Source organism: Rhodococcus sp. IEGM 1406 (assembly GCF_030056745.1).
In the GTDB taxonomy this organism is placed as follows: Bacteria; Actinomycetota; Actinomycetes; order Mycobacteriales; family Mycobacteriaceae; genus Rhodococcus_F; species Rhodococcus_F erythropolis.
In genome coordinates this window covers 772,242-829,912 of sequence record NZ_JASHKO010000002.1, presented here as the reverse complement: position 1 = coordinate 829,912, position 57,671 = coordinate 772,242, and the positions used below count along the sequence as shown (strand labels likewise).

The following is a 57,671-nucleotide window of genomic DNA, read 5'->3' as shown; positions in this document are numbered from 1 at the left end:
GAGGACACCGCCGATCTCCTGGCCGACATCGAGCGCGCGCTCGACGCGTGAGCGGACCACGTCGATGATTTCCGGCCCGGCCCGATCGCGTGCCGAAGTCGATTCGGCGGTACGGTTTGACGCGTGAACAGCAGCCGTACCCGCGTGGCCGTGATCTTCGGTGGCCGGAGCAATGAGCATTCAGTGTCCTGTGTTTCCGCCGGAAGCGTCCTGAGCAACCTCGACCCGGATCGGTACGACGTCGTACCGATCGGCATCACAGTCGACGGTTCCTGGGTCCTCGGGTCGAGCGACCCCAGCTCCCTCGCGATCAGCGGGCGCGCGTTGCCGTCGGTCGACAAAGACGGAACGTCGGTGGTCCTCAGCGCGGACCCCACCCGCGAGGGCGAGGTCATCTCCTTCGACGGCTCCGACGCCGGTGCTGTGCTCGCGTCGGTCGACGTCGTTTTCCCCGTTCTGCATGGGGCTTACGGCGAAGACGGCACCATTCAGGGATTGCTCGAACTTGCCGGGGTTCCGTATGTCGGACCCGGAGTCCTGGCCAGCGCCGCCGGCATGGACAAAGAGTTCACGAAGAAGCTTCTTGCCGCTGAAGGACTTCCCGTCGGAGTGCAGGTCGTGCTTCGACCGGGAATCGCAACGCTGACCGAAGAGCAGAAGGCGGAGTTGGGCCTTCCCGTGTTCGTGAAGCCCGCTCGTGGTGGTTCGTCCATCGGCATCACCCGGGTGAGCAATTGGGACGGTCTGGACGGGGCGATCGCTCATGCGCGCCTGCACGATCCCAAGGTGATCGTCGAAGGCGCGATCATCGGCCGTGAGGTGGAATGCGGCGTCCTCGAATTCCCGAACGGTGACGTCAAGGCCAGCGTGGTCGCCGAGATCCGGATGCCGGATGCCGACACCGATTCGGACGCGTTTTACGACTTCGACACCAAGTACCTCGACGACGTCTGCGAATTCGACATCCCCGCAAAACTCGACGAGTCGGTGAGCGACCAGATCAGGGAGCTTGCAGTCCGCGCGTTCAAGGCACTCGATTGCCAGGGACTCTCGCGGGTCGATTTCTTCGTCACGGCTGACGGCCCGGTGATCAACGAGATCAACACGATGCCCGGGTTCACTTCCATCTCGATGTATCCAAAGATGTGGAACGCCACCGGAATCGATTACCGCACTTTGATTTCGACACTGGTCGACACCGCCATCGCTCGCGGTACCGGACTTCGCTGATCAGGGAACCGCGACCGGCGCCGGGTCGAGGGGCTTCTGTTCGAGAGTCGCCGTGATGGTGTCGGAGATCTCCTGAATCGGCGTCGGGCCGGTCCCGTCGGGGATCGTGATACCGATGTACTCACCGCGGTCTACGGCAAACCAAGTGCTCGCAGCCAGACCGACGTCGGTTCCCGAGACCTGGAACCATTGGACACCGTTCACAACCTGTAGTGCTGCAGCCTGGTCGAACTCGGTCGGACGGTCGAGCCCGCAGCGCAACACGATCGGCTCACCTTCGCTGCGCTGCCAAGCTGCCGCTCCAGCCGGAGCAGGGTCAACCAACTCGGCTTTCGTGAAGTCGTCGATCTTGTCGGGGAGCGCACCGAGGAGGGAAACGCAGGCCTCCGACTCCGCCGCCGGTGCCGGTACGGGTCCCAGCGCTACCGGCGAGAGTTCAGGGTTGTTTCCCGCGACGACGGCCGCGATCACCACTCCGACGATCAGGGCTACCGGGAGCGCGATGGCGGTGGCGATCAGCGCCGGACTGCGGCGCTCGGACGGATCGTTATCGCTATCGGGGTCGATGTCGGCGTTGTCTGCGGTGGAGGTGTTTTCTGCCATGCTCAGTTCTTCGCTCGGGTCCTGGTCCAGTCGATCAGCGGTCTCGTCACTTCGCAGGGCACGTCGGTGAATCGGTAGGATTGCCGACACACGCGTGAGCTTGCAGAAGCATTCACGACCACAGCTAGAAGGTACCGCAGGCCGCTTACGAGCGAATTGCGTCGGCATTGGAGACACTCATCGCATCATCGGAGTTCGGGTCAGAGCACACTGTCGAGCAGGTGGGGGAGTTCGACGTGATCGCGCGATCTCTGGTCGGCCGAATCCAACCGGTCACCACCGAACTGGGGCCGGGCGACGATGCCGCGATCGTGACGTCCGGAGACGGCCGTGTGGTTGTCTCGTCCGACATGCTGGTCGAAGGTCGGCATTTCCGAATGGATTGGTCTTCGCCACGCGACATCGGCCGAAAGGCAGTGGCACAGAACGCTGCGGACGTCGTCTCGATGGGAGCGCGGCCGACGGCATTCACCGTGTCTCTGGGATGCCCGCCTTCGACTCCGGTCGACGTGATCGACGCAATCTCCGCGGGAATCTGGGACGCGGCAACTGATCTGGGGGCCGGTGTGGTCGGCGGTGACCTGGTCCAGTCACCGGTAGTCGTGGTGTCGGTGACCGTGCTCGGCGATCTCGGTGGCCGTCCGGCAGTTCTGCGTTCGGGAGCAAAGATCGGTGACAAGATCGCGGTCGCCGGGTTGTTCGGTTGCTCGGCAGCAGGGTTGGCACTACTGCTCGACGAAGCCGAAAGCTTTCCAGACTTGCTTGCCGCTCATCGTGTTCCGAATCCGCCGTATCAATCGGCATGGGACGCCGCAGAATCAGCACATTCCATGACGGACGTATCCGACGGATTGATCGCGGACCTTCGACATCTCGCAGAGGCCTCGCACGTGCGGTTCGACATCGTCTCGGCCGCGGTTCCCACCTCACCCGATGTCGCATCGGCGGCCGAGGCGCTCGACGTCGATCCGCTGGACTGGATCCTCTCCGGTGGTGAAGATCACGGATTTGCAGCAACTTTCGGGCCTGAGGTCGAGATTCCGTCGGGTTGGACTGTGATCGGTGAGGTTGCGGCCGGTTCCGGCGTGAGCGTCGACGGTTCGCTTCGCGAGAGCGGTGGGGGATGGCACAGCTTTTCGCCCACCGGCACCACCGCGGTATAGGTTGCTTTCATGGCTGTATATGCACTTGGAGACAGAGTTCCGGACATTCATCCGGACGCATACGTTCACCCGGACGCAGTGGTGATCGGCGCCGTGACTCTCGCGGCGGGCACCTCGATCTGGCCGCAGGCGGTATTGCGTGGTGACTACGGAACCATTTCGGTGGGAACCGGATCCAACATCCAGGACGGAACTGTCATCCATTGCACCGCCATCGATGCGACTGTCATCGGTTCCGGTTGCGTGGTGGGCCACAACGCGCACATCGAGGGGTCGACCATCGAGGACCACTGCCTGATCGCATCGGGCTCCGTGGTTCTCAACGGAACGGTGATCGGGACGGGGTCGATCGTCGCCGCGGGTGCGGTGGTGGCCAACAAGATGCAGGTTCCCCCGCGCAGCATGGCACTCGGTGTGCCCGCCAAGGTCCGTGCGGGATACGAAGTTCCGCTCGGTCACCTCGACGGAAACGTCAAGATGTACGCAGCCAATGCGGCGTACTACCGCGACGCGTTGCGCAGGCTCGACTGATGGCGCCGCTTGCAGAGATCGTCGATCCAGGGTGGGCGCGGGCACTCGAACCGGTCTCGGAGCAGATCTCCGCGATGGGTAAGTTCTTGCGCGAAGAGATCGCTGCGGGACGGGAGTATCTGCCTGCAGGAGAGAACGTCTTGCGCGCATTCACGAACCCGTTCGACGACGTTCGAGTGCTCATCGTCGGTCAAGATCCCTATCCGACGCCCGGTCATGCTGTCGGGTTGAGCTTTTCGGTTGCCCCGGACGTGCGGCCGGTTCCACGAAGTCTCGGTAATATCTACAAGGAGTATCACCAGGATCTCGGGCTGCCGATACCGCCGAACGGCGATCTGACGCCGTGGTCGAAACAAGGTGTGCTGCTTCTCAATCGCGTACTCACCGTGCAGCCGGGTCAAGCCGCTTCTCATCGTAAGAAGGGCTGGGAGCCGGTGACCGAGCAGGCTATCCGCGCTTTGGTGGCGCGGTCGTCACCGATGGTGGCGATCTTGTGGGGTCGTGACGCGGCCACTCTCGCGCCGATGCTGGGCGACACACCGATCATCGAATCAGCGCACCCGTCACCGCTTTCGGCTTCGCGCGGCTTCTTCGGTTCGCGCCCGTTCAGTCGTGCGAACGAACTCTTGACCGGACTCGGGGCCGACCCGGTCGACTGGAATCTGGGCTGATCGAACTGCGCCTGCACTCACCTGGCATGCCGAACGTCGTGACACGACATTCGGCATGCCAGCTGACTAGGCCTGCTTTGCGGAAGTGAAATCGGGGCGACGCTTGTCGACGAATGCGTCGACACCCTCGCGCCCGATCGGGCTGTTCGCCGCGAGGGCGATGGACGCAGCCTCGGCGTCGAGTTGCTCGGCGAGCGAGTTCGTCCGCGACGAACGCAGCAGTGCTTTGATTCCCGAGTACGACGTACTCGGTCCGTTGGCCAAAGCGCGGGCGAGGCGAGCTGCCTCTTCCTGGACCTCGTCGTCGCCGACGAGTCGGGTGAGGATCCCCAGCCGGACGGCTTCGTCGCCACCGATCACCGAATCGTTGAGAAGAATCTCGCGAGCGCGTGCCACGCCGACGATGCGTGGGAGTGTCCACGACATTCCGCCGTCCGGGGTGAAACCGATGGAGGGGTACGCGGGGCGGAGCTTGGTGCCGGTGCCGCCGATTGCGACGTCGGCGAGGCAGACCAGGCTCATTCCGGCGCCGGCAGCCCATCCGTGGACCCCGGCCACCACTGGAGCGGTCGCGGCGTCGAGCGCGCGAACGAACACGTGGAAGACACGGGCAACCTCGGCGACGTACTCGCCGCGGTCAGGGGCTGCGGCGAACGCACGGACGTTGCCGCCGGCACAGAAGTTTGCGCCTTCGCCGACCAGAAGGATGCTCCCGATGTCGTTTCCGACTGTCTCGAGCGCCTGCGCGCCCTGAACCAGTCCTTCGTCGTCGAGGGAGGTGCCGTTGGCGGCGGTGGAAATGGTGATGCGGAGTACGCCCTCGTCGAGGGTCACTTTGCTCAGGTCATCGATGGAAGTCACTCAACGCACATTACGGGTGTCGGACAGCCATACGAAACACGGGGACACATAGATACAGCCACATAGAAACAGCTCTGCCCCCGTCACCGAAGTGACGGGGGCAGAGCCTGCAATAGTTTGTGCTCGGGCAATCAGCCCCGAGCGACCTTGCCTGCCTTCAGGCAGGAGGTGCACACGTTGACCTTACGGGTGTTACCCGGGGCAACCTCGGTACGAACAGACTGAATGTTCGGGTTCCAGCGACGATTGGTACGCCGGTGCGAGTGCGAGACCGACTTACCGAAGCCGGGCCCCTTGGCGCATACGTCGCAGACGGCAGCCATAGTCGCGAACTCCTTGTTAGAAATGAATATTGAAGTGGTTACCCTACACGGTAGGGCAGCCAGAATTACAATCCGAATATACTCGACTTCGAACCGATCCTTGACCGCTCACTGTGCAGCCGAACGTGAAAACAGTCAATCAGCAACAAACAAAGTGCAGCATTATTTCGTGTAGCCCGTTCGAGGCAACCGTGTAAGAGTAACCGCTTCCGGCCCGAATGGCCAAACCGCCCGGTAATGACGGTTGCGCAGAAGCGTCGGACTACCCTCGACTGCACCGATCACCGATCTCTTTTTCATCGTCAGTCTTTCCATCGTCGAGGGGAACCGTCAGTGGGGGAAGTGCAACGCGTCGCCGAAGAAGCGGAATCCGTCGCGGACGGACATCTGCTGCGGCGCTGGGCCCGTCGGGCGGTCGACAGCCTCCAGAAACGTCGCGGTGAGATCAACAGCCTCAACGTCTTTCCCATCCCTGATTCGGATACCGGCACCAACCTGTTGTTCACGATGCGGGCCGCGCTCGATTCCGCCGAGACGATCGAGGACGACGTCCGCAGTGCCGGCCGCGTCGCCAACGCGCTGGCTCGGGGCGCGGTGTCCGGTGCACGGGGTAATTCCGGAGTGATCCTCTCCCAGGTGATCCGGGGTATCGCGGAGAGCGTTCAAGGCGAGCACATCGACGGCCGTAGCTTTGCGAACTCACTGACCACGGCGACGGGGCTGGCTTCTCGGGCTGTCTCCGATCTGGTGGAAGGCACCATCGTCACGGTTCTGCGCGCGTCGGGTGAGGCAGCGCAGGAGTGCGTCGACACCAAGACGCCGAGCGGCGAGGATCTTGCTTCCGTGGTTGCCGCCGCTGCCGATGCGGCTGCGATCGCGCTGAACAAGACCCCGGAGCAACTGGACGTTCTGGCGTCGGCCGGGGTGGTCGATGCCGGGGGATTCGGTCTGGTTCTGATCCTCGACGCTTTTGTCGAGGTGGTGACCGGGAAGTCGCAGGTTCGCGAGGATCTGGGGACGCCGGACCCGAGGTCGAGCGCAGTTGTCGACGTCAGCGCATTCGATCACGATTGGGCTCACAAGAGCCCGATCGAATGTGGTGATCACTCGGAACAGGATTTCGAGGTCATGTACCTCGTCGACGACTCGGACGACGATCGCATGACGGCGCTGCGCACGCGGCTGTCCGTCCTCGGAGATTCGACGGTCATCGTCAGCGACGGCTTCGGTGGCTGGTCGGTGCACGTGCATTGCTGCGATGCCGGTGCAGCCGTCGAAGCCGGCCTCGAAGCCGGGAAGGTCCACGGTATTCGCATCAGCAGTTTTCTCGTCGACGAACGCGACCAGTTGGTGGCACGGGCGGAGAGGCGATTCCCGGGTGCCGGTGCCCGCGGCGTTCTGGCCGTCGTCGCCGGTGAGAGTGCGGCGGCGTTGTTCGAGAGTGAGGGTGCGACGGTTCTTCGGTGCGACGACGCGCCGGTGACACGTGCGCAACTGCTCGGCCGCATTCGTCAGATGGAGCGAAGTGAAGTTCTGGTGCTGCCGAACGGAGCCTTGACGGCTCAGGAACTGGTCGCAGTCAGTGCCGCTGCACGCGATCCGCTTCACCAGGTTCTGCTGCTGTCGACATCGTCGATGGTTCAGGGCTTGGCCGCACTTGCCGTTCACGACGCTCAACGCAACGTCGCCGACGACGGCTTCACGATGTCCGAGGCGGCGGCTGCGACGCGCTGGGGATCATTGCGAATTGCGGTCGAGCGTTCGCTGACGTACGTCGGGACGTGTGATCCGGGTGACGCGATCGGTCTGATGGGGCACGAGGTGGTGCTCATCGGTCCCGACGTCGCGGAGTCGAGTGCGCGACTGGTCGACCTCGCGCTCGGATCCGGTGGCGAACTCGTGACCCTACTCATGGGCGCCGACGCGCCGGACGCCCTGGCCGGGCAGCTCGAGGCGCACGTCATCGCGCACCATCCGGGCGTCGACGTGCTCGTCTATCAGGGTGATCAGCCGGGTGACCTGTTCCAGTTGGGTGTGGAGTGATCGAACCGGGTCTGTCGGTGACTACTGATATACGAACACATGTGCTTACCGCGACACTGTGCTGGAGGAACTGATGGCGACGCTCGCCGACCCACTCGATCGGCTGCTGGGAAAGAAGACCGCGGACGCGCTCGACGAGGCATTCGAGATTCGGACGGTCGAGGACCTGCTGCGTCACTACCCACACCGGTACGCGTCGGCAGGCAAGGAACTTGCCGAGAAGGAGCCGCCCGAAGGTGAGCACATCACCATCATCGCGCGGGTGGCGTCGGCGGCGGTCGTGAAGATGAAGAACCGTCCGGGGCAGATGTTGCGAGTATCGCTCGCGACTGATTCGCAGACCGTCGACGTCACGTTCTTCAACCCGCAGAAGGTGCGGCACGTCATCAAGCCCGGCGTGCGCGCGATGTTCTCCGGGACGGTGAAGTACTTCCGCGGCAAGTGGTCTCTCACCCACCCGAGCTACCTGATCCTCCCGGAACCTCGTGTCGGCGAGGAGGATTCGGTAGTTCCGCTTGCATCCATCAAGGGGGCCGGTGACCTTGCCGGTCTGGCTCGCGCAAACCAGGATCCCGGCGCCGAACTCGATCTGTCCGTCTTCGACCGCGCATTGATCCCGCTGTACCCGGCGACCCGCGAGGTCGAGAGCTGGACCATCATGCGGTGCGTGCGGCAAGTGCTCGATCAACTCGATCCGATCGAGGAGCCGTTGCCCGCCGAGACTCGGGCCGAGCACGGATTCATCGGTTTGGACGAGGCACTGCGCACCGTTCACCTCCCGGATACCAAGGAGGACATCGAACGATCTCAGGATCGTCTGCGTTTCGACGAGGCGCTGTCTCTGCAGTTGGTCCTCGCGATGCGTCGTCACGACAATTCCGAGCGTGTGGCGCCGGCCTGCGCTCCGGTTGCCGGCGGGATCGCGGACCAGTTCGAGGAGATGCTCCCGTTCACTCTGACGGAGGGACAGCAAGCAGTCGCGGAGGAGATCTCCAGCGATCTCGCTCGCCCACACCCGATGAGCAGGCTTCTTCAGGGCGAGGTCGGGTCAGGCAAGACCATCGTGGCTCTGCGCGCGATGTTGCAGGTCGTCGACGCCGGTTATCAGTGCGCGTTGCTCGCACCGACCGAGGTCCTGGCAAATCAGCACGCGCGATCACTGCGCAAGATGATGGGCCCGCTGGCCGCAGGCGGTGAACTCGGTTCGGCCGAACATTCCACCCGTATCGCCCTTCTGACCGGCTCGCTGCCGGTCGCTGCGAAGCGCGCAGCGCTGCTCGAAGCCGTGACCGGCGACGCCGGGATCGTCATCGGTACCCATGCGCTCATCCAGGACAACGTGGAGTTCTTCAACCTCGGCATGGTTGTCGTCGACGAGCAGCACCGCTTCGGCGTCGAGCAACGTGATCAGTTGCGATCACGTGCCCGTGAAGGTCTGAGTCCGCATCTGCTGGTGATGACGGCAACGCCGATTCCGCGAACCATCGCCATGACGGTGCTCGGCGACCTCGAGGTCTCGACTCTGCGGGAACTACCGCGCGGGCGAACCCCGATCAAGAGCAGCGTCGTGCCCGCGAAGCAGAAGCCGCAGTGGGTGGATCGCGCATGGGAACGAATCCGTGAGGACGTTGCCGCTGGTCGTCAGGCGTATGTCGTGTGCTCACGCATCGGCGACGGTGAGCAGGGTGCCGGTGAGGACCAGTTCACCGAGGAGAAGCAGCCCGAGACCAAGTCGGCAGTCGACGTCTTCGAAGAGCTGTCGAGTGGCCCGCTGGCTGATCTGCGAGTCGGGTTGCTGCACGGTCGACTGCCTTCCGACGAAAAAGACGTCGTGATGAGCGCGTTCAACGTCGGTGACATCGACGTCCTCGTCTGTACGACTGTCGTCGAAGTCGGTGTGGACGTTCCGAATGCGACGGTGATGGTGATCGTCGACGCCGAGCGGTTCGGCGTCAGTCAGCTCCATCAGCTGCGCGGACGAGTCGGTCGAGGCAAGCACCAGGGGCTGTGCATCCTCGTCACCGGAAGCAATCCCGGCGGACCGGCGTACGAGCGGCTCTCGGCGGTGGCAGCGACCAACGACGGGTTCGAACTGGCGCAACTCGACCTCGCGACCAGACGTGAAGGAGACATTCTCGGTGCGGCGCAGTCGGGCACAACCTCGAATCTGCGGCTGCTTTCCCTCATGGCTCACGGAGACATCCTCGAGTCCGCCAGGGAGTTCGCTCAGGGAATTGTCGACTCCGATCCGTCGCTCGAGGATCATCCCGCCCTCGCTTCCATGGTGACCGCTGCCCTGGACTCCGACCGGATCGAGTACCTCGAGAAGTCGTGACAGGTATGACGACAAGCTGAAATCGAATAGCACGAGGACCGCCGGGTTGGTTTCTCGATTCAGTCCGAAATATGAGACTCCGCATGTAGACGCAAGATGAAATCGGGGTAGTTTTCTCGAATGTTCTCCAAAGTGCTCGTCGCGAACCGCGGCGAAATTGCGATCCGTGCCTTCCGCGCCGCCTACGAACTAGGTGCCGGAACCGTCGCGGTGTTCCCGTACGAGGATCGGAACTCGATCCACCGGCTCAAGGCAGACGAGAGCTACCAGATCGGGGAGAAGGGTCACCCCGTTCGGGCGTATCTCTCAGTCGAGGAAATCGTCGCCGCCGCCAAGAGTGCCGGAGCCGACGCCATCTACCCCGGTTACGGCTTCCTTTCCGAGAACCCGGATCTGTCGGCGGCGTGCGCCGAGGCAGGCATCAAGTTCGTCGGCCCGTCCGCCGAGATCCTCGAGTTGACCGGAAACAAGGCTCGGGCCATCGCAGCGGCAAAGGCCGCCGGTCTCCCCGTGCTCGCGTCGTCGGAGCCGTCAGCGGACATCGACGAGTTGCTCGCGGCCGCCGAGGACATGACCTTCCCGATCTTCGTCAAGGCCGTTGCCGGCGGCGGTGGACGCGGAATGCGCCGCGTTGCGGAGCGCTCACAGCTCAAGGAATCGATCGAAGCCGCAGCGCGCGAAGCGGAATCGGCCTTCGGCGATTCGACGGTCTTCCTCGAGCAGGCCGTCATCGACCCCCGGCACATCGAAGTGCAGATCCTCGCCGACGAGCAGGGCAACGTCATCCACCTCTTCGAGCGTGACTGCTCGCTGCAGCGTCGCCACCAGAAGGTGATCGAGCTTGCTCCGGCGCCCAATCTCTCGGAAGAGTTGCGCGCCAAGATCTGTGCCGACGCCGTCGCCTTCGCGAAGGAGATCGGGTACACGTGCGCGGGTACCGTCGAGTTCCTCCTCGACAAGCGCGGCAATCACGTCTTCATCGAGATGAACCCGCGAATTCAGGTGGAGCACACCGTCACCGAAGAAGTGACGGACGTGGACCTGGTCCAGTCGCAGCTCAAGATCGCGTCCGGTTCGACGCTTGCAGAGCTTGGTCTGTCACAGGACACGATCAAGCTTCGCGGCGCGGCGCTGCAGTGCCGCATCACCACGGAGGATCCGGCCAACGGATTCCGCCCGGACACGGGCCGCATCACCGCGTACCGCACCCCGGGCGGAGCCGGTATCCGCCTGGACGGCGGCGCCACGCTCGGAGCCGAGGTCGGCGCGTACTTCGACTCGATGCTGGTCAAGCTCACCTGCCGTGGTCGTGACCTCGAAGCCGCTGTCGCGAGGGCTCGCCGCGCGGTCACCGAGTTCCGCATTCGTGGCGTCTCGACCAACATTCCGTTCTTGCAGGCGGTTCTCGACGACCCGGACTTCCGTGCTGGACGCGTGACGACCTCCTTCATCGAGGAACGTCCTCAGCTGCTGACTCTGCGTTCTTCGGCAGACCGCGGCACGAAGATCCTGACCTACCTCGCGGATGTCACTGTCAACAAGCCTCACGGTGAGCGGCCCTCGGCGGTGTACCCGCAGGACAAGCTGCCCAAGATCGATCTTTCGACGCCTCCTCCTGCCGGTAGCCGTCAGCGCCTGCTCGAACTCGGACCCGAAGGTTTTGCGAAGGCACTGCGTGAGCAGAAGGCCGTCGGCGTCACCGACACCACCTTCCGTGACGCGCACCAGTCGTTGTTGGCCACGCGAGTTCGGACCAGCGGACTGCTCGGAGTAGCCGGGCACGTTGCGCGGTTGACGCCGGAACTGCTCTCGATCGAAGCCTGGGGCGGCGCGACCTATGATGTGGGACTTCGCTTCCTGCACGAGGATCCGTGGTACCGGCTCGCTGCACTCCGTGAAGCGATCCCGAACATCTGCCTTCAGATGCTTCTTCGCGGCCGAAACACGGTGGGCTACACGCCGTATCCCGAAAAGGTCACGCGCGCATTTGTTCAGGAAGCCACCGACACCGGTATCGACATCTTCCGAATCTTCGACGCGCTCAACAACGTCGACCAGATGCGGCCTGCGATCGACGCGGTGCGTGAGACCGGAACGGCCCTCGCGGAGGTGGCGCTGAGCTACACCGGTGATCTGTCGGATCCGAACGAAACTCTGTACACGCTCGACTACTACCTGAAGTTGGCCGAAGAGATCGTCGATGCCGGCGCTCACGTGCTCGCGATCAAGGACATGGCAGGCCTGCTGCGCGCGCCGGCAGCTACCAAGCTGGTGACGGCGCTACGCAGCAACTTCGATCTGCCGGTTCACGTTCACACGCACGACACTCCCGGTGGACAGCTGGCCACGTACTTCGCAGCGTGGCAGGCGGGCGCCGACGCAGTCGACGGTGCTTCCGCGGCACTGGCCGGAACCACCAGCCAGCCTGCGCTCTCGGCCATCGTCGCCGCTGCCGCGCACTCCGAGTTCGACACCGGACTGAACCTGCAGAACGTGTGCGACCTCGAGCCGTACTGGGAGGCGCTGCGAAAGGTGTACGCGCCGTTCGAATCCGGATTGCCGGCGCCGACGGGTCGCGTGTACACGCACGAGATTCCGGGAGGCCAGCTCTCCAACCTCCGGACGCAGGCCGTTGCTCTCGGTCTCGGCGACCGGTTCGAAGAGGTCGAAGCCAAGTACGCCGACGCGGACCGCATGCTCGGGCATCTTGTGAAGGTGACGCCGTCGTCGAAGGTCGTCGGCGACCTCGCGCTCCATCTTGTCGGTGCCGGTGTGCCTTCGGAGGAGTTCGCCGCAGATCCGGCGAAGTTCGACATTCCCGACTCCGTGGTGGGCTTCCTGCGCGGTGAACTCGGTACGCCTCCCGGTGGTTGGCCGGAACCGTTCCGCAGCAAGGCACTCGAAGGACGTGGCCAGGCCAAGCCGGAAGCGACGTTGTCCGCTGAGGACGAGGTGCTGCTAGAGGGCTCGTCGAAGGACCGTCAGGCGACGCTGAACCGTCTGCTGTTCCCCGGCCCGACAAAGGAATTCCTCGAACACCGCGAGAAGTACGGTGACACGTCGCGGCTTTCGGCAAACCAGTTCTTCTACGGTTTGCGGCGCGGCGACGAGCACCGGGTCGAGTTGGCTCCCGGCGTGGAGCTGATCATCGGTCTCGAGGCGATCTCCGAGCCCGACGAGCGCGGCTACCGCACTGTCATGTGCATCCTGAACGGCCAGCTGCGCCCGGTCTCGATCCGCGATCGCTCCATTGCCAGTGACGTACCGGTGGCGGAGAAGGCCGACAAGAACAACCCGGGCCACGTGGCTGCACCGTTCGCGGGCGTCGTGACGCTCGCGGTCAAGGAAGGCCAGAAGATCGAGGCCGGCGACACCGTGGCCACGATCGAAGCGATGAAGATGGAAGCGGCGATCACCTCGCCGCGCGCCGGCGTCGTCTCGCGGATCGCGATCAGCGCCGTCCAACAGGTCGAGGGCGGAGACCTGCTGGTAGTCGTCTCGACGGGGGAGAGCGCCGCAGAGTGACACGCATCATCTCGGGACTCGCGGGCGGTCGACGCCTGCGAGTCCCGCCGAGCGGCACCCGTCCGACGTCGGATCGGGTTCGTGAGGCGCTGTTCAGTGCTCTCGAAGCGCGCATCGATCTCGAAGGGTGCGCGGTTCTCGACCTCTTTGCGGGTTCGGGTGCTCTCGGCCTCGAGGCGCTCTCGCGGGGAGCCGAGCACGTTGTTCTCGTGGAATCCGATGCCAAGGCTGCTGCCGTCATCAAGGCGAACATCGGCACTGTCGCGTTGCCGGGGGCGACGGTTCGCGCCGCTCCGGTTGCGGCCGTGGTCTCGGGTCCGAGTGCGCGTGAATACGACATCGTGATCGCGGACCCACCGTATGCGGTAACCGACGAGGCCGTCGTGTCCATGCTCGCTGATCTGCAGGCCAACAAATGGGTGGGGGAGGGCACGATCGTGGTACTCGAACGATCGTCGCGCTCCCCGGAGACCGTGTGGCCTCAGGGCTACGAGCCGATCAAGGCCAAGAACTACGGTGAAGCCCGCATCGAGCTGGCCACCTGCTACGGTCTGGACTCATGACTGGCGCCGTCTGCCCCGGATCCTTCGACCCTGTGACCAACGGTCACCTCGACGTAATCGGAAGAGTTGCTGCGCAATTCGACGAGGTCGTGGTCACCGTGCTGATCAACAAGAGCAAGCGTGGCATGTTCACGATCGACGAGCGGATCGAGATGCTCGAAGACGCGACGAGCCACCTGCCCAACGTTCGCGTCACGTCGTGGCACGGATTGTTGGTCGACTACGCGAAACAAGAAGGACTCAGCGCGATCGTCAAGGGTCTGCGCGGCGCGAACGACTTTGATTACGAGCTGCAGATGGCTCAGATGAATCAGAAGCTCACGGGCGTCGACACGCTCTTCGTTGCCACGAACCCGACCTACAGCTACCTGTCGAGTTCTCTGGTGAAGGAAGTTGCGACCTTCGGCGGCGACGTCTCCGACATGCTCCCGGCCAAGGTGCATTCTCGGCTACTCGCGCGTATCGCCGAACGAGCAGCCGAAAACAGCTGATCCCCGACACACCGACCACGACGACACCCCGTTGGCCGTTCTTCCGGCAAACTTGGACAGGAACGGGCACAGGTCCGAGTGGACCGGTGACGATGTGGGCCGATTTCGGCCGGTAGAGATTGGGGTTGCTTGTGTACCGCGTATTCGAGGCACTGGACGAACTGGTCGCAATTGTCGAAGAGGCGCGCGGTGTTCCCATGACCGCAGGGTGTGTTGTGCCTCGCGGTGACGTACTCGAGCTACTCGACGACGTCCGGGACGCAATTCCGAGTGAGCTGGACGACGCTCAGGACGTCCTCGATCATCGCGACAAATTGGTCGGTGACGCGCGAGCAAACGCCGAGAAGACAGTCAGCAGCGCCAATGCCGAGGCAACCTCGACTGTCGAGAACGCACGCGACGACGCCGACCGGATTCTGTCCGATGCCAAGGCTCAGGCCGATCGCATGGTTGCCGAAGCACGCGCGCACGCCGATCAGTTGGTCGAGGACGCCGAAGCAGAAGCGGAACGGACCGTCACCGACGGCCGTCGTGAGTACGAGGCCGTCACCGGACGGGCGCGTGCCGAGGCCGATCGGATGATCGAGTCCGGCCAGGCCTCGTACGAACATTCAGTGGCGGAGGGAACGGCGGAGCAGGCTCGTCTGGTGTCGCAGACCGAGGTTGTCCAGTCAGCTCACGCGGAATCCGCGCGAGTGATCGACGCCGCTCATGCCGAGTCCGACAGGATGCGTTCGGAGTGTGACCTGTACGTGGACACCAAGTTGGCCGAGTTCGAAGAGTTCCTCACCGGAACGGTTCGATCGGTCGGGCGTGGTCGTCAACAGCTTCGAACAGGTTCGGGAGTCCCCGACTACCAGGACGACGATCGTCGTTCGGAGCGTCGTCGCTAGAGCGAACGAGACAGTCGAGGGTGGGTCGTCCGATATGGGGCGGCCCACTTTTTCGTGGACGGAATTGGGATTTGCGTTGTAGCTGCCGTATTGTGGAGTGGTTGCCCATACCAGTTTCAACAGTTAGGTGAGTTCTCTTTGTCAACGCATCGTCGTAGTTCGTCGCATCAGTCAAGTGATGCGGGATTTTTGCTGGACACGGTCAAGCTCGGTCGTCGTCCAGGGTCGATGCGTACCGTCGAGAGAACAATTCAGTCCCCGAACCGTATCGGTCTCGATCTGATCGCGATCGAAGCGGGCGCGGACATAGATCTCGATCTTCGTCTCGAAGCAGTGTCCGAAGGCGTTCTCGTCACCGGAAACGTGCACGCACCCACCAAGGGTGAATGCTCGCGGTGCCTTGAACCTTTCACCGACACCGTGGACATCTATCTCACGGAGTTGTTCGCTTACCCGGACAGCACCACCGAGGAGACGACGGAAGAGGGAGAGGTCTACGCGGTCGAAGACGACGAAATCGACCTCGAACCGGTCATCGTCGATGCAGTCGGTCTGGCGCTTCCGCTCCAGCCTCTGTGCAGTGACGATTGCCTGGGATTGTGCTCAGAATGTGGCATTCGCCTGGCGATTGCGGAATCTGGGCATGGGCATGACATACTTGATCCTCGCTGGGCTGGTCTCGCGGCCAAATTTGGCGTGGAATCAAACACCAGCGAAAATCTTGTGATCACCGAAGCCGAGGAGAAGTAGAAGTGGCTGTCCCCAAGCGCAAAATGTCGCGATCCAACACGCGGTCGCGTCGTAGCCAGTGGAAGACCACTGTGCCCACCCTCGTTACCTGCCCCAACCGTGGCTGTGGCGAGCAGACCCTTCCCCACATCGCATGCCCGTCATGCGGTACTTACAAGGGCCGCCAGGTAACCGCTGCTGTCTAGTTCTCCCCGGAGAAAGACTATGACGAGCGAAAATACAGTTTCAGCCGCCGGCGGCGAGGGCAATCACGACAAGCTCCTCGCCGCTGTCGGCGTAGATATAGAGCCCGGTCTTCTGACCCTGGCTCTCACGCACCGCTCGTACGCGTACGAGCACGGCGGTCTGCCCACGAACGAGCGCCTCGAATTTCTCGGGGATTCCGTTCTCGGCGTCACGGTGACCGAAAATCTTTATCTGTCCCACCCGGACAAATCCGAAGGTGATCTGGCGAAGATTCGTGCCAGCGTGGTCAACATGCATGCACTCGCCGAGGTTGCCAGGACTCTGGGTGAAGGTGGACTCGGAGCTCACCTGCTGCTGGGTAAGGGCGAGGAAATGACGGGCGGCCGTGACAAGCCATCCATCCTCGCCGACGGTATGGAGTCGATTCTCGGCGCCATACACCTGCAGCACGGCATCGATACTGCGAGACGTGTTGTTCTCGATCTGTTCGACGATCTACTCACTCGCGCACCGCTTCTCGGCGCGGGTCTGGATTGGAAGACGAGTCTGCAGGAACTGACCGCAGAACACGGTGCCGGAGTTCCCGTCTACGAGATCACCGCTACCGGACCCGATCACGACAAGGAATTCACGGCCACAGTTCTCATCAGTGGCAAGCCCTTGGGCGTCGGTGTCGGTCGTTCCAAGAAGGAAGCCGAGCAGAAGGCAGCAAGTTCGGCATGGAAGACGATGTCGGAGAATGCCGCTGCTAGCGCAGTCGCTGCTGACAACCCGTCTGATCTCGCCGGCTGAGTTCACTCTTGCCTGAGCTTCCCGAAGTCGAAGTCGTTCGCCGCGGCCTACAGTCTCATGCTGTAGGTGCGGCGATCGAGGCCGTCGAGGTCCTCCATCCCCGCGCGATCAGGCGCCACATTCTCGGTTCCGAGGACTTGATCGGCCAACTCACCGGGCAGACCATCGCTTCGGCAGAGCGTCGCGGCAAGTATCTGTGGCTGGTTCTCGAGCCTGCCGGTGTCGGACTGGTGGTTCATCTCGGGATGAGCGGACAGATGTTGGTCCAACCCCCGACAGTCGACTGGGAAAAGCACCTACGCATTAGGTTGGCCCTCGATTCCGGGGCTGATCTTCGATTCGTCGACCAGCGGACCTTTGGTGGCTGGTCGATTTCACCCCTCGTCGAGGTCGACGGAACGATGCTGCCCGAGTCGGTGGCGCACATCGCTCGCGATCCCATGGATGCTGCGTTCGATCTCGAATCCGTCGTGAAAGTCCTGCGGGGCAAGCACACCGAGATCAAGCGGGCGATTCTCGACCAGACAGTGGTCTCCGGAATCGGAAACATCTACGCCGACGAATCATTGTGGCGTGCAAAGATTCACGGCAACCGAATCGCCGAATCGCTCACCAGGCCCAAACTTCGAGAACTGTTGACCGCGGCGCACTCGGTGATGGGCGAGGCGCTCGATCAGGGCGGTACGTCCTTCGACGCGCTGTACGTGAACGTCAACGGGGAATCGGGCTACTTCGACCGGTCGCTGTCGGCGTACGGGCAGGAGAATCTTCCGTGCCCGCGATGCGGCGCGCCGATCAAGCGTGAGAAGTTCATGAATCGATCGTCGTTCAGTTGCCCGCGGTGTCAGCCGACCCCGAGGGCACGGCGAATCGCCTAGGTCTCCGCCCCTTCGGTTCGGCGGAGTGGCAAGATTGCGTCATGGCTGAACAGACTCCAGACAACACTGCAACCGCCCCAGCTCACACGGAGCTTTGGGTGGAACGCACAGGAACCCGCCTCTACACCGGCAAGAGTTCGCGCGGCGCAGAGGTTCTCATCGGCTCCGAATCGGTGCCAGGAGTCTTCACGCCCGGCGAACTCCTCAAAATTGCACTGGCTGCATGCACCGGGATGAGCTCAGACTTCCCGATCTCTCGCCGCCTCGGTGACAACTACGACGCGACGGTCCGAGTGTCCGGTGCCGCCGATCGTGAAAACGAGGTCTACCCGCAGCTCGACGAGGTTCTCGAACTCGACCTGAGTGAGTTGGATGCCGAAGCGCAGCAGCGCCTCATCACTCTCGTCGAGCGTTCCGTCGACAAGGTGTGCACGGTCGGGCGCACTCTCAAGGCCGGAACCAAGGTCACGCTGTCGTTCGACACGGAAGCCTGATGTCCCGCGCCGGCAGTGTTGTCGCTGCGATCGCACTGGGTTCCGTTGTGGCGGTGAGTGCTCCGGCACAGGCCTCGGTCCCGGCCGACGGCTCGGACGGTGGTTGCGGCAAATGGACGTCGAGCGTCGTGACGACTGGTGCCGGAATGCTCGAGAATCTCGAATTCGACGGCAGCGGATCGATGGTGTTGTCGCAGTCGGCTCTGATCGGGCCGGGTGCACTGCTGAAAGTGGCGCCGGACGGAACACGGACAACTTTGGTCGGTGACGTCACCGGACCTGGCGGGCTGGTCGCGCGTGACGGTTCCGTGTACTTCACCACGGGCAACTCGACTGTCTCGGGTCTGTTCGGAATCGCCGACGGCAGCCTTCGTAAGGTCGACGTCGCAGACGGATCGGTGACTACGATTGCCGACGGTCTGGTGATGCCGAACGGGCTTGTGCCACTGGACGGTAACCGTTTCCTCACAGCTCGCACCCTGACCCGGCCGGGGCTCACGGTCATCGACAGTGACGGAACCAGTTCGATCGTTCGTGAGGATCTCGGCACCGTCGACGGCCTCGCACGCTCCGGTTCGGCGATCTACGTAACGACCACTTTCGACATGGTGACCGCCGTCCACGTCCTCGACGCACACGATCTGGGCGGGCCGGTGCGAACGATCACGCTCCCCGGGTTCGGTCCGGCAAACATGGCGGACGATCTGACCGTCGGACCGGACGGCGCGTTGTACGTCGCATTCAATGCCGGCGGCAAAGTTGTTCGCGTCGATCCGGATTCAGGATCTTCGTGTGAGATCGCCTCGGGTCTGCCGTTCACATCCGCGGTGAAGTTCGGTGCCGGCCCGGGCTGGGACCCCAACTCGCTCTACACCACCGGTTTCCTCGGCGACGTCCACCGTCTCGAACGTGTGGCGGGCTGAACGTCATGACTGAGACACCGCCTGTGCGGTTGACGGCGTGGGTTCACGGATATGTTCAGGGCGTCGGGTTCCGGTGGTGGACCAGGGCCCGCGCCCTCGAACTCGGGTTGATCGGATATGCGTCGAATCAGCGTGACGGTCGAGTGCTCGTCGTGGCGGAAGGCGAACGCACGCAGCTCGAGAAATTGTTGGAGTTGCTTCGCTCGGGAACAACACCGGGCACGGTGGATCTCGTGGTCGACAGCTGGGGCCCCGCCAGGGGCGACCTGACAGGGTTCGTCGAACGCTGACCGGTTTGGCGGTAAAGTTTCCCCCCATGCACCTCAAGAGTCTGACACTCAAGGGATTCAAATCCTTTGCGTCGGCAACGACTCTTCGGTTCGAGCCGGGGATCACCTGTGTCGTCGGGCCGAACGGCTCGGGTAAATCCAACGTCGTCGATGCGTTGACCTGGGTGATGGGCGAGCAGGGCGCCAAGGCTCTGCGCGGCGGCAAGATGGAAGACGTCATCTTTGCCGGCACCTCCGGCCGCGCGCCGCTGGGCCGCGCCGAGGTGACCTTGACCATCGACAACGCCGACGGCGCGCTCCCGATCGAGTACTCCGAGGTGTCGATCACGCGCCGGATGTTCCGCGACGGCGCGGGGGAGTACGAGATCAACGGCTCGTCCTGCCGTCTGATGGACGTCCAGGAACTGCTCAGCGACTCCGGTATCGGCCGCGAAATGCATGTCATCGTCGGGCAGGGACGGCTCGCCGCGATCCTCGAATCCCGCCCCGAGGATCGACGCGCCTTCATCGAAGAAGCCGCGGGAGTCCTCAAACATCGCCGCCGCAAGGAAAAAGCGGTACGCAAGCTCGATTCCATGCAGGCCAATCTCGCTCGACTCAGTGACCTCACCGCGGAACTGCGTCGGCAACTCAAACCGCTGGGACGCCAGGCCGAGGTTGCTCGGCGAGCACAGACGGTCCAGGCTGACCTGCGTGATGCCAAGATGCGGTTGGCCGCTGACGACCTGGTGACCCGTCGAACCCAACTGAACGACCAGGCGCAGGACGAGAAAGCGGCCCGCGAACAGCACAACGAGGTGGCGTCCGCGCTCGACGAGGCCAACCTCGAACTCGGGCGCCAGGAGCAAGCTCTCGCTCGTCTGACTCCGGGATCGGAAGCGGCAGCGCAGAGTTGGTTCCAGCTCTCCGCGCTTGCCGAACGAGTCAACGCCACCGTGCGCATCGCCCGCGAGCGTGCACGACATCTCGACTCCGAACCCGTCGGCAACCGCGGCCAGGACCCGGACGAGATGGAAGCGCGCGCCGAACGTCTTGCGGCCGAGGAGGCCGAACTCCTCGAAGGCGTCGAAATCGCGCGAGCGGCGTCGGAAGCTGCTCGGGACCAGCTGGCAGCCACCGAAGATGCTGCAGCAGAAGCGGAACGGGCGCACATGGCGGAAGTTCGTGCCGTCGCCGACCGCCGTGAAGGTCTTGCTCGACTCTCCGGTCAGGTCGACACTTTGCGTACCCGCGTCGAATCCGTCGACGCGGAAGTTTCGCGACTGACCGAGGCCATCGACGAGGCTCGTCTGCGTGGGGATGCCGCACAAGCCGAGTTCGACACGGTGCAGGAAAGCATCGGGGACCTCGACGCCGGTGAAGTAGGCCTCGACACCAATCATGAACGCGCCGTCGAAGCTCTCGAGATGATCGACGCACGTGTCGAAGAACTTCGTGAGGAAGAAAAGACGAGCGGGCAACGCATAGCTTCGCTCCGTGCGCGCGTCGAGGCACTGTCGATGGGCTTGCAGCGCAAGGACGGTGGCGGCTGGCTGCTCGAACATCGGCGCGACGACGGCATCACCTCGCTGGTCGGATTGATTCACGTCGAACCCGGCTACGAAGCTGCCATCGCTGCCGCGATGGGGCCGGCGGCGGACGCCGTCGTGGCGCAGTCGCTGGACTCTGCTCGCTCCGCTGTTGCAGCGCTGGCCGATCAGGACGGTGGGCGTGCCTCGCTGATCGTGAGCGGTGAACCGGTGATCAAACGCGAGGCCGAGATCGCACCGGGCAGTCGTCCTGCCGTCGACGTCATCGACTGCCCTGACGAGTTGCGTGCGGGGTTGACCGCAATACTCGATGGCGTTGTCCTGGTCGAGACTCTCGAGGACGCGATTCGAGTTGTTGCTGATCACAAGGGAATTCGTGCAGTGACGCGTTCCGGCGATCTGCACGGTTCGGGGTGGATGATCGGTGGCTCGGATCGGCAACCCAGCACGCTGGAGGTACAGGCGGCGATCGACGCGTCAGCAGCGGAACTGGCGGCAACGGAGAGCCGATCCGAGGAACTCGATGCGGCGCTGTCCGGCGCTCTGGCCGAACAGGCCGCTCGACGCGAGACCGCGGAGCAGACTTTGGCGGCGCTCAACGAGTCGGACGCCGCCATGTCCGCCATTTACGAGCAGTTGGGCAGATTGGGGCAGGCAGCACGAGTCGCCCACGCGGAATCCGAGCGGTTGACCGCCCAGCGAGTGCGTGCCGAGGAGGGCCGCGGTGAGTCGCTGACAAAGCTGGCGGACCTGGAAGAACGTCTGCGTGTGGCCGAAACCGACGGCAGTGCACCGGGACACGGTGCGGAATCGACCGCTGCCGATCGCGAAATGGCCGCAGCAGCGCTGGCCGAAGTGCGCATAGTCGAAATGGATGCTCGCCTTGCCGTGCGCACCGCCGAAGAACGTGCGGAATCCGTACGCGGAAAGGCTGATTCGCTTCGCCGCGCCGCTGCTGCCGAACGAGAGGCACGAATTCGCGCCGAGCGGGCTCTGCGCGCCAGAGCGCACGCTGCGGAGGTTGCAGCTGCCGTCGCCGAGTCGGGGCAGCGCGTGGCGGCCGAACTCGAGGCCGTCGTCGCTGCAGCTCTTGCTCATCGCGACGAGTTGGCTCGGGCCCGCTCCGAGTGCACAGCCAAGCTGGATCAGGTCCGCGAGATCGTCCGGGCACTGACCGGACAGCTCGCTTCACTGACCGACGCCGTCCATCGCGACGAGGTTGCGAAGGCTCAGGCAGCGCTGCGCATCGAACAACTCGAGGAGTCGATCCTCGATCAGTACGGTATCGGCCTCGATGATCTGATCGCCGAGTACGGACCCGACGTCGAACTGCCGCCGACCGCTATCGAAATCGAGGAGTACGAGCAGGCCAAGGAGCGCGGCGAGCAGGTGACCGCCCCCGCTCCGCTTCCGTACGATCGTGCGACTCAGGAACGGCGCGCGAAGCGGGCGGAGAAAGACCTCGCCACCCTCGGCAAGGTCAATCCGCTGGCGCTCGAGGAATTTGCAGCTCTCGAGGAGCGGTACACCTTCCTCTCCACTCAATTGGAGGACGTCAAGACCGCCCGTAAGGACCTTCTTGCTGTGGTCGCAGACGTGGACGCACGAATCCTGCAGGTGTTCACCGAGGCCTATGCCGACGTCGAGCGGGAGTTCGTGGGCGTGTTCGAGAAATTGTTCCCCGGGGGAGAAGGACGACTGGTTCTCACCGATCCGTCGGACATGCTGACCACAGGCATCGAAGTCGAGGCGCGTCCGCCCGGTAAGAAGGTCAAGCGGTTGTCGTTGCTGTCGGGCGGCGAGAAGTCGTTGACCGCGGTGGCCATGCTGGTCGCGATCTTCCGGGCACGCCCGTCCCCGTTCTACGTGATGGACGAGGTCGAGGCGGCGTTGGACGACACCAACCTGCGGCGGCTGATCGGACTCTTCGAACAATTGCGGGAGAAGTCGCAGTTGATCGTGATCACTCACCAGAAACCGACGATGGAAATCGCCGACGCGTTGTACGGAGTCAGCATGCGCGGCGACGGCATCACCACCGTGATTTCGCAGCGACTTCGCGGTCAAGACATGGCCTCGACGTAAGCCCTGCTCACTTTCCGGGTCGGAGCCTGAAACAATGGGCCGGTGACTACCCAGGCTTGGATCATCATCGCGGCTGTAGCGGCCGTACTACTCGTCGTTCTCGTTGCCGGATTCCTGCGCTACCGCAAGGGGCAGGTCTCGCTGAAGGCGCCCGAGACGAAGCCGGAGCTCGGCACCCCCGAGAAGGACAAGTCAGGCGGCTACAAGGCCGGTGGCGGGTTCAACTTCAGTCAAGGCTCGACGGCAACGGCGCCACCTCCGGTGGTTCCGACGCCGCCGGTCGCGGAGAAGCCGCCTGTCGTCGAAGAACCTGTCGTCGAAAAACCGATCATCGAAGAACCTGTTGCGGAGAAGCCGGCCGTCGTCGAGGAGCCGGTTGTCGAAGAACCCGCTGTTGTCGAGGAACCGGTTGTCGAAGAGCCGGTAATCGAAAAGCCGGTCGTAGAAGAACCACCAGTAGCAGAACCTGTTGTCGAAGAACCTGTCGTTCCCGAACCTGCAGTCGTACCCGAGCCCGTCGTAGTTCCCGAACCCGTCGTAGTTCCCGAACCTGTCGAGCCTGCACCGCGCGTGCTGGACGAGATCGACCCGACCGAGGGTCGGCTGGACCGACTGCGCGGGCGCCTCTCCCGCTCGCAGTCAGCAGTCGGCAAGAGCTTGCTCGGCCTACTCGGTGGCGGCGATCTCGACGAGGACTCGTGGGAAGAAGTCGAGGACACCCTTCTCATCGCAGACCTCGGCTCCGCGACCACGGAAAAGGTCGTCACGAAGCTTCGTGAGCAGATGGCGGCCCGCAGCGTCCGGACCGAGGCTGCCGCCCGCGCCCTTCTGCGCGAGGTGTTGATCGCCGAACTGCGTCCGGAACTGGACCGCTCCATCCGCGCGTTGCCGCACGATGATCACCCGGCTGTTCTGCTCGTCGTCGGCGTCAACGGAACCGGCAAGACAACCACCACCGGCAAGCTGGCTCGCGTGCTCGTCGCCGACGGTCGTCGCGTCGTGCTCGGTGCCGCGGACACGTTCCGCGCCGCCGCTGCCGATCAGCTCCAGACGTGGGCCGAGCGTGTCGGCGCTGAAGTTGTTCGTGGCAAGGAGGGTGGCGATCCCGCTGCGATTGCATTCGACGCGGTCTCACGCGGCATCGCGGACGGCGTCGACGTGGTCCTCATCGACACCGCGGGCCGTCTGCACACCAAGACCGGTCTGATGGACGAGCTCGGCAAGGTCAAGCGGGTCATCGAGAAGAAGGCGTCGGTCGACGACGTTCTGCTGGTTCTCGATGCGACGGTCGGCCAGAACGGACTGGCGCAGGCTCGAGTGTTCGCGGAGGTCGTGGACATCACCGGCGTCGTACTGACCAAGCTGGACGGAACCGCCAAGGGCGGAATCGTCTTCCAGGTTCAGCATGAACTGGGTGTGCCGGTGAAGTTGGTCGGTCTCGGTGAAGGTGCCGACGACCTGGCGCCCTTCGAGCCGGGTGCGTTCGTCGACGCCCTGCTGGGCTGACGCCCCGTGCGCCTTTTTGGTAGCGCGAACTACCGAAAAGGCGCACAGGGTCGGTAGAACCCCCTGGCGAAACCTGTTTGCAACAAAGTTGGGCAATTGGTTCACGTCTGCGAAACGCGACAGCGCCATGGACGAAACACCAGCCCAGCACTCTTCTCCTTAACGACGTGCTGCCCGGCACGTGCGACTAGGAGGTAGTAAGTGAGTACCGACGATTTGTTGGCGAACTCCGGTAACGCCGCATGGATGCTGATGGCTGCATCTCTGGTCTTGCTGATGACACCCGGCCTCGCTTTCTTCTACGGCGGGATGTCTCGGTCCAAGTCCGTCCTGAACATGATGATGATGTCCTTCGGGGCCATGGCCGTCATCGGCGTCATTTACGTTCTGTGGGGATGGTCGATGTCCTACGGCACCGAGAACATCGGGGGCATTTTTGCCAACCCGTTCGAGTTCTTCGGCCTCAAGAACAGCATCACCGATGCTGACGGCAACTTCATCGCCGGCGCGTGGGGCTACCCCAACGTCATCGACATCGCGTTCCAGGTGACATTCGCGATCATCACTACCGCCCTTATCAGTGGTGCCCTGGCCGAGCGGGTCAAGTTCGGCACCTGGCTGCTGTTCTCGGGTATCTGGGTCACCGTCGTCTACTTCCCCCTCGCACACATGGTGTGGGGCGGCGGACTCCTCTCGGGCTCCGAGGACGGCATCGCGGCAAAGCTCTTCGGCACCACGGTCAACGACGACGGAGTCACCGTCGCCAACGTCGCTCCGATCGACTTCGCCGGTGGCACAGTCGTTCACATCAACGCGGGTATGGCCGGTCTGGTCCTCGCCCTCATCGTCGGCAAGCGTCTCGGCTTCGGCAAGACCGCCTTCCGTCCGCACAACCTGCCCTTCGTGATGCTCGGCGCCGCACTTCTCTGGTTCGGTTGGTTCGGCTTCAACGCCGGTTCGGCATTCGCCGCCGACGGTAACGCCGGTCTCGCCTGGGTCAACACGACCACCGCGACGTGTGCCGCAGTCCTGGCCTGGCTCGCCACCGAGCGTATTCGTGACGGTCACGCCACCAGCCTCGGCGCAGCTTCCGGTGCGGTCGCCGGTCTGGTCGCCATCACCCCTGCTGCCGGTGCGCTCAACCCCGTCGGTTCCATCTTCCTCGGCGCCGTAGCCGGCATCCTGTCCGCTCTCGCAGTCGGCCTGAAGTTCCGCTTCGGCTTCGACGACTCGCTCGACGTCGTCGGTGTTCACCTTGTCTCCGGCCTGTGGGGCACGATCGGTATCGGATTCTTCGGCACCGCAACCGGCCTCTTCTACGGCGGCGACTACAAGCAACTGGTGGTTCAGATCGTGATCGCACTCGCAGCACTCGTCTTCACCGGCGTTCTGACGACGATCATCGGCTTCGCACTCAAGCCCCTGGGCTGGCGAATCTCGGCCGAGGACGAGGCACGCGGCATCGATGAGACCGAACACGCAGAGACCGCATACGACCTCGCGTGATCAGCACGTGATTAAAGTGAATTCAGGCACTTCAGAGTTTGGAAAGGGATGAGCACATGAAGCTGATCACAGCAATCGTCAAGCCGTTCACGCTCGAGGACGTCAAGACCGGACTCGAGCAGGCCGGAGTGCTGGGTATGACAGTCAGCGAAGTTCAGGGCTACGGCCGACAGAAGGGTCACACCGAGGTGTACCGAGGCGCGGAGTACTCCGTGGACTTCGTACCCAAGGTCCGGGTCGAGGTCGTCGTCGACGACGCGGCCGTGGACAAGGTGGTCGAGGTGATCGTCGAGGCCGCTCGCACCGGCAAGATCGGTGACGGCAAGGTGTGGGTCTCGCCAGTCGAGTCGGTCATCCGGGTTCGCACCGGGGAACGCGGTGGCGATGCACTCTGACCCGAAAGGGTCCGAGAACCTCGGCCCTGGTTCCGTCGCGAAAGCGACGGGGCCAGGGCCGGTCTCGTCAGGGGGATCCGACGAAGCTGCGGACCTGGCCCGCGCACGCAAGGCCCTACTCACCGGAGGCGTCAAGAACAGGAGGCTCGACGCCCCTTCTCTGCGACATGCACTGGTCGATCTGCACGAGTTCTGGTTGACCACCAAGGGGACCGAACTGGGCATCAAACCGGATTGTGGGTTTGCCATCGTCGCCGTGGGTGGTCTTGGCCGACGCGAACTGTTGCCGTATTCCGATCTCGATCTGATTCTGCTGCACGACGACATGGACCCAGCGGTCGTGGCCCAGGTTGCGGACAGCCTGTGGTATCCGCTGTGGGACGCGCACATCAAACTCGACCACAGCGTGCGGACGCTTCCACAGGCGCTTCAGGTTGCGGCCACCGACATGACGGCGGCACTCGGAATGCTCGAAGCACGCCACATTGCCGGCGACGTGGAGCTGAGCAACCTGTTGATCAGTGGTGTCCGTCGACAGTGGCGCATGGACATCCGCAGCCGATTCGACGAATTGATCACCCAGACCCGTACGAGGTGGGAGCGCAGCGGCGAGATCGCCCATCGCGCCGAACCGGATCTCAAGAGCGGCCGTGGCGGGCTGCGTGACGTCCAACTGCTCAACGCCCTGTCCATCGCGCAATTGACCGACGGGATGCCAGGGCTGGGACCCAACTCGCCCGGCGGCGGTCTGGCACTCGCGCACAGGCGGTTGCTCGACGTGCGCACCGAACTTCACCGCGTTGCCGGTCGCGCCCGCGATCAACTGCGAGCGCAGGACGCCGACGAAATCGGTGCGGCGCTGCGGATCGGTGATCGATTCGATCTGGCCCGCCTTCTCAGTGAATCGGCGCGCACCATCAGCTATTCGGTGGACGTCGGTATCCGTACCGCCGGAAACTCCTTGCCCCGGCGTGGTTTGTCGCGGCTGCGTCGCGCGCCGGTGCGGCGACCACTGGACGAGGGTGTCGTCGAGCATGCCGGCGAAGTTGTCCTGGCGCGCGATGCGAGGCCGAAGAAGGATCCCGGTCTGGTGATGCGGGTCGCGGCAGCGGCGGCCACCAACGGCATGCCGATCTCCGCGTCGACGCTCAATCGACTGGCCGACAATGCCCCGGAACTGCGTGAGCCGTGGCCGAAAAATGCGGTCAACGATCTCTTGGTCGTGCTCGGTTCGGGATCGCGTGCCGTTCCGGTGATCGAGGCGATGGACCGGACCGGGCTCTGGGGTCGACTCCTGCCGGAGTGGGGGACCATTCGCGATCTTCCGCCGCGCGACGCCGTCCATACGTGGACGGTGGATCGCCACCTGGTCGAAACCGCCGCGTATGCAAGCGGATTCACCACTCGCGTCGCTCGGCCGGATCTGCTCATGCTCGGTGCGTTGATCCACGACATCGGGAAGGGGCGAGGGGGAGACCACAGCGTCGTCGGTGCCGAATTGGCCACCGCGATCGGAAATCGCTTGGGGCTCTGGCCTTCCGACGTCGCGACGTTGACGGCGATGGTGCGCTATCACTTGCTGCTGCCGGAAACGGCGACCCGTCGCGACCTCGACGATCCGGCAACGGTGCAGCGAGTGGTCGACGCACTCGAAGGGGACGGGACGCTTCTCGATCTCCTGCATTCGTTGGCGGAGGCGGATTCGCTGGCCACCGGGCCTGGCGTCTGGGGCGACTGGAAGTCGTCTCTGATCGGTGAGCTCGTGCGTCGTTGCCGTTTGCTGATGGCGGGGGAGGAACTCCCACAACCCGATCCACTCGCTCCCGAGCAGTTGGCCATTGCCGAGGATGGCGGGGTTCACGTCTCGCTCGTTCCGGCCGAGAATCCGCACACCTACGTCGTGACCGTCATCGCGCCCGACGCGCCCGGGTTGCTGTCTCGGGCTGCCGGAGTTCTGGCGCTGCAGTCGTTGCGGGTGCATTCCGCTTCGCTGGGGTCGCATGCGGGTTCGGCGGTCAATTCGTTTGTCGTCACACCGAGGTTCGGCACACCGCCGCAGGCGGTGCTGCTCAGGCAGGAATTGATCCGCGCTTCGGCCGGTGAACTGAATCTGCTCGAACTTCTCGACGCCAAGGACGAGGAGGCACGGGCAGAGCAGTGGGACGACCCGATCCAGACAAACAAGGATTCGGCGGTTCCGGTGCTCTATTCGCAGGCACCGCCGCGGGTCATCTGGTTCGACGCGCCCGGTGACGGTCACGCGATCCTCGAATTGCGTACCGAAGACCGCGTCGGCCTGCTTTGCCGACTGGCCGCAGCACTCGAACACAGTGGTGCCGACATCCGGTGGGCGAAGGTCGCCACGTTGGGTTCCTCGGTGGTCGACGCGTTCTGCCTCGACTTCGGTGAGGCCGATACCCGCGCGGCGCGAGAGCGCGTCGAGGAGGCGGTGCTGGCGGTGGTTCCGGTGCCACAACCGAAGAAGAAAGAGGATTGACGGACCGGTTTCGGCAGTTACGCCCGCATCGGCTGGGATCGGTGCGGGCGTAGCGGCTAGGCTGGTGCCCGAGAATATCCACGGCTAACTCGCACGACCTTCAGGAGCGCACTCGGTGTTCGAATCCCTTTCCGACAGATTGACCGGATCTCTCAAGGATCTGCGTGGCAAGGGTCGTCTGTCCGGCGCCGACATCGACGCTACGGCCCGCGAGATCCGCCTTGCCCTGCTCGAGGCCGACGTCGCGCTTCCCGTAGTGCGCAGCTTCATCGCCAAGATCAAGGAACGCGCCAAGGGCGCCGAGGTCTCGGGTGCACTGAACCCGGCTCAGCAGGTCGTCAAGATCGTCAACGAAGAGCTGGTCGAGGTTCTCGGCGGCGAAACTCGTCGACTCCAGTTCGCCAAGACTCCGCCGACGGTCATCATGTTGGCCGGTCTGCAGGGTTCCGGTAAGACCACGCTGGCCGGAAAGTTGGCCAAGTGGCTCAAGGACCAGGGGCACACGCCCCTCCTCGTTGCCTGCGACCTTCAGCGTCCCGGCGCCGTCACTCAGCTTCAGATCGTCGGTGAGCGTGCGGGCGCGGCAGTCTTCGCGCCGCACCCCGGTACCTCCATCGGCGGTGGCGAGAACGCCCTCGGCGTGTCCGCAGCCGACCCCGTCGAGGTCGCCCGGGCCGGAGTCGAGGAAGCCCGCAACAAGCATTACGACGTCGTGATCGTCGACACCGCCGGTCGCCTCGGTATCGACTCGGAGCTGATGGCTCAGGCCGCCGGTATCCGTGACGCCGTCAACCCGGACGAGACCATCTTCGTCCTCGACGCCATGATCGGTCAGGACGCGGTCAGTACCGCCGACGCGTTCCGTGAGGGAGTCGGCATCACCGGTGTCGTCCTCACCAAGCTCGACGGCGACGCCCGCGGTGGTGCCGCACTGAGCGTCCGCGAGGTCACCGGCCAGCCGATCCTCTTCGCGTCCACCGGCGAGAAGCTCGAAGACTTCGACGTCTTCCACCCCGATCGCATGGCCAGCCGGATCCTCGGTATGGGCGACGTCCTGAGCCTCATCGAGCAGGCCGAGCAGGTTTTCGACGCCGATCAGGCCGAAGCGACCGCAGCGAAGATCGGTTCCGGTCAGCTCACCCTCGAAGACTTCCTCGATCAGATGATGGCTGTCCGCAAGATGGGCCCGATCGGCAACCTCCTCGGCATGCTGCCGGGTGCCGGCGGCATGAAGGACGCGCTGGCCAACGTCGACGAGAAGCAACTCGATCGCATTCAGGCCATCATCCGCGGTATGACGCCGGCCGAGCGCGACGATCCGAAGATTATCAACGCCTCACGCCGACTGCGCATCGCGAACGGTTCGGGCGTCAAGGTTTCCGACGTCAACCAGTTGGTGGATCGCTTCTTCGAGGCCCGCAAGATGATGGCTGCCATGGCCGGCCGTATGGGCATGCCCGGCGCGCGTAAGCAGGTTCGCAGCAAGAAGGGCAAGAAGGGCAAGAAGGGCGGCAAGGGCCCGACGCAGCCCAAGATGCGCGGAGGATTCCCCGGCATGGGCGGATTCCCGGGTATGCCCGGCGGAATGCCGGCCGGTATGCCCGACCTGTCGAACATGCCCAAGGGTCTCGATCAGTTGCCGCCCGGACTGGAAGGCATCGATCTTTCCCAGCTCAAGCTGCCCAAGAAGTAGTCGGTGGCTGCGCTTCATCTGCGGGGTATCGGTCTGCCCGATGCCGAGCCGATCGAATTGTGGATCGTCGACGGGCTGATTTCCTTCGAGCCGGTGTCCGGTGCGGAGACGATCGTCGAATCGGGTTGGATCACACCGGGTCTCGTGGATGCGCATTGTCACGTCGGTATCCGCTACGGAGGTGGCGGGGGCGAAACCGTCGACGGCTTGCTGGAGCAGGCGAAGACCGAACGTGACGCGGGCGTGCTGTTGCTCCGCGACGCCGGATCACCGGTCGACACCAGGTTCATCGACGAGAGCCTCGATTTGCCGCGAATCATTCGCGCAGGTCAGCACATCGCGGCACCCAAGCGGTACATCCCGGGCTTGCCGGTCGACCTGGACGACGAATCTCAGTTGCCGGCCGAGGTAGTGCGTCAGGCACGCGCTGGTGACGGCTGGGTCAAGCTCGTCGGCGACTGGATCGATCGTTCCGTCGGCGATCTGGCTCCCTTGTGGAGCGACGAGATCCTGGTCGAGGCCATCGCTGCCGCCCACGCCGAAGGCGCAAAGGTCACCGCTCACGTTTTTGCCGAAGACGCTTTGCCCGGCCTGATCAACGCCGGTATCGACTGCATCGAGCACGGCACCGGATTGACGGACGCGACCATCGAGTCGATGGTCGCGCACGGCACGGCCCTGGTTCCGACGCTGATCAACATCGCTACTTTCCCCGAGATCGCGGACTCCGCCACGCGGTATCCGATCTACGCGGCGCACATGCGCGATTTGCACGCTCGTCGGCACCAGACAATCGGTGCCGCTTACGAGGCCGGGATTCCGATCTATGCCGGAACGGATGCCGGCGGTTCGATCAGGCACGGGCGGATCGCCGACGAGATCGCCGAACTCGAAGTTGCCGGATTGACGGCTCACCAGGCGTTGGGCGCAGCCAGCTGGGATGCGCGGAGTTGGTTGGGTGCCCAGGGCATCGAAGAGGGAGCGCCCGCCGACCTGGTGGTTTACTCCGAAGATCCGCGCGGAAACCCCGATGTGCTCGCGAAGCCGGCGCGTGTGATCCTCCGCGGCACCCCCGTGAGTGGTTAGGGAGTCCCTGCACTCTCGAAGCGCGCACAGGGTGGTTTCCGAACGAGCCCACCCATCTGGCACAATGGACCATTGTTCGTCGCAACCGGTTACGTACCGCTGCGACGGTCACAGGATAGAGGCAAAACCGGGCTCACAAATCGTGTGGGTCGCTGAATTGCACGTGACATGCGCAGCACTGTTGTGCGCGCTGAAGGAGAACTGCAGCTGTGGCTGTCAAAATCAAGCTCACCCGCCTCGGCAAGATCCGCAACGCTCAGTACCGCGTTGTCATCGCCGACTCGCGCACCCGTCGTGACGGCCGTGCGATCGAGACCATCGGCAAGTACCACCCCAAGGAAGAGCCCTCGCTGATCGACATCGATTCCGAGCGCGCTCAGTACTGGCTGTCCGTGGGCGCACAGCCCACCGAGCCCGTCGAGGCACTCCTCAAGATCACCGGTGACTGGCAGAAGTTCAAGGGCCTGCCGGGCACCGAAGGCACCCTGCGCGTCAAGGAAGCCAAGCCCACCAAGCTCGAGCTCTTCCAGGCTGCACTCGCGCAGGCCGAGAACGAGCCGGTTGCAGAAGCAATCACCCCCAAGAAGAAGAAGGCTGCAAAGGCTGACGAGGCCAAGGCAGAAGACACCGCGGCTGACGCCGAGGCTCCCGCTGCAGACGCCGAGGCTGCTGACAAGTGAGTGCCGTCGTCGCTGATGCGGTAGAGCATCTCGTGCGTGGCATCGTCGCCAATCCCGACGATGTGCGTGTCGAGCTGATCACCGGACGTCGGGGACGGACCGTCGAGGTGCACGTGCACCCCGACGATCTCGGCAAGGTCATCGGTCGGGGTGGTCGCACGGCGACCGCTCTGCGGACCTTGGTCTCCGGCATCGGTGGCCGCGGTATCCGTGTTGATGTCGTCGACACCGATCAGTAGACGGCAGTAAACAGGTGGAACTCGTAGTCGGTCGTGTCGCGAAGTCGCATGGCATCAAAGGTGAATTGGTAGTCGAGGTTCGTACAGACGAGCCCGAAGATCGTTTTGCCGTAGGTTCTGTGCTGCGTGGGCGCAAGCCGCGCGAGTCCACACTGAAGTCGTACACAGTGGAAGCCGCCCGGGATCATTCCGGGCGGCTTCTGCTGCGCCTCGAAGGCGTCAGTGACCGTGGCGACGCAGATGCGTTGCGCGGCACACTGTTTGTCATCGACAGTTCCGAACTCGAGCCTTCGGATGATCCGGACGAGTTCTACGATCACGAACTCGAAGGACTGAAGGTCGTCCTCACGGACGGTACCGAGGTCGGTTCGGTCATCGAGGTATTGCATTCCGCCGCAGGCGAATTGCTTTCGATTCGCCGTACCGGTGAGACGTCCGGTGAATTGCTGATCCCGTTTGTCGCCGCCATCGTCACCTCGGTGTCGATTGCCGACGGCGTCGTGGTGATCGAGCCTCCCGAGGGACTGCTCGACCCGGACTTCGGCGACAAGTCGAACAGCGACAATTCGAACTCAGACAACGACTGATCGTTTGTCATGCGTCTCGACGTCGTCACCATCTTTCCCGAGTATCTCGAACCGCTTCGTGCTGCCTTGCTGGGCAAGGCAATCGAACGTGGCTTGATCTCGGTCGACGTCCACGATCTTCGGTCGTGGACCCATGACGTACACAAAGCGGTCGACGATTCCCCGTACGGCGGCGGACCCGGCATGGTCATGAAACCCACCGTCTGGGGTCCGGCGCTGGACGACGTGATCGGTCGCTCCGATTCTTCCGGCCCGGATGATGCCGAGACGATCCTGGTGGTGCCGACTCCCGCCGGCGTCCCGTTCACTCAGGCGACCGCACATCGCTGGGCCACCGCCAAGCACCTTGTCTTCGCCTGCGGCCGATACGAAGGTATCGACCAACGCGTCTTCGACGACGCCGCCAAGCGGGTTCGCGTCGAAGAAGTCAGTATCGGCGATTACGTTCTGATCGGCGGTGAAGCAGCCGTGCTGGTGATGGTCGAGGCTGTTGTGCGACTGATGCCCGGCGTTCTCGGCAATCAGCTGTCACACCAAGAGGATTCGTTCTCCGACGGGCTCCTCGAAGGGCCCAGTTACACTCGCCCCGCCGTGTGGCGTGATCTCGAGGTTCCGCCTGTTCTGCTTTCCGGAGATCACGCGAAGATCAAAGCCTGGCGCCATGAGCAGTCGCTGCAGCGCACGGCCGAGCGTCGACCGGATCTACTTCCTTAGGTATTTCTCTTCAACCAGGTGATGCTTGCGCCGTCGTCGAGCGATTCGGTTGCAGTCGGTGTGAACAGTGTCGGCGCGTAGTTACCTCTGATCAGCGGTATGCCCGCGCCGGCGACAACCGGATACCTTTTGACGATCAACTCGTCGATCTCCGGTAGTAGTTCGCCGGCGAGAGTTCCGCCGCCGCACAGCCAGATATCTTGTCCTTCTTCCTCTTTGAGGGATCTGACGACCGCACGTGGATCGGTGCGAACGATGGTGACGGGGGGATCCTCGGCGTCAGGGAGGGTGCTGGAGACGACGAACTGGCGCAGGTGCGCAAAAGGGCTGGTCACGCCGAGGCTCAGCCCGGGCTCGTAAGAGCCGCGGCCCATGACGACCGTGTCGAAGGTTCTGTTGGGTGCGTCCTCGATTCCGAGAGCGGGCCGCACATGCGTTGGCACGGTCTCGGGATATCGATCGCATATCCAGGCCGTGATCTGTTCGGAAACCGGGAAGAAATCGAATTCGCCGTCTGGTCCCGCGATGTAGCCGTCGAGGGAAGCTCCCACGTAGTACACAAGCTTTCGCATCAAACGCTCCGTTCGTAGTACTATGTTCGTAGTGGTTTAACTTAGGGTCGTGTCAGGAGTGATGTCAAGTGCGAAAGAACCCGGAACGACGGCTTGCCCTGATCGACGCGGCAATCGAGGTGTTGGCCCGAGAGGGTGCTCGAGGCTTGACTTTTCGAGCCGTCGACACCCAGGCGGCCGTGCCGAACGGGACAGCGTCGAACTACTTCTCCAATCGCGACGACCTACTCACGCAGGCCGGTGGCCGGATCTACGAGCGACTGATTCCGGACGACCTCGAGGGATTGATCGATCCCGTCAACGGCACCGATCGTGAGCGACTGGTGACGCTCATGCTCGACGTGGTCGAGCGGGTCACCTCGTTTGGAACGGGTTTCCTCGCGCTCATGGAGTTGCGGCTGGAGGCGATACGTCGTCCGGACCTGCGAGCGGTCCTGACCGTCCGCATCCGAGAAGACTTCGATCTGAACGTAGCCAATCATCTGGCGTCGGGCGTGCCGGGTGATGCGATGACCGTTCGCCTGCTCTATTTGTCGTTGAACTGGCTCGTACTGGATCGACTGACATTGCCGAACCTGTTCGGGGAGGAAGATATTCGTACGATCGTCGAGGCCGCGGTGGATCGAGCGCTACCCCGCGAATCGTAGAAGGGTCAGTGCCGCTCGGCAGGTTTGCGGCGGAACGAGAAGTATCGATGACCGAAGAAACTCACCCCGGCAACGATCAACATGACAACCGCCTGGGCGGGAAGCGGCGGGGCATGCAGAATCGACACCGCGATTGTTCCGAGTATCAGATTCAGCACGAGGCCACCGGAATTGACGACGATGAACGCGCCCAGGTCGCGTGCCACATGTCCGCGGACGCGGAAAACCAACGTCCGATGCAGAACGAAAGCGATGAGCACGCTGATGGAGTACGCACCGATCACAGCCACTTGATACAGATCCTTGTTGTCGAGGATCAGTGACCAGATCACGAAGAGCCCGTATCCGATCGCCGTATTGGCCACTCCGACAATGGCAAACGCGATGGGTTGATGCTTGACCACCCGCAGCAGCGGGCCGGGGTTCTCGGGTGATGCGATGTCTTCGGTCATGAAGACTCGGTTTTCACGATGTTGATCCGGTCCTTGCGTCGTGTCCGCAGATACATCCACTCGAGCACACCGAGGCCGAGGATTCCGGCGACCATCGAAGCGCCGCCGACCTTCCATCCCGGGGGTCGCCACGTGAGGACAAGTTCAGCGTCCTTCGTCCCGGCTGGGATGTCCACGGTGACAAAGGACTTCGCGACGACGTCGATCGGGACAGGCTGACCGTCGAGGCTAACTCGATACCCGGGCCAGCCGAGCCGTGCGAACACAACCTTGCCGCCGGTCTCCGAACTGACACGAAGGGTGCTCGACATGTTCGATTCCGCCGTCGAAACAGCTTCGACGCCACGGGTATCGGCGATGCGGCCGTTTCGTGTCGAGACGGGCCCGTCGACGCGTTCGAGTACGGAGATGTAGTTCTCGTGACCGGGGTAGTCCACCCATGTCCACCCGTCGGGGGCCGGGCTCTTACGTGCGTCGGGGTAGAGGGCGTTCTGCAGTACGACGCGGTCCACGTTCATCAGGTCGACGATGGTGCGGCCGGTGGTGGGTTCGACGGTGAATGCCCGTCGGAAGGCGTCGGGGCAGACGCTCATGTCCCAGCGCATGCAGAGCAGATCACCGAAGTAGAAGTGCCCGTTGGGGGTGTAGCCGCTGGTGTAGGTCAGTTCGAGGTCTTTGGGGTAGTTGCCGAAAGCCAGGGAACCGTACGCTCCGTCGAGGGTTTTGTCCCCGGGTGCGATGAGTGCACGGTCGCCCAGTTGCAGTGTCGTGCCTTCGAAGTCGGGGAAGGCCTCTTTCATCTCCGAGCGGGATTCGGGCAGGTCCCAGCTCATCGGGGTTGGTTGCGCGGCCCGAACCTGGGCGTAGGCGATGGGGGAGACCGCGGCGATTGCCAACAGGCATGCGAGCGCGGTGCCCTTGGTACGGCCCAGCCACACCATCGCAGCGCCGAGTGCGGCAACGACCAGGGCTGAGATCACATGCCATTTCGCGAGCCCGGGAGCTGCCGAGGCGGACCTGATCAAAAGCAGGCCCACGAGGATTCCCGCTGCAACGCAGCGTCCGCGCAACTTGTCGGTCGTGGCGTAACGCCCGAGCAGGATGCACACCAGAAGCAGGAGTCCGATGGCCACCATCGGAAGCACGCGCGCGGGCCACCGCAGTGGGCCGATCGTGCTCGGCCCGGCAGTCCACATGAGGACGGCGACCGTGAAGATCCCGACGGCGGTCAATTCGCGTGCCGCGGCGCGTGCCTTGCCCCAGTCGATGAACGCCAGAGCCGGAATGAGGAACCACGCGACGTAGACCATGGGCATGGTCTGGATGTATCCCCACCACGAGGAGAATGCGGGCATCGTGCTCGGCAGGCTCGCGTTCAGCGATTCCGACCAGGGAACGGCAAGGAATGCGTCGTTCTTGACTTCGGATGCACCGCGCCAGGTGACGTCAGCGGTGAGCAGGCTCGGCAGATACGTCGCGAGACCTGCGAGGGCGGCACAGGCAGACACCGCCAGAAGCCGCAGCGACGGCAGCCAACGCCGCTGATAGACAACTTCGCCGATCGCGACTGCGACGATCATCAAGCCGGATTCGACTGCGGGGAAAACATATTGGACCGACATCGCGAGATACAAGAACACGAAGGTCGGGATCGGACCGCTCTTGCCTCTGGCGTAGCGGATTGCCGAGGCCCACGCCTGAACCATCCAGGCGGTGCCGGTGAAGGCTGTCATCCAACTGGCCGAGTCGAAGAAGAGGAGGAAACCGGTGAACGGAATCGAGACTCCGGCGACCGCAGCCCACGTGGGCTGCGAGCCGTACTCCAGGCAGATCCGATAGACGCCCAGCGCAAGGATGATCGCGAAGATCAATTTCACGATCGTCGCGTACAGCGCCAGGTTGTCGAAGGACGGTGCGATCAGGTCGATCAGAAGTTGTGGCGGATTGAGAAGGCCCGCTTCCTCGATCGCGTAGTTGCCCGCCATCCAGTTCTCGGGGACGAGTACCGGCAGGTGTCCTTCTCGCAGGCTACGGCCGAGCATGACCCACAGCGGCGCGTACTGGGACTCGGTGTCGTCGGTGTAGAAGTGACGAGCGTTCGCGAGCACCACGGCCAGGTAGCCGGCGATGACACCGACCGCCGTGACGGCGCCCCACTTGTACACGTCTGCCCGGGCGAGAGTGCGAGTTTCCACCACGAGTTCCAGACCTTAACAGGGCAGGTGGGGCGCGCGGAGACGCGAGCGCATCACGCGCCGTCGGCATCCGAAGTCCGGACATCTCTGCGTGTTAAAGTTCGCGACGGTGTGGGCCCGATCGTGCCTGTCTCTCGGCGCCAGTCGAGCCCCCTGAAGGGAGTGGAAGCGAGTGCACTCGATTTCCGTCGTAGTGCCCGTTTATCAGGGCGAAAAGACGATCACGGCGCTCGTCGAGGAGTTGGACGGCCTGTGCGCACCGAGTTCGACGCCCGGTGGAGCGCAGTTCACCGTCGACGAGATCGTGCTGGTTCACGACAACGGTCCGGACCGTTCCGACGTCGTGTTACTCGAATTGGAGCGCCGTTTCGATCAGGTGCGTGTCGTGTGGCTCAGTCGCAACTACGGCCAGGACGCGGCGACTATCGCCGGTATGGCCGTTGCACGTGGCCAGTGGATCGTGACGATGGACGAAGACGGCCAGCACGACCCGGTGCACATCGGGGCTTTCCTCGACACCGCGCTGACGGAGCGATCCGATCTCGTGTATTCCAAACCCACGAACACCCGCCCGCATGGATTCTTGCGGAACCTGACCTCGCGCGGTGCAAAGATCGTCTTGGCGACGGTATTCGCGTTCCCTGATTCGACGAGATTCGAAAGTTACCGCCTGATCCGAGGTGACATCGGCCGACAGTTGGCCGGCGTCGCCGCCAACGGCGTGTATCTGGACGTCGCGCTGACGTGGGTCGTCGGCAATACCGCCACTGCGCCGGTGACACTTCGAGCGGAAGGCCGCGAGGAATCGGGGTACAACTATCGCCGTTTGTTCTCGTTGTTCTGGAAGATGGTGTTGTGTAGCGGAACCCGCGGTCTGCGGCTGGTGAGTCTGCTCGGGGTCACCCTGGCGTCGGCCGGTGTGATCATGGCTGCGGTGATCTTCGTCCAAGCCATGACCGGTGACAACAACGACCCGGAAGGATGGGCGTCGATCATCATGGCGCTGCTGGTCTGTTCGGGTGCGATCCTGTTCTCGCTCGGTCTCATCGCCGAATACCTTGGCGTGGCACTGCACGTCCTTGTCGGAAAGCCGCTGTATCTGACAGTCGATTCCCCGCGGCCCGGAACCTCGATCGATCGGCGTAGTCGTGAGCACTGATCGCATCATCTTCTCCCGCCCCTATCGGGCATCGAATGAATTGTCGAATCTGGCAACGGTTCTGGAGTCCGATCACATTCACGGTGACGGACGTTTCACCAAGTCCGCGACTGCAGCGCTCAAGGCGATCACCGGATCCACGCATGCTCTGCTGACCACCTCGTGCACGCACGCACTCGAATTGGGTGCGCTGCTGCTCGAATTGGGCCCGGGCGACGAGGTAATAGTTCCGAGCTTCGCGTTCAGTTCGGCGGCGACCGCCGTCGCGTTGCGCGGTGCCACTGTTGTTTTCGTCGACATCGATCCGAGTACCGGCAATATCGATCCCGACTGCGTCGCAGCGGCGATCACGGAACGCACGAAAGCTGTACTGGTCATGCATTACGGCGGAGTCGCCGCCGACATGGAACCTCTCGTCGACCTCGCGGAACTCCACGGCGTCGCGTTGATCGAAGACAACGCTCACGGGCTCGGCGGAAAGTGGCGCGGGCGGGCGCTCGGCACCATCGGAACTATCGGTACGCAGAGTTTTCACGACACCAAGAACGTTCACTGCGGCGAGGGTGGCGCGCTGTTGCTCTCGGACGATCAGTTGATGACCCGCGCCGAAATCATCCGTGAGAAGGGGACCGACCGTGCGCGTTTCCTGCGCGGCCAGGTCGACAAGTATTCGTGGCAGGACATCGGGTCGAGTTATCTGCCCAGTGAACTCAATGCCGCTGTCCTCGACGCACAACTCTCGGAGTTCGACGCGATTCAGGCGGCCAGGCATCGCGTCTGGGATGCCTACAGCGTGAGTCTGGGCGAGTGGGCGTCCGAGAACGGTGTCGTTCCCATGGCGGTTCCCGATGATCGCGAGCACACCGCGCACCTGTTCTATCTCAAGATGCCTACCGAAGAGAGCCGCGACGGTTTGATTCGGCATCTTGCCGCCGACGGAATCGTGGCGCCGTTCCACTACATTCCGCTCGATACGAGTGCGGCCGGTGTGCGCTACGGACGAACACCGGAGCCGTGTGTGCGTAGCGCCGAGTTCTCCGCGTCGATCCTTCGACTGCCGCTGTGGCCCATGCTCACGTCCGAACAACAGGAACGGGTCATCGGTTCGGTCCTCGAGTACAAGCAGGCTTGAGGACGAACACGACCGCGTGGATCGAATCAGGGCCCGGAAGCTTCGGGCATCACCGAATCCGCGGTCGTGGATGCCGCCGCCCAGTCGTCGATGCTTCCGCTCGGGAAGAGAATCTGTGTGACGCCGGTGACCGTGTCACGTGCGTGCAGTGCGCTTTCGTCGTCGACGGCGTCGGTGAACGAGGTGTCGGGATAGAAGCTGTCCTCGTCCGTGTACTGGACGTCTTCTCGCGAACCGATTGCGATGATGTATCGGTTGTCGTCACCGACGATGCCGGTGGACAGATGGATCCACTTGTCCTCGACACAGCACATCCAGCCTTGCTTGACTCCGATGACCGGCTCGCCGAACAAGGCCTCGGGCAATCCGAACCTCTGGTCGTAGCCGTCGGTTCCTTCGGGAGTGGATTGCCGCAGGTACTCGACGAATTGCTCGACCCGCTCAGGTCCGAGCTGGTCGGAGTCGTCGAGGACGCCGTTGTAGAAAGTGACCAGGTCGTGCGTCGTGGTCTCGGTGTTCCACCACATTCCGTCCCACGGCGGCGTCGTCGCGGTCAGTGCGTAACGCTCGGCAACCCGGGTGATCACCTCCTGACCGCCGACCTCGTCCCACAGAAGGTTGGCTGCGGTGTCGTCGGAGGATTCGAGCATCGCCGCCATGAGGGTGCGATCGTCGTCCGTGATGGGCCGCTCGCCGCGAGCGTCCTGATGGAGTAGATCCTCGGCGATGAAAAGTTTTGCCACCGAGGCAGTTTCGATTTGCTGGTCGCCGGCAACATCGAGGTACTTGTCCGAGGACCGATCGAGGACGGCGATGGAGACGTCCGCACCACGCCCGAGCGCCGCCACCTGAGCTTGCGCCAGTCGGCCGTCGAGAGTCTCCGCGACCGGAACATTGGTGTCGGGGAAGGCGGGGGTCTGCATCGAATCATCCGGGTTCTGTCCACCGCTGCACGAAGCCGCAAAAGTAACTGCGGCCGCCATTGCGGCAATCCGGACGTACCGCGTACTCATCTGTTTCCCCCGGTAGCCCTGACACGGCACTGTTGCCGATCTTCTTGTCTCAGGATAGCGGTAGGGTCGGATCTCGTGATTCTCAAGACCGTGAACCAGCGCATTGCCGAGGAACTCGACGTCCGCGAAGGCCAGGTTGCAGCAGCAGTCGACCTTCTCGACGGCGGAGCCACGGTGCCCTTCATCGCCCGGTACCGCAAGGAAGTCACCGGCACGCTCGACGACGCCCAGTTGCGACTCCTGGACGAGCGGCTGCGGTATCTCCGCGAGCTCGACGACCGTCGTGACGCCGTGCTCACGGAGATCGACTCTCAGGGCAAACTCGACGATCAACTGCGCGGTCAGATCATGCTGGCCGAGACAAAAGCGCGGCTGGAGGACATCTACCTCCCCTTCAAGCCGAAGCGGCGCACCAAGGCGCAGATCGCCCGCGAGGCCGGCCACGAGCCCGTCGCGGACGCTCTCATCGGAGATCCCACCACCGATCCCGCGCAGTATTCGGACGAGCAACTCGACGGTGCCCGGTCGATCCTCGTGGAGCGCTTCGCCGAGGACGCCGATCTGGTCGGTGAATTGCGCGAGCTGATGTGGAGTCGCGGCCAGGTCGTCTCATCGGTCCGCAAGGGCAAGGAAACCGATGGCTCGAAGTTTGCTGACTACTTCGAGTTCTCGGAACCGTTCTCCAAATTGCCCTCGCACCGCATCCTCGCCGTCCTGCGCGGAGAGAAGGAAGAAGTGCTGTCGCTCAACATGGCGGCCGACACCGAAGAACTCGCGCCGGGGGAGCGCACAGTCTACGAAGGCCGCATCGCGTCGCGGTTCGAGATCGCCGACCGTGGTCGGGCCGCCGACGGGTGGCTTCTCGACACCGTCAAGTGGGCGTGGAAGACGAAGTTCGCCGTCACTCTCGGTATCGACACTCGAATGCGTCTGCGGCAGTCGGCCGAAAAGGACGCCGTCGACGTCTTCGCCACCAACCTCAAGGATCTACTCCTCGCGGCTCCCGCCGGCGCTCGACCCACCATGGGACTCGACCCCGGATTTCGCACCGGAACTAAGGTTGCCGTCGTCGACGGAACCGGCAAAGTTGTTGCATACGAGACGATTTACCCGCACCAGCCGCAGAACAAGTGGGACGCGGCGCTTGCGACGCTTGCCGGGCTGGTCGCCAAGCACGGCGTCGAACTGATCGCCATCGGCAACGGCACGGCCTCACGCGAGACCGACACGCTCGCTACCGAACTGATCAAGAAAACCGGCGCGCCCAACCTGACCAAGATCGTCGTCTCCGAGGCAGGCGCGTCGGTGTACTCGGCTTCGGCCTACGCGTCGCAGGAACTTCCCGACCTCGACGTCTCGATTCGCGGTGCGGTGTCCATTGCGCGTCGCCTGCAGGATCCGTTGGCGGAGTTGGTCAAGATCGATCCCAAGTCCATCGGTGTCGGTCAGTACCAGCACGACATCACTGAATCGCTGCTCTCACGTTCCCTCGACGCCGTCGTCGAGGATGCCGTCAACTCGGTCGGCGTCGACGTCAACACCGCGTCCGTGCCGCTGCTCGCTCGGGTGTCCGGAATCGCAGGTTCCCTAGCGGAGAGCATCGTCGCCCATCGGGACCAGAACGGTCCGTTCAAGTCCCGCAAGGGACTCAAGGACGTTTCCCGACTGGGACCCAAGGCTTTCGAACAGTGCGCAGGCTTCTTGCGGATCACCGACGGCGACGACCCGCTCGACGCGTCGAGCGTCCACCCGGAGGCATATCCGGTGGTTCGCAAGATCGTTGCCAGTGCCGGCGGGGACGTGCGCACCGTGATCGGAAACTCGCAGGCACTTCGATCGGTCAAGGCGTCCGACTACGTCGACGAGCGATTCGGTCTACCGACCGTCACCGACATCATCTCCGAGTTGGAGAAGCCGGGACGAGATCCACGACCCGAATTCAAGACCGCGACCTTTGCCGCAGGTATCGAGAAAGTCGCGCATCTCAAGCCAGGTATGACTCTCGAAGGTGTGGTCACCAACGTCGCAGCCTTCGGTGCCTTCGTCGACATCGGAGTTCATCAGGACGGTCTGGTTCACGTCTCGGCTATGTCACACAACTTCGTCAAGGACCCACGCGAGGTCGTCAAGTCAGGTGACGTCGTCAAGGTGAAGGTCCTCGAAGTGGACGAGGCACGCCAACGCATCGGGCTGACGCTTCGTCTCGACGACGAGGTGGGCGCACCCCGCAAGTCCGAAGGCCCACGAGGTGGGCAACCTCAGCGTCAGGGCCAGCCACAGGGTCAGCGTCAGGGGCAGCGTCAGGGGCAGGGGCAGGGTCAGCAACGAGGTAATGGCGGACGCCAGGGTGGACGCGAGTCGCGTCCGGACAACCGCGCGCCTGCTGCCGGGTCGATGGCTGAGGCTCTGCGCAAGGCGGGCTTCGGCAAGTAATTCCGTCCGCCGGGTTTTCGGAGTCCGTATCGTCTCATTCGAGTCGGTTGGCGGTATCAATCGAAAGAATGATCGGATCTGAAATTCGGTGAAGGGAGGACAGTGATGCGGGAGTGGCTCGAGCGCGAGATCATCGCCCATGGCCGATTGCCATTGCTGTTCTTCCTGCTCGGATTCCTCTCTGCCTTCCTCTTCATCCGTCTCAGCGTCCGGATGATCCGTGCGCAGGTGAAATGGTGGCCGGGCAACATCGCGCCCGGAGGTCAGCACGTGCATCACGTCGTGTTCGGTGTGATCGCCATGATGATCTCCGGTGGTGCGCTGATCGCGGTCTACGTCGATGGTTCGCAGACCACCGGTGCCGTCCTGGCGGCGATCTTCGGTATGGGTGCGGCGTTGGTGCTCGACGAGTTCGCACTGATCTTCTATCTGAAGGATGTGTACTGGTCCGAGCAAGGTCGGACCTCGGTGGATGCGGTTTTCGTCGCAATCGCGGTGACCGGTCTGGTGCTGTTGGGTTTCCGCCCGCTCGAACTTCTCGACGTCGCCGGGTTCCGTGAAGAACGGGATCCGTGGATCAAGTTGGTGTTCGTTTTTGTCGCGTTGATCAACTTCGCCTTGGCAGCCATCGTGATTCTCAAGGGGAAGATCTGGACGGGGCTCGTCGGCCTGTTCGTTTTCCCGTTGCTGGTAATCGGTGCGGTTCGCCTGAGCCGGCCGGGTGCGCCGTGGGCGCGTTGGCGGTACACGCGTAAGCCGAAACGGATGAACCGCGCGCTCGAGCGTGAGCGGAAGTGGCGGCGACCGGTCATCAGGGCCAAGATCTACGTCCAGGATCTGATTGCCGGATCACCGAGCGTCGAGCATGCGATGACCGCGGCCGAGCAGGAATTGGACCACACCATCCACGCGGCCCCGCCGCCACCGATTTCCCCGCTGGTGTCCGCGTCTGGCACAATGGACGGGTTGCCTGGACCAGGCAGCAGCACTTGATCTGGGCACGAACCAGACGAGCGCCGTTTCGAGAGACCGAAACGCGTGCCGCTCGGTTCCTCTGCTCCTGCGAAATACAAGGATGACATATGAACACCCTGGACTTCCTGGACAAAAAGTCGCTCCGCGACGACATCCCCGAGTTCCGTCCCGGCGACACGCTCAACGTGAACGTCAAGGTTATCGAAGGCTCCAAGGAGCGCGTGCAGGTCTTCAAGGGCGTCGTTATTCGTCGCCAGGGCGGCGGCGTTCGCGAGACCTTCACCGTCCGTAAGGTCTCCTTCGGCGTCGGCGTCGAGCGCACCTTCCCGGTTCACAGCCCCACGCTGGCCTCCATCGAGGTTCTGACCCGCGGTGACGTCCGTCGCGCCAAGCTGTACTACCTCCGTGAGCTTCGTGGCAAGAAGGCGAAGATCAAGGAAAAGCGCTGATCTTTCCGATGAGCCCGGCACCGCGTACGCGCGGTGTCGGGCTAATCTGGTTTCTGTGGCAGATTCTTCGAAGGAGCAGGCATTGTCGTCCGGACCCGAGAATCACGAGGGATCAAGCGGTTCCGCGGAACCGACCTCACATCGGCCGCAGAAGAAACAGCGATCGTTCCTGCGAGAACTCCCTGTTCTGATCGGCGTAGCGCTGGTACTCAGCATCGTCCTTCAGGCATTTGTCTTCAGAGTTTTTCTCATCCCATCCGAGTCGATGGAACCGACACTGCACGGCTGTGCAGGATGTACCGGTGACCGCATCGTGGTGGAGAAGATCGGATACCGCTTCGGCGATCCGGAACCCGGCGACGTCGTCGTCTTCAAGGGACCCGATTCGTGGAACACGAAATATGTGTCCAATCGGTCCGACAACGTTGTAGTTCGAGGCATTCAAGAGGTCGGTTCGTGGGTCGGCCTCGTTCCGCCGGACGAGAACGACTTGGTCAAGCGAGTGATCGCTACCGGCGGCCAGACCGTCGAATGCTGCGACGATCAGGGCCGAGTCCTGGTCGACGGCAAGCCGCTCGACGAGCCGTACATCAAGATGGATTTCCCGTTCACTCCGGGAACGCAAACGTGTGACACCGAATTGAAGTCGGGCCGCTGCTTCGGACCGATCACCGTTCCCGAGGGCCACGTGTGGGTCATGGGTGACAACCGCAGCAATTCCGCCGACTCGCGCTACCACGTCGACGACGAGTTCCAGGGAACCGTCCCGATCGACAACATCATCGGTCAAGCTCGATTCATCGTTCTTCCCCCGTCGCGAATGGGCGGCATCGATGCGCCTGATATTCAGGGCAATTGAGTTGTCGTACCGCACACATGGATTCGCGTAGTTTCGAGTAGGCAGAGACAGTGAGTAGTTGGCCCCCTCGCGTTGTCATTCGCAGATCGGCAGGTCTGCGGACGATGGAGTCTGCGTTGGCGCGAACCGGACTCGGTCCGGTCGCCGGCGTCGACGAAGCCGGGCGCGGAGCGTGCGCTGGTCCACTCGTCATTGCCGCGTGTGTCCTGGCGCCGAAACCGCAAGCGGCACTGGCACGGCTCGACGATTCGAAGAAGCTGACCGAACGTGCGCGCGAGGAGCTTTTCCCGGCGATCAAGCGCTTGGCGTTGGCGTGGAGTGTCGTTTCGGTACCCGCTGCGGAAGTCGATCAGATCGGTATCCACGTCGCCAACATCGAGGGGATGCGTCGCGCAGTCGCGGGCCTCGATCTCGAACCGGGCTACGTCCTCACCGACGGGTTCCGGGTTCCGGGTCTGACGGCTCCGTCGCTACCAGTTATCGGCGGTGACGGCGCCGCTGCATGCATCGCCGCGGCGAGCGTTCTCGCGAAGGTGACCCGAGATCGTGTGATGACCGAGATGGACGACACTCATCCCGGATACGGCTTCGCGATTCACAAGGGATACAGCACGCCACTGCACATGGACGCTCTCGACGAGCTGGGGCCGTGCCCCGAGCATCGCATGACGTACGCAAACGTGGTGGCTGCGGGAGTCCGGTTGGAACAACGCGCGGGCCGTACGGGATGATGGACGTTCAGACGAACTGGGAGGACTGGCTAAACCGATGAGTGCCGAGGATCTCGAGAAGTACGAAACCGAGATGGAGCTGTCGCTCTACCGTGAATACCGGGACATCGTCGGACAGTTCTCCTACGTCGTGGAGACCGAACGACGTTTCTACCTGGCCAACACGGTCGAGTTGCTGCCCCACAATTCAGACGGGGAGATCTACTTCGAGCTGCGGATGTCCGACGCCTGGGTGTGGGACATGTACCGCCCGGCGCGATTCGTGAAGTACGTACGCGTCGTGACGTTCAAGGACGTCAACATCGAAGAGCTGGACAAGCCGGATCTGCGCCTTCCTGACTGATCTTGACAACGAAGTGCCCCGCCGATATCGGCGGGGCACTTCGCACTTCGCATTTCGCGGAGTTGCGCGGGGTCAGTTGCCCTTGACATTCACGATCTGACGCAGCGTGTGTCGAATCTCGACCAAGTCCTTCGCGTCGTCCATCACGACGTCGATGTCCTTGTACGCACCCGGGATCTCGTCGAGGAACGCCGCGGAACGCTTGTATTCGATGCCGACCATCGCCTTGTCGAGATCTTCGATGGTGAAGGTCTTGCGTGCCTGGTTACGTCCGTACACCCGACCCGCGCCGTGGGGGCTGGACTTGAACGACGGCACGTTTCCCTTCCCGACTACGACGTAACTCGCCGTCCCCATCGAACCGGGGATGAGCCCGGGCGTGCCCTCGTCTGCCTTGATCGCACCCTTACGGCTCAGCCACACACCCCGGCCCATATGGAACTCCTTCTGGGTGAAGTTGTGGTGGCAGTTGATCCGCTCGACTTCGTCGATGATCGCGGGCTTGCCGTCACCCATGAAGTGCGCGAAGTCCTTCACCACGCGGTCCATCATCTCTTCGCGGTTGAGCAGAGCGAAGTGCTGAGCCCAGTTGAGATCGGTGATGTACGAGTCGAATTCGGGCGTCTTCTCGACCAGGTAGGCCAGATCCGGATCGGGAAGGTTGATGTACCACCGCTCGCACAAGTCCTTGGCGATCTTGATGTGATGCTGTGCGAGCTTGTTTCCGATACCGCGACTGCCCGAGTGCAGGAACAGCCAGACGCCGTCGCTCTCGTCGAGCGTCACCTCGATGAAGTGGTTGCCAGAACCCAGCGTTCCGAGCTGAAACCTCCAGTTGTTCTTGAACTTGTCGTAGAAGGCCAGGCGATCGCCCGCCATTGCCTCGAGTTCTGCGATGCGGATTTGCGCCGTGTCGCTCAGCGTCTTGTTGTAGACACCCGCCGAGAGCGGAACGGAGCGTTCGATGCTGTGGCGAAGAACGCTCAGGTCGCGGCCTTGAAGGTCGCGTGCACTGAACTGGGTTTTGACCGCGATCATTCCGCAGCCGATATCGACTCCGACGGCGGCGGGCATGATTGCGCCTTCCGTCGGAATGACCGAACCCACCGTCGCTCCCGCACCGAGGTGCGCATCCGGCATAAGTGCCAGATGTGGACGGACAAAAGGCATCTGGGACGTACGCAGCGCTTGCTCGCGAGTGCTCTCGTCGAGTATCGATGCCCAGTTCCACAGCCTCTTGGTGATCTTCTCCATCAGATTTCTCCCACATAGTTCACAGCCGAACCGATCGGTCCGGTGTGTCGTGCAGGAATGACCATGCGCTCCGTCAGTGGTTGTGTGCAACCTCTTTTCAGGTGCGCAGACCGTCTGCGAGTTCGTAGATTCGTCCGACGTACTTCTCCTGGAAGGCTTTTCGAGCAGCATCTGCTTGTTGCCGTGCGCCCATCCTGGCGTAGAGGTACTCGAGTTGAACCAAGCTCTCGCCGATGTCGACGCGTCGCTGGTCGAGAACCGTCAACTCGTCGACCAGCCGAGCTAGATCGAGTCGTGCAAGATCTAGCGCTGTCTCCGGTACCTCGTCCATGGTGATCCTCGATGTCCGTGAGTGCTTCCTGGGTTTGAGGCTAGCATCATTCGAACATATTTTCGATACCTGGAATTGTTGGTTACTTCGACAATGTGGCGGACAGTTGGTCTATGGCGTACGGAATGCTCAGGACGGTATTGCCGGACATCGCCGCGCCGACGGGTGGATCTGCGGTGTATCGCACGACTATCGCATTTCCGTTTTTCACAGCGGGTAGCCGCTGGTAGAGAGTGTTGCCGGGGAGGGCCTTCTCTCCCTCCGGATCGGCCATCACGATCAAACGATCAACGGGTTCGAGGATGTCGTATCGCTCGTTCGGCAGCCAGTCGCCGAACTGGTCGCCGACGAATGCGTCGACCGTCGGGGGGAGGGTGAATCCGAGTGACGAGAGGAAGATGCCGCGTGGGTCGTGCGACGAGAACACGTATCCCTCGGGAGTGTCGAGGTTGACGATCGTTGCGGTTTGCCCGGAAAACTCCGGGTGTGCAGCGCGAGCGGTGGCAAACGCGTTTTCGGTATCCGCGATCAGTTGCTGAGCTTGTGGTTCTTTGCCGAGGGCGCGCCCGGCGGTGAGTGTCATGTCGGTCCACGGCGTTGTGTATGCGTCGTAGTCCTTGCTCTGCGCGACAGTCGGCGCAATCGAGGTCAGCTTCTTGTAGGTCTCCGCGTCGATGTCGGCGTACAGCGCTAGGATCAGATCTGGTGCGAGGGAGGCGATTTGCTCGAAGTTGAAGTCTCCGCCGCTGTTGATGTAGGTCGGAGTTTTCCCCTTCCAGTAGTCCTTCGTCCACGGCCAGCTTTCATCCATGCCGGACCCCCACCATTCGGCCATGCCGACGGGTTCGACTCCCAAGGCGAGCAGTGGTTCGTGATCGGTGTATCCGAGTGTCACTACCCGCCGCGGTTCGGCATCGATGGTCGTCGAACCCTGTGCGTGCTCGATCGTCACGGGGAATGCGTCGTTGCTCTGGGTCGCTGATGCGGTGTCGACGCCTTGCGAGGTTCCACAGGCGGTCGAGAACCCGATGATCGCGGCCGTCGTGAATAAGGCGGCGAGGATTCGGGTGCTACGTGAGGGCACGTGCATGCTCCTTCGAAGTGGTGGGCGAAGTGATCTGAGTTCCGCGTGAAGTGCTGAACTGGTCGCGTCAGCAATAAAGTGAGGCTAACCTTTGCAGGATCGTCGGTCCATCCTTCGGAATGGACTCGGATACGCCCAGAAAGACGCAAAATGTCCACTATTGGTTACTCGACTCGTCCAAAGTCCTTGCTAGCGCTACCCGATAGTCGCGGACGGACATTCAAAGATTTTCAGGTCTACACCAACGTCGTCGACGGAGTGACTGCGTACGGAGCTCATCGACACCCCGAGCATCAGATCGCCTGGATGAGTGAAGGGACGATGCAGATCGCTGCCGGAGGCAATGTGTGGCACCTGCACAGCGAGCACTTGGTCTGGTTGCCGGGCACCGTTCTCCACGACATGACACTTCTGACGGAGGGGTGCATGATTGCGGCCTATGCGCGTCCGGATCTACGCCCTACCGGGCTGCGGTGGACTCAGCCACTTGTTCTCGAAGTCGATGCTCTGTCCGCTCAATTGCTGCGCCATCTCGCAGATCGGACCATCGACGATGCTCGGCGGTTGATGAGTCAGGAGTTGCTCTACGACATTCTTGCTGCCGCGCCCGAACGGCACGACGTCCTCGCGGTTCCTCGCAATGCTGCGGCGAGTTCGGTTTCTGCCCGCATCCTTGCCGATCCGGCAGACTCACGGACGCTGGGGGAGTGGGCGGGCGAACTCGGGGTCAGTTCCAAGACCTTGATGCGTGCCTTTGTCGCCGATACCGGGATTACCTTCGGGCAGTGGAGAACTCGAGCACGCATGTACGCATCACTCGAGATGCTCGCGCGGGGTGAGGGTGTCAATGACGTTGCCCCGCAGGTTGGTTACCGCACCAGCAGTGGGTTCATCGCCGCATTTCGGGAAACCTTCGGTACGACGCCGGCCCGGTACGGCGGAAAGCTGATGCGGTGATTTGCTGATGATTTCTTGAACTCGGTTGACGGCAAAGCTTTGTTCGGCAACGTAGAAATGGGCCGAGCTACCAGCATCTGCTGGTAGCTCGGCCGATTTACTAATCTGAACTGAGTCAGCTCATGTTGCCGAGCACATTGCCCAAGACACCGCTGATGACATTGGTCATCGACCCCTGCGGGTCGGTCAGTGAGCCGAATACCTGGCCTGATCCGGAGTTGAGTGAGCCGAAGCCCATGTCCTCGAGGCTTCCGGCGCCTGCCTCGACGGGGTTCGGCTGCCGGATGGTGACGCAGACGCCCATCGGATTGATGTTCCAGTCGCCCGCCGCCAGCACAATGTTGGTGCCGGCGCCGCTGTCGAGCTGCGTGCCTACAACTGCGTTATCGGGAACTTTGTAGGTGGTTTCCAAAGCGATGACGCCGCCGCCCGCAGTGGTCCATCCGCCGCCCTTTGCCACCACGGAGTTGTTGCCGACAACGACGGTCTTGGTGACGTCGTCCCACTTCTGGTCGCCGATAAGCCATTTGACGTTCAGGCGAGCCTTGACCAGCTGGAATCCTGCCGGGTGGAAATCGCGGATCTGATTGACGAGGGCTCCGGAACCGGAAACCTTGGTGATGTAGGTGACCGTCTGACCCGCGGCGACCTTGCCATCGCCGACAACCTCCTTGCTGACGGTGTACGGCGTCCCGAGGGAACCGGCCCAACTGTCGGTGACCGACTGGTTGAGCGCGCATGCCGGTGCTGCTTGCGCCACCGAGGCTCCAAGTCCAACAGTGACGCCGGCGGCGATGAGAACGAGGGATGTAGTGGTTGCTACTGCGTGGCGAAGTGAGCGGCGGGCCATGTAGAACTCCATTCAGCGGGGTGCGTGACGGTTTGAGCAAAACTGTAACTAGTTCTACTGGACTTTCGTCCAAATTGTGGGGATTTCAGAAAAATGTCACGGTTCGGGCCGCCGTTGGTGTGTCGCGCTGCCGAATTCCACAGGTTCTGAGTTGTCAACAGGTTGTTTTCGGGTGGCTTGGTTTTGTGGTGGTGGGTCGAGGGTGGTGGTTGGGACGCGTTTCGTATCGGCGGGCGCGCGGTCGTGTGAGTGGTGGGGGCTGCGATGGCGAGGAATATGGCGTTGGGGGCTCGGGGCGAGGATGTGGCTGTCGAGTTCCTGGTTGATGCGGGTTTGGAGATTATCGAGCGCAATTGGCGTTGTCGATACGGCGAGTTGGATGTTGTTGCGACGTCCGGTGATCGGATTGTGTTCGTGGAGGTGAAGACTCGGTCGGGTGTCGGGTACGGGAGTCCGGCGGAGGCGGTGACGTTCGCGAAGCAGCGTCGGATTCGGGTGCTGGCGATGCAGTGGCTCACTGATTCGGGTCGGTCGTGGTCGAGGGTGCGTTTCGATGTGGTGGCGGTGTTGATCGGCCGCGACGGCGTGCCTTCGGTCGAGCATTTTGTGGATGCGTTCTGATGGCGTTGGGGCGGGCGCATTCTGTTGCGGTCAGTGGCGTGGACGGGCAGATCGTGGAGATCGAGGCGGATATCGGGCGCGGGTTGCCTGCGGTGCATTTGGTGGGGCTGCCGGATACTGCGTTGCACGAGTCGCGTGATCGGATTCGGGCCGCGGTGACCAATTCTGGTGAGGAGTGGCCGGACAGCAAGGTGATTTTGGCGTTGTCGCCGGCGACGTTGCCGAAGGTGGGCAGCGTTTACGATTTGGCTCTGTCGTTGTCGGTTCTCGACGCGGCGAAGAAATTACCGCGGAAGTTGTTGCGGGAGACTGTCTTTTTGGGGGAGTTGGCACTCGACGGTCGTTTGCGGACGGTGCGTGGTGTGTTGCCTGCGGTGCTTGCGGCGAAGCGGGCGGGGTGGGGGACTGTGGTGGTTCCAGCTCGGGCGTTGGCTGAGGCGGGCCTGGTGAAGGGGATCGAAGTGCTGGGCGCTGACGATCTGTCCGCGGTGATCGGGTGGTTGCGTGGTGAGTTGGCGCTGGCTGTTCCTGATGTTTTCGAGCGCGCTGATGTGGTGACGGTGCGGGATCTGAGTGAGGTTGTCGGGCAGACGGATGCTCGGTGGGCGATCGAGGTTGCTGCGGCGGGTGCGCATCATTTGATGTTGACGGGTCCGCCGGGGATCGGGAAAACGATGTTGGCGCAGAGGCTTCCGGGGATTCTTCCGCCGTTGACGGAGGGGGAGTCGTTGGAGGTGACGGCGATTCATTCGGTGGCGGGGGTGTTGCCGGAGGATCGGCCGTTGATCGATATGCCGCCTTTCATTGCGCCGCATCACAGTTCGTCGGTCAGTTCGCTGGTGGGTGGTGGTAGTGGGATGGCTCGTCCTGGTGCGGTCAGCCGGGCTCATCGCGGCGTGCTGTTTCTCGACGAATGTGCCGAGATCGGGGTGAAGGTGCTCGAAGCGCTACGCACGCCACTCGAAGACGGGGAAGTACGAATCGCCCGGCGGGACGGAGTTGCGCGGTACCCGGCGCGGTTCCAGCTGATCCTGGCCGCCAATCCCTGCCCATGCGCGCCGCCGCGAGACGCGGATTGTGTCTGTGCACCCGCGGCGCGTCGCCGTTACCTGGGGAAATTGTCCGGCCCGCTCTTGGACCGAGTCGACATCAGGGTTCGGATGCAGGCCGTTGCAACCGGAGCGCTGATCGACGAAGTAGGGGAAAGTACCGGCGATGTCCGTGCGCGCGTGGCGGCGGCTCGAGACACTGCAGCCCAGCGGTGGAGTGAGTACGGGTGGCGGACCAATGCGGAAGTACCAGGGCCGGCGTTGAGACAGAAGTTCAGACTCTCGCGTGCGGCGCTGGCGCCGGTGGAACGGGCGCTGCGTAAAGGTGTGATCACTGCTCGTGGGGCGGACCGAGCGTTGCGGGTTGCCTGGAGTGTCGCCGATCTGGCAGGTGAGGCGATGCCCGGACCAGACCAAGTTGTCACCGCACTCGACTTCCGAGACAGGGGATTCCAATGACTGCACACGATCCGCGACTACTCGCTTGGGCATATCTGTCCCGCGTCGTGCAGGGCCCAAGCGCGTATATGTCCATGTTGATCGACGAGCTCGGGGTCGAAGAAACTGCGAGGGCGGTCCGCAACGGCGATCTGCCACCCGCGATCGAGGAGAAGACACGAGCCCGCGCTCACATCGACACAGCCCAACGAGACCTCGACCTGATGGAGGCGATGGGTGGCAGGCTCGTAACACCGAACTGCGCCGATTGGCCGGCGTGGCGAATGCTTTCCTTCGACGGACTCGATGCCTCCGGGGGTGAGACGGCGCCATTTGTGTTGTGGGTGTTGGGGTCCGGGGATTTGGTTGATCTGACCGAGAGATCGGTTGGGATTGTCGGCACGCGAGCATCTACTGCGTACGGCGAACACGTGACGGCAGAGATTGCCGGTGACCTCGCTGTCGACGGATGGACCGTGATTTCCGGGGCGGCCTTCGGTATCGACGGGGCCGCGCACCGCGCTGCATTGGGCGTAGGTGGAAACACACTGGCTGTCTTGGCCTGTGGGGTCGATCGAGCGTATCCGTCAGGGCATGCGCGACTACTCAAACAGATAGCGAGTTCGGGTGCAGTGATAAGTGAATATCCACCGGGCACAACACCTGCAAAGTTCCGGTTTCTGGCAAGGAATCGACTGGTAGCTGCGTTGTCGGACGGAGTAGTGGTGGTCGAGGCGGGTTGGCGCAGTGGTGCACGCAATACCGCCAATTGGGCCCGGAAATTGGGCCGCCCGGTAATGGCGGTGCCCGGGCCGGTTACTTCGGCATCGTCGACCGGATGTCACCGGATGATCCGCGAAGGTGAAGCGCAACTCGTTTCCAATGCCGTGGATGTAGTCGAAGCGTCAGGTCCATTTGGTGTCGGGGATTCCGCGGAGGATGCAGCCGCTACACGTGACATCGACGCATTGCGGGGCAATTCTCGATTGGTATACGAAGCATTGCCGGGAACAGGTTCACGTAGTACGCGTGAGCTGTCCGAGGAATCGGGATTGCTCATAACGCAGGTTCGTGCAACTCTTCCTCTGCTCGAACTCGAGGGGTTTGCGAGTTCTGATTCGAGTGGATGGTTTCGGACGCGGTAGCGCGTGAACTTGATTGTGCTCGTCCGGTGGGCGGGTGGCGATGCCCACTAACCGTTTCGGCGAGAACGAAACTCGAATACCCTCGCGATGCTGGTAATTGCACGTCAGGACTGCTTTTCGTGAACTCGATCGGCCTGTGTGCAGCGTTATTCTCGACCCAGCTTTGCAGACCTGGCCGTGAATTTAACGGGCCTCAGGAAAGTCTCAGGTCAATGTGCTTTGAAGTCTGATTAGTCTGGATCCCCTGAGTGCGGGTATTGATTGGTGCGTCGTTAACCCGCTGCTAATTCGGACCATTGAGTCTGTTCGGAAATGGCACAGGTTTCCGGACTTCTTTTGTTCATCAACGCTCTATCTGTGTATTGTGAAGGAGAATTGAATCGATCATTGAAAGAGGAGTGCAATGGCTGAGAAGCTGATTCGGCAACTCATCGACGACCTTGACGGCAAGCCGATTGACGATGGATTCGGTGATCGAATTGAGTTCTCTTACCAGGGAACGGATTACGTGATCGATCTGCGCGCCACCAATGCAGAGAAGTTCGACGCTGCGGTGAAGCCGTTCGTCGAGGCGGCGGCGAAGGTGAGCGGGAAGCGTGGCAAGAAGGCGCAGGCTGCATCTCCGCAGGCCACGTCGGGTTCTGGCCGCTCCAAGGAGACGCTCCAGGCCATTCGTGATTGGGCGGGTAAGAACGGTTACGAAGTTGCTCCGCGCGGGCGTATCAAAGCGGAAATCATCGACGCTTTCGACGCTGCACACTAGGTTGAATTAATATCTCCTCTGGCCCCTGGCGAACCTCGCCGGGGGCCAGAGGCGTATTTTACTATTGCTTTGCTGAATTTCTCCGATAGCGATGTGCTGCCTGATCATGCACGAGTCCTGATTCGGAAATTTGGCTGCCACCGACGAATTTACCCGGCAGAGTGGTCGGTTTATTTCGTTGAGCACCGTGGTCTGTCGCGCGCGGGTCGGATGTACCGGGGGAGGCATTTTGTCCATGCGCTGCAATTGTCGTGTACCTTAGTTAGGTAACACTAACTTTTGGAAGGATCTTTCTGTGGCCAAGCCGACAACTGCATTGACGGTTCTGCGGACCGAACAATTGACTCCCCATATGGTGCGAGTGTTTCTCGGGGGACCGGGCTTCGAGTCCTTCACTCCCAGCGAATACAGCGATTCCTATGTAAAGATCGAATTCGGTACTCCTGATCAGCCCATACTGCGCACCTACACGATTCGTTCGTACGATCTTGATGCCAAAGAGATTGCAATCGATTTTGTCGTCCACGGCGACATGGGAGTTGCAGGTCCGTGGGCCGCGTCCGTTCAGCCGGGCGCTGAGATTACCCTGCGTGGACCGGGTGGCGCGTTTTCGCCGTCACCATCCGCTGACTGGTATCTCTTCGTCGGAGACGAGACCGCAATACCTGCTATTACTGCTTCGATAGCGAGATTGACGCCGGATGCGGTCGGCTACGCCGTCGTCGAAGTCGGGGGGCCGGAAGACGAAATCGCGCTCGATGCCCCAGAAGGTATTGCCGTGACCTGGCTGCATCGCGGAGCATCGTCCGATGCGGTCGGCGAAGAATTAGCTGGCGACAACGCTCCGGTTGTCGCCGCGGTCAAGGCACTCGAATGGTTACCGGGCGAACCGCACGTGTTCATTCACGGTGAAGCACAAGCCGTCATGCACAACCTACGGCCGTACATTCGCAAGGAACGAAATGTCCCGGCGGCGGCTGCTTCTATTTCCGGCTATTGGCGTCGTGGTCGCACCGAAGAAGGCTTCCGGGTCTGGAAGTCCGAACTCGCCGCGGCCGAAAACTAACTCGCGGCGGCCTTGCCGCGAGTCAGCAACACGAGCGCAACGGCCGCAAGAACTCCGAAGGTGGGAATTGCGATTGCCATCGGCACGGCAGTGTCTTCTCCCGCAATTCCCACCAACGGCGAAACCAGCGCTGCCAAGCCGAACTGGCCCGCTCCCATCAGGGCTGAACCAGTTCCGGCCGCGTTGGTGACCTCTCCTTGGGCGAGAGCGGTTGCATTGCCCATGATGAACCCGATGCTCGAAATCGCCACGAACAGCGGGACCAAGATCAGCCATGTATTCGTGGAACTGAAAACCACGCTGGTACAGAACAATACGGCGCCGCCAATGAGGAGCAGGCACACCCCGAAACGCAGCAGCGTGCGAGCTGCGACGCGACCGAGCAGGCGAGTGGTGATCATCGCTGCCGTGACCATTCCGGTGGCGTTCACTGCGAACACGATCGAGAATTGTGACGGACTCAGCCCGAGAACATTCTGAACGACGAACGGTGACGCGGAGATGTAGGCGAACAGGGCGCCGAATCCGAAGACGAATGCGAGCGCATATCCGAGGTAGTGCCGGTTTCGGACCACGTACTGCAGATTCGAGATCAGGGCCTTCAAACCACCGCCATGGCGTCGCTCGGGTGGAAGTGTCTCGGGAACGAGCAAAACGACACCAGCCACCATCACGGCGCCCGCGACAGCCAGGACCCAGAAGATCCCGCGCCATCCGACGGGGCCGAGAAGTGCGCCGCCGATCAGTGGCGCGACCACGGGAGCGATACCGCCGATGATCATCATGATGCTGAAGAGCTTCGCTGCGTCGTCGCCACGCGCTCGGTCGGCAATACAAGCACGGGCGAGAACGATGGCAGCGCCTCCACTCAAGCCCTGGACGAGTCGTGCACCGATGAGAAACTCGATGTTCGGCGCCACCGCGCATGCCGCGCCGCTCAGTGCCGTGATGATTGTCGCGGCCAGCAGTATTCGTCGCCTGCCAAGTCCGTCGGAGATCGGACCGATGATCAGCTGGCCGATTCCGAGGCCTGCCATGAAGGTGGTCAGCGTGAGTTGAACGCTGGCCGCAGTAGTGTCGAGTGCATCCGC

General features: G+C 62.7%; 56 protein-coding genes (2 of these 56 cut by a window edge). 44 read left to right on the top strand and 12 right to left on the bottom strand.

All coding sequences use genetic code 11. From position 1 onward, the window contains the following. Window positions 1–51, top strand: partial view of a cystathionine gamma-lyase gene (locus tag QM596_RS13225; RefSeq protein ID WP_283309187.1) — the 3' end only. It extends 1,101 nt beyond the left edge of the window; 51 of the gene's 1,152 nt are visible here — the last part of the coding sequence; its start codon lies beyond the left edge, outside the window; its stop codon occupies window positions 49–51. A gap of 72 nt (window positions 52–123) precedes the next feature. Beyond that, window positions 124–1,230, top strand: coding sequence for a D-alanine--D-alanine ligase family protein (locus tag QM596_RS13220; RefSeq protein ID WP_020907268.1), 1,107 nt, complete (start codon window positions 124–126; stop codon window positions 1,228–1,230). Here QM596_RS13220 and QM596_RS13215 read toward each other — a convergent pair whose 3' ends face one another. After that, window positions 1,231–1,923: a DUF3515 domain-containing protein gene (locus tag QM596_RS13215; protein WP_080910870.1), complete on the bottom strand. Its 693-nt coding sequence runs from the start codon at window positions 1,921–1,923 to the stop codon at window positions 1,231–1,233. Window positions 1,924–2,012: 89 nt separating this feature from the next. Here QM596_RS13215 and QM596_RS13210 point away from each other — a divergent pair, with 89 nt between their 5' ends. The 3 genes from QM596_RS13210 to QM596_RS13200 are packed head-to-tail and all read left to right on the top strand — an operon-like array spanning window position 2,013 to window position 4,198. Then, window positions 2,013–2,996: a thiamine-phosphate kinase gene (locus QM596_RS13210; protein WP_283309325.1), complete on the top strand. Its 984-nt coding sequence runs from the start codon at window positions 2,013–2,015 to the stop codon at window positions 2,994–2,996. 9 nt (window positions 2,997–3,005) lie between these two features. Next, window positions 3,006–3,527: a gamma carbonic anhydrase family protein gene (locus tag QM596_RS13205; RefSeq protein ID WP_020969320.1), complete on the top strand. Its 522-nt coding sequence runs from the start codon at window positions 3,006–3,008 to the stop codon at window positions 3,525–3,527. Further along, on the top strand, window positions 3,527–4,198 hold the full coding sequence (locus QM596_RS13200) for a uracil-DNA glycosylase (RefSeq protein ID WP_020907272.1): 672 nt from the start codon (window positions 3,527–3,529) through the stop codon (window positions 4,196–4,198). The genes QM596_RS13205 and QM596_RS13200 overlap by 1 nt, the downstream gene beginning before the upstream one ends. Window positions 4,199–4,264: 66 nt before the next feature. Here QM596_RS13200 and QM596_RS13195 read toward each other — a convergent pair whose 3' ends face one another. Together QM596_RS13195 and rpmB are read right to left on the bottom strand one after the other, a co-directional pair. After that, window positions 4,265–5,059 carry an enoyl-CoA hydratase-related protein gene (locus QM596_RS13195; protein WP_019747947.1) on the bottom strand — a complete coding sequence of 265 codons (795 nt, stop codon included), beginning with the start codon at window positions 5,057–5,059 and terminating at the stop codon, window positions 4,265–4,267. Between the two features lie 131 nt (window positions 5,060–5,190). Continuing rightward, window positions 5,191–5,382, bottom strand: a complete 192-nt coding sequence (gene rpmB / locus QM596_RS13190) for a 50S ribosomal protein L28 (protein WP_003942669.1) — start codon at window positions 5,380–5,382, stop codon at window positions 5,191–5,193. A 333-nt stretch (window positions 5,383–5,715) separates the two neighbouring features. Here rpmB and QM596_RS13185 point away from each other — a divergent pair, with 333 nt between their 5' ends. From QM596_RS13185 to trmD, 24 genes are all read left to right on the top strand, one after another. Next, window positions 5,716–7,425, top strand: a complete 1,710-nt coding sequence (locus tag QM596_RS13185; RefSeq protein ID WP_020969321.1) for a DAK2 domain-containing protein — start codon at window positions 5,716–5,718, stop codon at window positions 7,423–7,425. Window positions 7,426–7,498: 73 nt separating this feature from the next. Further along, window positions 7,499–9,760, top strand: a complete 2,262-nt coding sequence (gene recG, locus QM596_RS13180; protein ID WP_029255116.1) for an ATP-dependent DNA helicase RecG — start codon at window positions 7,499–7,501, stop codon at window positions 9,758–9,760. Between the two features lie 120 nt (window positions 9,761–9,880). Next, the gene (locus QM596_RS13175) at window positions 9,881–13,285 is read left to right on the top strand and encodes a pyruvate carboxylase (protein WP_019747950.1); all 3,405 of its coding nucleotides are present in this window, start codon (window positions 9,881–9,883) and stop codon (window positions 13,283–13,285) included. Then, window positions 13,282–13,848, top strand: a complete 567-nt coding sequence (rsmD, locus tag QM596_RS13170) for a 16S rRNA (guanine(966)-N(2))-methyltransferase RsmD (protein WP_003942746.1) — start codon at window positions 13,282–13,284, stop codon at window positions 13,846–13,848. Before QM596_RS13175 ends, rsmD begins: the two co-directional genes overlap by 4 nt. After that, window positions 13,845–14,339 (top strand): pantetheine-phosphate adenylyltransferase, encoded by a 495-nt coding sequence (gene coaD, locus QM596_RS13165; RefSeq protein ID WP_003942776.1) that lies wholly within the window; start codon window positions 13,845–13,847, stop codon window positions 14,337–14,339. The genes rsmD and coaD overlap by 4 nt, the downstream gene beginning before the upstream one ends. A 131-nt stretch (window positions 14,340–14,470) precedes the next feature. Beyond that, the gene (locus tag QM596_RS13160; RefSeq protein WP_003942696.1) at window positions 14,471–15,232 is read left to right on the top strand and encodes a DivIVA domain-containing protein; all 762 of its coding nucleotides are present in this window, start codon (window positions 14,471–14,473) and stop codon (window positions 15,230–15,232) included. Window positions 15,233–15,421: 189 nt separating this feature from the next. Then, window positions 15,422–15,982, top strand: coding sequence for a YceD family protein (locus QM596_RS13155; RefSeq protein WP_007729319.1), 561 nt, complete (start codon window positions 15,422–15,424; stop codon window positions 15,980–15,982). Between the two features lie 2 nt (window positions 15,983–15,984). Continuing rightward, on the top strand, window positions 15,985–16,167 hold the full coding sequence (gene rpmF / locus QM596_RS13150; protein WP_007729318.1) for a 50S ribosomal protein L32: 183 nt from the start codon (window positions 15,985–15,987) through the stop codon (window positions 16,165–16,167). Window positions 16,168–16,186: 19 nt separating this feature from the next. Next, complete coding sequence (rnc, locus tag QM596_RS13145) at window positions 16,187–16,960, top strand: ribonuclease III (RefSeq protein ID WP_133729149.1); 774 nt, start codon at window positions 16,187–16,189, stop codon at window positions 16,958–16,960. An 8-nt stretch (window positions 16,961–16,968) separates the two neighbouring features. Then, window positions 16,969–17,838: a bifunctional DNA-formamidopyrimidine glycosylase/DNA-(apurinic or apyrimidinic site) lyase gene (mutM, locus tag QM596_RS13140; protein ID WP_019747953.1), complete on the top strand. Its 870-nt coding sequence runs from the start codon at window positions 16,969–16,971 to the stop codon at window positions 17,836–17,838. Between the two features lie 41 nt (window positions 17,839–17,879). Further along, window positions 17,880–18,332, top strand: coding sequence for an OsmC family protein (locus QM596_RS13135; protein ID WP_020907278.1), 453 nt, complete (start codon window positions 17,880–17,882; stop codon window positions 18,330–18,332). Continuing rightward, the gene (locus QM596_RS13130) at window positions 18,332–19,255 is read left to right on the top strand and encodes an SMP-30/gluconolactonase/LRE family protein (RefSeq protein WP_283309186.1); all 924 of its coding nucleotides are present in this window, start codon (window positions 18,332–18,334) and stop codon (window positions 19,253–19,255) included. The genes QM596_RS13135 and QM596_RS13130 overlap by 1 nt, the downstream gene beginning before the upstream one ends. Window positions 19,256–19,260: 5 nt before the next feature. After that, the gene (locus tag QM596_RS13125; protein ID WP_283309185.1) at window positions 19,261–19,545 is read left to right on the top strand and encodes an acylphosphatase; all 285 of its coding nucleotides are present in this window, start codon (window positions 19,261–19,263) and stop codon (window positions 19,543–19,545) included. 26 nt (window positions 19,546–19,571) lie between these two features. Then, window positions 19,572–23,159 carry a chromosome segregation protein SMC gene (gene smc / locus QM596_RS13120; protein ID WP_283309184.1) on the top strand — a complete coding sequence of 1,196 codons (3,588 nt, stop codon included), beginning with the start codon at window positions 19,572–19,574 and terminating at the stop codon, window positions 23,157–23,159. A gap of 42 nt (window positions 23,160–23,201) precedes the next feature. After that, window positions 23,202–24,665, top strand: coding sequence for a signal recognition particle-docking protein FtsY (gene ftsY / locus QM596_RS13115; RefSeq protein ID WP_029255121.1), 1,464 nt, complete (start codon window positions 23,202–23,204; stop codon window positions 24,663–24,665). Window positions 24,666–24,911: 246 nt separating this feature from the next. Beyond that, entirely contained in the window at window positions 24,912–26,171 is a 1,260-nt protein-coding gene (locus QM596_RS13110) for an ammonium transporter (protein WP_042450902.1), read from the top strand. A 56-nt stretch (window positions 26,172–26,227) separates the two neighbouring features. Next, entirely contained in the window at window positions 26,228–26,566 is a 339-nt protein-coding gene (locus QM596_RS13105; protein WP_003942772.1) for a P-II family nitrogen regulator, read from the top strand. Continuing rightward, window positions 26,556–29,063 carry a [protein-PII] uridylyltransferase gene (locus tag QM596_RS13100; protein ID WP_020907284.1) on the top strand — a complete coding sequence of 836 codons (2,508 nt, stop codon included), beginning with the start codon at window positions 26,556–26,558 and terminating at the stop codon, window positions 29,061–29,063. The genes QM596_RS13105 and QM596_RS13100 overlap by 11 nt, the downstream gene beginning before the upstream one ends. A gap of 115 nt (window positions 29,064–29,178) precedes the next feature. Then, window positions 29,179–30,756, top strand: a complete 1,578-nt coding sequence (gene ffh / locus QM596_RS13095; protein WP_003942713.1) for a signal recognition particle protein — start codon at window positions 29,179–29,181, stop codon at window positions 30,754–30,756. 3 nt (window positions 30,757–30,759) lie between these two features. Then, window positions 30,760–31,842, top strand: coding sequence for an amidohydrolase family protein (locus tag QM596_RS13090; RefSeq protein WP_283309183.1), 1,083 nt, complete (start codon window positions 30,760–30,762; stop codon window positions 31,840–31,842). A gap of 209 nt (window positions 31,843–32,051) precedes the next feature. Continuing rightward, the gene (gene rpsP, locus QM596_RS13085) at window positions 32,052–32,522 is read left to right on the top strand and encodes a 30S ribosomal protein S16 (RefSeq protein ID WP_003942818.1); all 471 of its coding nucleotides are present in this window, start codon (window positions 32,052–32,054) and stop codon (window positions 32,520–32,522) included. Then, entirely contained in the window at window positions 32,519–32,761 is a 243-nt protein-coding gene (locus tag QM596_RS13080; protein ID WP_003939023.1) for an RNA-binding protein, read from the top strand. The genes rpsP and QM596_RS13080 overlap by 4 nt, the downstream gene beginning before the upstream one ends. Before the next feature lie 14 nt (window positions 32,762–32,775). After that, window positions 32,776–33,348, top strand: a complete 573-nt coding sequence (rimM, locus tag QM596_RS13075; protein ID WP_021343908.1) for a ribosome maturation factor RimM — start codon at window positions 32,776–32,778, stop codon at window positions 33,346–33,348. A 9-nt stretch (window positions 33,349–33,357) separates the two neighbouring features. Further along, window positions 33,358–34,062 (top strand): tRNA (guanosine(37)-N1)-methyltransferase TrmD, encoded by a 705-nt coding sequence (gene trmD / locus QM596_RS13070; protein ID WP_019747962.1) that lies wholly within the window; start codon window positions 33,358–33,360, stop codon window positions 34,060–34,062. On the opposite strand, the gene QM596_RS13065 is transcribed toward trmD, so the two are convergent. After that, window positions 34,059–34,634, bottom strand: a complete 576-nt coding sequence (locus tag QM596_RS13065) for a dihydrofolate reductase family protein (protein ID WP_029255125.1) — start codon at window positions 34,632–34,634, stop codon at window positions 34,059–34,061. The genes trmD and QM596_RS13065 overlap by 4 nt on opposite strands. 68 nt (window positions 34,635–34,702) lie before the next feature. Here QM596_RS13065 and QM596_RS13060 point away from each other — a divergent pair, with 68 nt between their 5' ends. Further along, on the top strand, window positions 34,703–35,281 hold the full coding sequence (locus QM596_RS13060) for a TetR/AcrR family transcriptional regulator (protein ID WP_020969331.1): 579 nt from the start codon (window positions 34,703–34,705) through the stop codon (window positions 35,279–35,281). Between the two features lie 5 nt (window positions 35,282–35,286). On the opposite strand, the gene QM596_RS13055 is transcribed toward QM596_RS13060, so the two are convergent. Both QM596_RS13055 and QM596_RS13050 read right to left on the bottom strand, forming a co-directional pair. Then, a complete protein-coding gene (locus tag QM596_RS13055) occupies window positions 35,287–35,733 on the bottom strand; it encodes a GtrA family protein (RefSeq protein WP_020969332.1) in 447 nt (148 codons plus the stop codon). Next, a complete protein-coding gene (locus QM596_RS13050; protein ID WP_283309182.1) occupies window positions 35,730–37,928 on the bottom strand; it encodes a hypothetical protein in 2,199 nt (732 codons plus the stop codon). The genes QM596_RS13055 and QM596_RS13050 overlap by 4 nt, the downstream gene beginning before the upstream one ends. 172 nt (window positions 37,929–38,100) lie before the next feature. Here QM596_RS13050 and QM596_RS13045 point away from each other — a divergent pair, with 172 nt between their 5' ends. Together QM596_RS13045 and rffA are read left to right on the top strand one after the other, a co-directional pair. Next, window positions 38,101–39,087, top strand: coding sequence for a glycosyltransferase (locus QM596_RS13045; RefSeq protein ID WP_019747967.1), 987 nt, complete (start codon window positions 38,101–38,103; stop codon window positions 39,085–39,087). Continuing rightward, complete coding sequence (rffA, locus tag QM596_RS13040) at window positions 39,077–40,219, top strand: dTDP-4-amino-4,6-dideoxygalactose transaminase (protein WP_060938670.1); 1,143 nt, start codon at window positions 39,077–39,079, stop codon at window positions 40,217–40,219. Before QM596_RS13045 ends, rffA begins: the two co-directional genes overlap by 11 nt. Before the next feature lie 26 nt (window positions 40,220–40,245). Here the strand turns inward: rffA and QM596_RS13035 are convergent, their stop codons facing one another. After that, window positions 40,246–41,232: a serine hydrolase gene (locus QM596_RS13035; protein ID WP_042951510.1), complete on the bottom strand. Its 987-nt coding sequence runs from the start codon at window positions 41,230–41,232 to the stop codon at window positions 40,246–40,248. A 75-nt stretch (window positions 41,233–41,307) separates the two neighbouring features. Between QM596_RS13035 and QM596_RS13030 the strand changes: the two genes are divergently transcribed. The 6 genes from QM596_RS13030 to QM596_RS13005 all read left to right on the top strand — a co-directional run bounded on the left by QM596_RS13030 (window position 41,308) and on the right by QM596_RS13005 (window position 47,022). Then, on the top strand, window positions 41,308–43,665 hold the full coding sequence (locus tag QM596_RS13030) for a Tex family protein (protein ID WP_283309181.1): 2,358 nt from the start codon (window positions 41,308–41,310) through the stop codon (window positions 43,663–43,665). Between the two features lie 105 nt (window positions 43,666–43,770). Beyond that, window positions 43,771–44,658 carry a hypothetical protein gene (locus QM596_RS13025; protein ID WP_003942742.1) on the top strand — a complete coding sequence of 296 codons (888 nt, stop codon included), beginning with the start codon at window positions 43,771–43,773 and terminating at the stop codon, window positions 44,656–44,658. Window positions 44,659–44,747: 89 nt separating this feature from the next. After that, complete coding sequence (rplS, locus tag QM596_RS13020) at window positions 44,748–45,089, top strand: 50S ribosomal protein L19 (protein WP_003942791.1); 342 nt, start codon at window positions 44,748–44,750, stop codon at window positions 45,087–45,089. A gap of 55 nt (window positions 45,090–45,144) precedes the next feature. Then, the gene (gene lepB / locus QM596_RS13015; protein ID WP_003942787.1) at window positions 45,145–45,948 is read left to right on the top strand and encodes a signal peptidase I; all 804 of its coding nucleotides are present in this window, start codon (window positions 45,145–45,147) and stop codon (window positions 45,946–45,948) included. A 50-nt stretch (window positions 45,949–45,998) separates the two neighbouring features. Next, the gene (locus QM596_RS13010) at window positions 45,999–46,679 is read left to right on the top strand and encodes a ribonuclease HII (RefSeq protein ID WP_019747972.1); all 681 of its coding nucleotides are present in this window, start codon (window positions 45,999–46,001) and stop codon (window positions 46,677–46,679) included. A gap of 37 nt (window positions 46,680–46,716) precedes the next feature. Continuing rightward, window positions 46,717–47,022: a DUF2469 domain-containing protein gene (locus QM596_RS13005; RefSeq protein ID WP_003942715.1), complete on the top strand. Its 306-nt coding sequence runs from the start codon at window positions 46,717–46,719 to the stop codon at window positions 47,020–47,022. A 72-nt stretch (window positions 47,023–47,094) separates the two neighbouring features. Here the strand turns inward: QM596_RS13005 and QM596_RS13000 are convergent, their stop codons facing one another. The 3 genes from QM596_RS13000 to QM596_RS12990 form a co-directional block, all read right to left on the bottom strand. Further along, entirely contained in the window at window positions 47,095–48,276 is a 1,182-nt protein-coding gene (locus tag QM596_RS13000) for an RtcB family protein (protein ID WP_283309180.1), read from the bottom strand. Between the two features lie 97 nt (window positions 48,277–48,373). Further along, complete coding sequence (locus QM596_RS12995; protein WP_019747974.1) at window positions 48,374–48,607, bottom strand: hypothetical protein; 234 nt, start codon at window positions 48,605–48,607, stop codon at window positions 48,374–48,376. A gap of 82 nt (window positions 48,608–48,689) precedes the next feature. Further along, the gene (locus QM596_RS12990; protein WP_283309179.1) at window positions 48,690–49,697 is read right to left on the bottom strand and encodes an iron-siderophore ABC transporter substrate-binding protein; all 1,008 of its coding nucleotides are present in this window, start codon (window positions 49,695–49,697) and stop codon (window positions 48,690–48,692) included. A gap of 144 nt (window positions 49,698–49,841) precedes the next feature. On the opposite strand from QM596_RS12990, the gene QM596_RS12985 reads away from it, so the two are divergent. Further along, the gene (locus tag QM596_RS12985; RefSeq protein WP_153212456.1) at window positions 49,842–50,648 is read left to right on the top strand and encodes a helix-turn-helix transcriptional regulator; all 807 of its coding nucleotides are present in this window, start codon (window positions 49,842–49,844) and stop codon (window positions 50,646–50,648) included. A gap of 115 nt (window positions 50,649–50,763) precedes the next feature. On the opposite strand, the gene QM596_RS12980 is transcribed toward QM596_RS12985, so the two are convergent. Further along, complete coding sequence (locus QM596_RS12980) at window positions 50,764–51,498, bottom strand: hypothetical protein (RefSeq protein WP_003942731.1); 735 nt, start codon at window positions 51,496–51,498, stop codon at window positions 50,764–50,766. 264 nt (window positions 51,499–51,762) lie between these two features. Between QM596_RS12980 and QM596_RS12975 the strand changes: the two genes are divergently transcribed. The 5 genes from QM596_RS12975 (at window position 51,763) to QM596_RS12955 (ending at window position 56,580) form a co-directional block, all read left to right on the top strand. After that, a complete protein-coding gene (locus QM596_RS12975; protein ID WP_024487344.1) occupies window positions 51,763–52,119 on the top strand; it encodes a YraN family protein in 357 nt (118 codons plus the stop codon). Then, complete coding sequence (locus QM596_RS12970; protein WP_021333044.1) at window positions 52,119–53,627, top strand: YifB family Mg chelatase-like AAA ATPase; 1,509 nt, start codon at window positions 52,119–52,121, stop codon at window positions 53,625–53,627. The genes QM596_RS12975 and QM596_RS12970 overlap by 1 nt, the downstream gene beginning before the upstream one ends. Next, window positions 53,624–54,751, top strand: coding sequence for a DNA-processing protein DprA (gene dprA, locus QM596_RS12965; RefSeq protein WP_020907367.1), 1,128 nt, complete (start codon window positions 53,624–53,626; stop codon window positions 54,749–54,751). Before QM596_RS12970 ends, dprA begins: the two co-directional genes overlap by 4 nt. 403 nt (window positions 54,752–55,154) lie before the next feature. Then, window positions 55,155–55,514, top strand: coding sequence for a histone-like nucleoid-structuring protein Lsr2 (locus tag QM596_RS12960; protein WP_003942721.1), 360 nt, complete (start codon window positions 55,155–55,157; stop codon window positions 55,512–55,514). A gap of 295 nt (window positions 55,515–55,809) precedes the next feature. Further along, window positions 55,810–56,580 carry a siderophore-interacting protein gene (locus QM596_RS12955; RefSeq protein WP_046378397.1) on the top strand — a complete coding sequence of 257 codons (771 nt, stop codon included), beginning with the start codon at window positions 55,810–55,812 and terminating at the stop codon, window positions 56,578–56,580. Here QM596_RS12955 and QM596_RS12950 read toward each other — a convergent pair. Then, on the bottom strand, window positions 56,577–57,671 hold the 3' portion of the coding sequence (locus tag QM596_RS12950) for a multidrug effflux MFS transporter (RefSeq protein WP_283309322.1). Its footprint extends 78 nt past the window's final position; 1,095 of the gene's 1,173 nt are visible here — the last part of the coding sequence; its start codon lies off the right edge, out of view; the stop codon is at window positions 56,577–56,579. The genes QM596_RS12955 and QM596_RS12950 overlap by 4 nt on opposite strands.

Excerpts from the sequence above, each read along its gene's own strand:
- QM596_RS13205 (WP_020969320.1), top strand. The coding sequence starts at position 3,006 with ATGGCTGTATATGCACTTGGAGACAGAGTTCCGGACATTCATCCGGAC.
- QM596_RS13200 (WP_020907272.1), top strand. The coding sequence starts at position 3,527 with ATGGCGCCGCTTGCAGAGATCGTCGATCCAGGGTGGGCGCGGGCACTC.
- rpmB (WP_003942669.1), bottom strand. The coding sequence starts at position 5,382 with ATGGCTGCCGTCTGCGACGTATGCGCCAAGGGGCCCGGCTTCGGTAAG.
- recG (WP_029255116.1), top strand. The coding sequence starts at position 7,499 with ATGGCGACGCTCGCCGACCCACTCGATCGGCTGCTGGGAAAGAAGACC.
- QM596_RS13175 (WP_019747950.1), top strand. The coding sequence starts at position 9,881 with ATGTTCTCCAAAGTGCTCGTCGCGAACCGCGGCGAAATTGCGATCCGT.
- coaD (WP_003942776.1), top strand. The coding sequence starts at position 13,845 with ATGACTGGCGCCGTCTGCCCCGGATCCTTCGACCCTGTGACCAACGGT.
- rnc (WP_133729149.1), top strand. The coding sequence starts at position 16,187 with ATGACGAGCGAAAATACAGTTTCAGCCGCCGGCGGCGAGGGCAATCAC.
- QM596_RS13135 (WP_020907278.1), top strand. The coding sequence starts at position 17,880 with ATGGCTGAACAGACTCCAGACAACACTGCAACCGCCCCAGCTCACACG.
- QM596_RS13130 (WP_283309186.1), top strand. The coding sequence starts at position 18,332 with ATGTCCCGCGCCGGCAGTGTTGTCGCTGCGATCGCACTGGGTTCCGTT.
- QM596_RS13125 (WP_283309185.1), top strand. The coding sequence starts at position 19,261 with ATGACTGAGACACCGCCTGTGCGGTTGACGGCGTGGGTTCACGGATAT.
- smc (WP_283309184.1), top strand. The coding sequence starts at position 19,572 with ATGCACCTCAAGAGTCTGACACTCAAGGGATTCAAATCCTTTGCGTCG.
- QM596_RS13110 (WP_042450902.1), top strand. The coding sequence starts at position 24,912 with ATGCTGATGGCTGCATCTCTGGTCTTGCTGATGACACCCGGCCTCGCT.
- QM596_RS13105 (WP_003942772.1), top strand. The coding sequence starts at position 26,228 with ATGAAGCTGATCACAGCAATCGTCAAGCCGTTCACGCTCGAGGACGTC.
- QM596_RS13100 (WP_020907284.1), top strand. The coding sequence starts at position 26,556 with ATGCACTCTGACCCGAAAGGGTCCGAGAACCTCGGCCCTGGTTCCGTC.
- trmD (WP_019747962.1), top strand. The coding sequence starts at position 33,358 with ATGCGTCTCGACGTCGTCACCATCTTTCCCGAGTATCTCGAACCGCTT.
- QM596_RS13065 (WP_029255125.1), bottom strand. The coding sequence starts at position 34,634 with ATGCGAAAGCTTGTGTACTACGTGGGAGCTTCCCTCGACGGCTACATC.
- QM596_RS13055 (WP_020969332.1), bottom strand. The coding sequence starts at position 35,733 with ATGACCGAAGACATCGCATCACCCGAGAACCCCGGCCCGCTGCTGCGG.
- QM596_RS13035 (WP_042951510.1), bottom strand. The coding sequence starts at position 41,232 with ATGAGTACGCGGTACGTCCGGATTGCCGCAATGGCGGCCGCAGTTACT.
- QM596_RS13025 (WP_003942742.1), top strand. The coding sequence starts at position 43,771 with ATGCGGGAGTGGCTCGAGCGCGAGATCATCGCCCATGGCCGATTGCCA.
- rplS (WP_003942791.1), top strand. The coding sequence starts at position 44,748 with ATGAACACCCTGGACTTCCTGGACAAAAAGTCGCTCCGCGACGACATC.
- QM596_RS13005 (WP_003942715.1), top strand. The coding sequence starts at position 46,717 with ATGAGTGCCGAGGATCTCGAGAAGTACGAAACCGAGATGGAGCTGTCG.
- QM596_RS13000 (WP_283309180.1), bottom strand. The coding sequence starts at position 48,276 with ATGGAGAAGATCACCAAGAGGCTGTGGAACTGGGCATCGATACTCGAC.
- QM596_RS12995 (WP_019747974.1), bottom strand. The coding sequence starts at position 48,607 with ATGGACGAGGTACCGGAGACAGCGCTAGATCTTGCACGACTCGATCTA.
- QM596_RS12990 (WP_283309179.1), bottom strand. The coding sequence starts at position 49,697 with ATGCACGTGCCCTCACGTAGCACCCGAATCCTCGCCGCCTTATTCACG.
- QM596_RS12985 (WP_153212456.1), top strand. The coding sequence starts at position 49,842 with ATGTCCACTATTGGTTACTCGACTCGTCCAAAGTCCTTGCTAGCGCTA.
- QM596_RS12980 (WP_003942731.1), bottom strand. The coding sequence starts at position 51,498 with ATGGCCCGCCGCTCACTTCGCCACGCAGTAGCAACCACTACATCCCTC.
- QM596_RS12975 (WP_024487344.1), top strand. The coding sequence starts at position 51,763 with ATGGCGAGGAATATGGCGTTGGGGGCTCGGGGCGAGGATGTGGCTGTC.
- QM596_RS12970 (WP_021333044.1), top strand. The coding sequence starts at position 52,119 with ATGGCGTTGGGGCGGGCGCATTCTGTTGCGGTCAGTGGCGTGGACGGG.
- dprA (WP_020907367.1), top strand. The coding sequence starts at position 53,624 with ATGACTGCACACGATCCGCGACTACTCGCTTGGGCATATCTGTCCCGC.
- QM596_RS12960 (WP_003942721.1), top strand. The coding sequence starts at position 55,155 with ATGGCTGAGAAGCTGATTCGGCAACTCATCGACGACCTTGACGGCAAG.